The sequence below is a fragment of the Pedococcus sp. P2_E5 genome, from assembly GCF_056403895.1.
In genome coordinates this window covers 55,860-110,839 of sequence record NZ_JBFUEP010000004.1, presented here as the reverse complement: position 1 = coordinate 110,839, position 54,980 = coordinate 55,860, and the positions used below count along the sequence as shown (strand labels likewise).

Below are 54,980 nucleotides of genomic sequence, written 5' to 3'. Positions count from 1 at the left end.
ACGCCGTCCTGACGCTTCGCAAGCAGATCGACGCGGTCGTGCGCGACGTCGTGACCGCCGGCGTCGCCAGCGGCGAGTTCACCGTCGACGACGTGCCCGACACGACCTTGGCGCTGATGTCGATGGCGGTCGACGTCGCCCGCTGGTACGACCCCGAGATCAAGCGCTCCCCCGAAGCCATCGGCGCGGCCTACGCCGACCTCGGCCTGCGCCTCGTCCGCGCCGGCTGAGGCACGCGTCGTYGGCTCGACCGGATCGGACTAGTCGCGGGTCAGCTTGCGATAGGTGACGCGGTGCGGACGCGCCGCGTCGGCCCCGAGGCGCTCGATCTTGTTGGCCTCGTAGGACTCGAAGTTGCCCTCGAACCAGTACCACTTCGCCGGGTTCTCGTCGTCGCCCTCGAAGGCGAGGATGTGCGTCACCACTCGGTCGAGGAACCACCGGTCGTGGCTGATGACCACCGCGCACCCCGGGAAGTCGAGCAGGGCGTTCTCGAGCGAACCGAGCGTCTCGACGTCGAGGTCGTTGGTCGGCTCGTCGAGGAGCAGCAGGTTGCCACCCTCCTTGAGCGTGAGCGCCAGGTTGAGGCGGTTGCGCTCACCACCGGAGAGGACGCCGGTCTTCTTCTGCTGGTCGGGGCCCTTGAACCCGAACTGCGACACGTAGGCGCGGGACGGGATCTCGACCTGGCCGACGTTGATGTAGTCGTGGCCGCCGGACACGGTCTCCCAGAGGTTCTTGGTCGGGTCGAGGCCGCCTCGGCTCTGGTCGACGTAGGAGATCTTGACCGTCTCACCGACCTTGACCGAGCCGCTGTCTGCCTCCTCGAGCCCGACGATGGTCTTGAAGAGTGTGGTCTTGCCGACGCCGTTGGGGCCGATGACGCCCACGATGCCGTTGCGCGGCAGGGTGAAGGACAGGTCGTCGATCAGGACGCGGTCGCCGAAACCCTTGGTGAGGTTCTTGACCTCGATGACGGTCGAGCCCAGTCGCGGGCCGGGCGGGATCGCGATCTCGTCGAAGTCCAGCTTGCGGGTGCGGTCGGCCTCGGCGGCCATCTCCTCATAGCGCGCCAGACGCGCCTTGGACTTCACCTGACGGGCCTTGGCGTTGGAGCGCACCCACTCGAGCTCCTCCTTGAGGCGCTTGGAGAGCTTGGCGTCCTTCTTGCCCTGGATGGCCAGACGTGACTGCTTCTTCTCCAGGTAGGTCGAGTAGTTGCCTTCGTAGGGGTAGGCACGGCCTCGGTCCAGCTCGAGGATCCACTCGGCGACGTTGTCCATGAAGTAGCGGTCGTGGGTCACGGCGACGACAGCGCCGTGGTAGGCCGCGAGGTGCTGCTCGAGCCACAGCACGGACTCGGCGTCCAGGTGGTTGGTGGGCTCGTCGAGCAGGAGCAGGTCGGGCTTCTGCAGCAGCAGCTTGCACAGTGCCACGCGGCGGCGCTCTCCACCGGAGAGCACGGTGACATCCGCGTCCGGCGGCGGGCAGCGAAGGGCGTCCATGGCCTGCTCGAGCTGGGAGTCGAGGTCCCAGGCGTCGGCCGAGTCGATCGCCTCCTGGAGCTTGCCCATCTCCTCCATCAACGCGTCGAAATCGGCGTCCGGCTCGGCCATCTCGGCGGAGATCGCGTTGTAGCGGTCGACCTTGGCCTTGATCTCGCCGGCGCCCTCCTCGACGTTGCCGAGGACCGTCTTCTCCTCGTTGAGCTCGGGCTCCTGCATGAGGATCCCCACCGTGAAACCGGGCGTGAGGCGGGCTTCACCGTTGGAGGGGTGGTCCAGCCCGGCCATGATCTTCAGGACCGAGGACTTGCCGGCTCCGTTGGGCCCCACCACGCCGATCTTGGCGCCGGGGTAGAAGGAGATGGTCACGTCATCGAGGATGACCTTGTCGCCGTGGGCCTTGCGGGCCTTCGACATGACGTAGATGAACTCGGGCATGGGGGCAAGGCTATCCGCCGGGGCCCCCACGCCCGAATCCGCCTCAGACGGACGAGAGCTCGCGCTCGCTCTCGCCGCGAGGCACCAGACCCGTCGGCTCCTGGGCCACCACGTAGTCATCCGTCTCGGGATCACCGGTGTCCTGGTCGTCCCCGGTGCCGCGTCGGGCGGCCAGGTCGCCGGGGTCGTAGGAGCCGAAGTCCTCCTCCTGCGCAGGAGGCTCGCCCTCGAGCGCCGTCATCGCGTCCTGGACGCCCTCGTCGGCCATCCGGTCGTGGGTGTCCAGCTGCGCCCGGGTCACGCGCGTCAGGGCGGTGGTCCCCCAGCTGAGGTCGTGGCCCACGTTGTAGGCGTCGATCTCGACGGACGTGGCGTGGGTGTTGTCCTGACGCATCCACTGGTTGACCCGCAGGCGTCCGTAGACGACGACGGGCTCGCCCTTCTTGAGCGAGTGGGCCACGTTGGCGCCGAGCGACCTGAAGGCCGTGACGTTGTAGAAGCTGGTGCCGGCGTCCTCGTACTCGCGGGTCTTCGGGTTCGGCCGTCGCACCGTCGACGCCAGCCGGAAGGCCGCGAAGGGCACCCCGTTGCGTGTCGTGCGCGACTCCGGATCGGCGACCACCCGGCCGGTCACCGTGATATAGGACTCGTTCATCTCGCTCACCTCATCTGTGTGTCGTTTCCCTGTGGGTTGACGCAACAGTGAGGCAACGCGAGTCCGTGGACGAGCGAGCGCGGGCCGGGCTGGGGATGCCGTCCCGGGCGGGTAGGGGCCTGTGCACAGGCCCCCGCGCATCCGCGCCGTATCCAGGCTCCTAGCGACGCGAGCTGGCCGGGGCCAGCCGCACCTCCGCCCGGTCCAGCGACTCACGGGTGGCGCGGTGCCGGTCGAGGACAAGTCGCACCGGACCGACGATCCGCTCACGGGCGACCCCGGCGACCTTGTCGGTCAACATGCTCCGCACGCGCTGCCCACGGCGACGGGCGCCTGCGCGCCCGAGGGTGCGCGCGAGCGCGGCGAGCGCCAGCCCCAGCAGCAGGCCTCCGGCGAACATGAGCAACGGGTAGGGCAGCGGCCCGAGCCGTGGCGTGTCCAGCTCGGGAAGCGCCAGCCACCCCATCACGACGAGCACGGCCAGCCAGAGGAACCCCAGGGCCGCGACGAAGGCAAGGACGAGCTGGGCGAGCCCGAAGACCTGCCACCACATCGGGGGCCGCATCTTCAGCGACGTGCCCACGACGGCCTGGTCGAGGGCGTCAGCCAGCTCGGGACCGGGCGGCGTGGCCGCGTCGGCGACCGCTTCGGCCCACCGGTTCGGCAGACCTTCCGCCGCCTGGTCCCCGACCTTCCGGGTGGCCAGCTCGACGGCCGACCGTGCCGCAGGGGTGGGCGGCGGGAGCGACGAACGCCCCAGGACGGTCCGCACGTCGCCCGCCGTGACGGCGAGCTTCTCCTCCACCGCGTCGCGGGTGTTGAGGCGCAACCGCTTCATCGGGTCGGGGCGCAGGGCGCGCACCCAGCGGGTGAACGGCCACCCGGTGCGCCCCCACGCCTGGTTGCGGTAGTCGCGCTCGACAGCCGCCACGACCGTCGGGATCCCGGCAGCACGGGAGAGCGCGTCGACCAGCTCGGCGTCCACCGTGTCGGACAGGGTCGGTTCGGTCAGGGCCACTCCCCCGCGCAAGGTGGTAGCGCTGGCCGAGACGTCGGCGAGGAGCCGGTGCTGGGCCGCGTTCTGGGCGGCGACCGCCGTCGCCAGTCGCAACCGGAGGTCGTCGATCCCCGTGCCACCGGTGGCAGACGTGGAGATCACCTGGACCCCCGGGATGCCGTCCTCCGCCGCGAGCCGCGCGAGGTCGCGACGGATCTGACCCATCGAGTCCGAGGACAGGCGGTCGGCCTGGTTGAGCACCACGACCGTCACGGCGTGATGGGTCGACAAGGTGCGCAGGTAGTCGTCGTGCAGCCGTGCATCGGCGTACTTCTGCGGGTCGGTGACCCACACGAAGACGTCCACGAGCTCGAGCACCCGCTCGGACTCGGCGCGGTGCGCTTCCACCCGCGAGTCGAAGTCGGGCAGGTCCAGCAGGACCAGCCCGTCGAGGTTCCAGGGGCTGTCGGGGCCGCCCGTCGGGTCCGTGGTCAAGGGGTCCACGTGGTGGCGCTGGGCCACGGACAACCAGTCGAGCAGGTCCGTGGCGTCCTCGTCACCCCAGACGGCTGCCACCGGGCGCGAGGTCGTCGGCCTCCGGGCCCCGACCACCGCGACGGTGGAGCCGACCAGGGCGTTGAACAGGCTGGACTTGCCCGAACCCGTGGCACCGGCGAGCGCGACGACGGTGTGGTTGCCGGTCTTGGAGATCCGCCCGGCGATCTTGTCGACCACCGCGCGAGCGGAGGCCACCCCGGCCGGGTCGAGCTGGTTCCCACCAGCGGCCATCGCCTGCTCGAGGGCACGCGAGCGTGCGGTCAGCTCCTCCGCACTCACGGACTTGACCTGCTTTCGGCCCATCTTCAACGGGCTCATCGAACCGCCTTCACCGCTGCTGCCGCGTCGGCCAGGCGTTCGGCCTGGCCTTCTGTCGTCTCCACCCCGTCGAGGGCACCGTCGTAGCGAAGTCGCTCCGCGGCATACAGCTCCTGCACGTGCTCGAGCAGGCGCTTGCGAGCCTTCGCCGCCATGTCGCGCACCGCCTGGTCGCCGAAGATCGCCTCGAGCACCTTCTGGGCGAGCACTGCGGTGCCACCGGCGATGCCGACCTCGGCCCCGATCAGGCCTCCGGTGTGGGCGAACGCCACCAGCATCAGGATCACCCCGATGCCGTTGAGCCCGTAGGCCGCGATGCGCGCCGTGGTGCGGCGGTCCTTGCCCTCGCCGCGCACGAGCTCGAGGACCTCGACCTGCCAGTCGCGCACGAGCCGTTCGATCTGGGGCGACAGGTCGGTCGAGGCCTTGGACAGCCCGGGAGTCTGGTCGAGCAGTGGATCTCCCCCGGGGAGCTGGCGCCACATGCGGGCGACCGTCGCCGCAGCTCCCTGGCCCTGGGCGTTGATGAGGGCGGCGACACCGGTCTGGAGTGCCTCCCCCAGGTCGCCCGAGGGTGGGGCCTGGCCCTTCAGCGCCGCCGTGATCCGGTCGCGGACCTTCGAGATCGTCGACTCGACCTGCTTGAAGAACTCGCCCGTGCCGACGTACTCCTGCCAACGGGCCAGTACCTCACCGCGCAGCAGCGTGCCGTCGGTCATGCCGTGCTCGACGTTGGCCAGGGCCTCGCGGTATGCCGCGTGGGCGGCGTCGTGCAGCGCGTCGAGGGCCTGCGCCTGCTGCCGGGTGGCCGTGACGAGGACACCGGCCCGCTGGTCGAGGCTGCCGAGGGCGCCGTCGAGGGTCTGCTTCACGATGACCGAGCGGGCCCGGGCATCGCTGGCGAGCGCGGTCAGCCAGGAACGCAGGCGGGCGACGTCGGGCTCGGGAAGGCGCCCCTCGGCGGTCAGGTCGGCCTCGGGGATCCCGAAGATGGGCGCGGTGGACAACCCTTGCTCCCGCAGCATCGAGGCGAGGTGGCTACGGATGTCGGCCATCGCCTCGGGCGGCACGCGGTCGAGCACGATGGCGATGGCGGTGCCGTGCTCGGACGCCTGGCGCAGGAGGTCCCACGGGACGGCATCGGCATACCGAGCGGCCGTGGTGACGAAGAGCCAGAGGTCGGCTGCCGCGAGCAGCTGGGTCGCGAGCGCACGGTTGGCACTGACGACCGAATCGATGTCGGGCGCGTCGAGCAGCGCCATGCCCGGGGGCAGCGAGCTCGACACGACCAGGCGCAGTGCGCTGACCCCGTCGCCTGGACTCCCCGCTCCGGTCACCCGGCTCAGCCCCGGCAGCACCCGGTCGTCGCTGAACCACCGCGCGTCCTGGGGGTGGTGGACCAGGACCGGGGTGGTCGTCGTCGGGCGCAGCACCCCCGAGCGGCTCACCTCGGCATCCACGATGGAGTTGACCAGCGTCGACTTGCCGGCCCCGGTCGAGCCGCCGACGACTGCGAGCAGGGGCGCGTCGAGAGAGCGCAGTCGCGGGATGACGTAGTCGTCGAGCTGCTTGAGGAGGGCGTCGCGGGTGGTCCGCCCGGTCACCACGTCGGGGATGTCGAGGGGCAGACCCGCCTGCTCGACCTGTTCACGGAGGGTCGTCACGGCGCCCAGCATCGACATGGCGTCGTCCCTTGAAATCACACCGTAAGCCTAACGAATCGGACGCTGTGCACCGTGCGCGACAGACCCTGTGGGAGCAGTCGTTCGGTAAAGATCCGGTCCGGGCCTAGAAGCGTCGGAAGTAGTCGTCGTAACCGCTGGCCGTCGACCCGTCGCCGGCGCTGGTGCGAGGCTGGAGGCGTTCGACGGGTTCGATCAGCTCGACACCGTCGAGGGTGAGGTCGTCGATGTTGGCGTCCTGGGCCGGCGCCGGACGCCAGCGGCGGGGCTCCCGGACGGGTTCGTCGTCGGGCTCGTCGAACTCCGCGGGCAGCCGCAGCCACCAGATCGCGGCCACCGCCAGCAGCAGCAGGCAGACGACAGGCATGGGCAGACCGTTGAGCAGCTGCTCGGTCGTGTTGGGCCCGGGGTCGTAGGTGACGACCTCGCTGTCCGCAGGGGGTGCGTCGGGGTCACCGCGGACCAGTCCCACTGCCGTGCACGCCACGAAGGCCAGGTTCAGCAGGAACGCGGCCACCCAGACGACGAAGGTCTCCCAGCGCAGCAGTGCGGAATGGCTGACCGGCTGCGCAAAGTGGAGCATGCCGAGAACCGCCAGCAGCAGCAGGGAACCGAAGAGGATCGCGCTCGGTGACTGGCCGAAGCCGAACCCGTACATCGCGAACATGAAGAGCCTGTCGAGGAACGGGGTTGGCTCCGCGAGCTGCTCGCCGTTGGTCCCGAAGCTCTGGCTCGTCGACTGGAAGACCAGCCAGCTCTGGTAGGCCGTGGCGACGACAGCCACCGCCGCGGACACCTCGAGCAGTCGAGCCGACACGAACCACGTGCGCGGCAAGGTCCAGTCCAGCCGCCTCGACGTCAGCTGCATGGTCGGCCCCTTCCTCCCGGCGTCCAATCTAATGGAGGGCGGCGCCGCCACAATGGCCTGATGCGCATCTTTGCCGCCGTCGTGCCGACGGAGACCGCCCTGGAGGACCTCGCCGAGTTCCTCGACCCCCGCCGTGACGCAGGCCCGGACCTGCGGTGGACCGACTCCAGCCTCTGGCACGTCACCACCGCCTTCATGGCCGACGTGCCCAGCCGGCTGGTCGAGGCCCTGGTGGACGGTATCGCCGAGGCCGTGGGCGAACGTCGCCCCATGTCGTTGCGCCTCAAGGGTGGCGGCGCCTTTCCCAACCCGTACGAGGCACGGGTGACCTGGATGGGCATCGACGGGGAACCGGAGTCCCTGGAGTCCCTGGCCGGTCTGGCGCGGGCCGTTCGGCGCGCCTGCAGCCACGTCGGCGCCAGCCCCGAGGGCGGGCCCTTCACGCCGCACCTCACCGTGGCCCGCTCGCGCCACCCCTTCGAGGCCACGCGGTGGCTGCGCGTCCTCGATGCGTATGCCGGGCCGACCTGGACCGCGGACGAGGTCACCCTCTTCGCGTCGCACCGCGGCGAGGGTAAGGGCCGCCCGCACTACGAGCCGATCGCCGTGGTCGAGCTGGCCGGCTGAGCGCACGACCTCTGGCCAGCCATGCCGCATCAAGGGACCGATCCAGAGGGTGGACGGGGCATGTGCGGCCAGAAGTCGCAGGCGCGGGTCGGGCCAACGCTGCGCTCGGCTCCCGATTGGTGCCCCCGGCAGGACTCGAACCTGCGACCTAGAGATTAGAAGGCTCTTGCTCTATCCAGCTGAGCTACGGGGGCAATGGCGCAGAGTCTAGGACGAGCGCCGCTCATCACTCAGTTGCGCCAGGCGGCGCAGGGCGAGCTCGGCCAGCAGGGCCGCGCCGTCGGGGACCACCGAGTCGTCGAAGTCCGCTCGCGGGGAGTGGTTGTCCGGAGCCGAGTCGAAGTCCGCGACCGGGCAGGCGCTGAGGTTGACGTAGGCGCTCGGCACCAGCTGCCCCACGAAGGAGAAGTCCTCCGAACCCATCTCCGGGTCGCGCTGGTGGGCGTAGCGCTCCGCTCCGAACAGGTCGACGATCGTGTCCTTGACGAACGCGTACTCGACCTCGTCGTTGACCGTCACCGGGTAGCCCGGCAGGTGCTCGACCTCCGCCGTCAGGCCGTGCCCCTGCGCGAGCCGGGTCGCGAGCAGCTCGATCTTGCGACTGACCACGGCCCGGGCCTCCTCCGACAGGCTGCGCACCGTCGCCTCGAACACCGCGTCGTCGGGGATGATGTTGTCCTTGGTGCCGCCGACGAACTTGCCGACCGTGATGACGACCGGGTCGAAGACGTCGAACTGCCGCGTCACCAGCGTCTGCAGCGCGACGACGATCTCGCACGCCACGGGGATCGGGTCCTTGGCACGGAACGGCTGCGACCCGTGACCACCCTCGCCGACGACCCGCACCCTGACCTCGTCCGCGGCCGCCATCAGCGGCCCCGGGCGCCCGAACCACGTCCCCAGCGGGTGCTCGGAGGAATAGACGTGCAGTGCGTATGCCGCGTCGACGCGCCTCCCAGCCGCCTCGAGCAGACCCTCCTCGATCATCGGCCTGGCGCCGCCAGGACCCTCCTCCCCCGGCTGGAACATGAACACGACATCGCCTGCGAGCTCGTCGCGCAGCTCGTGCAGGATGCGCGCGGCGCCCACGAGTCCCGCGACGTGGAGGTCGTGACCGCACGCGTGCATCAGGCCCTCGTGGCGCGACACGAAGTCCAGCGGCAGGTCCTCGCTGACGGGCAGGGCGTCCATGTCCCCTCGTAGCAGGACGACCGGCCGCCCGTCGCGTCGCGGCTCGGCGTCGCTGCCGGCGTCCCTCACGCCGTCGCTCCCGCCGTCGCTCCCGCCGGTGCTCGCGGCGTCGCTCGCGGCACCCCCGCGGCCGCGGAGCACGGCGACGACCGACGAGAGCGACTCCCCCAGCGTGATCTCGAGGTCCAGGCCGGCCAGTGCCTCGAGGACGGCCCGCTGCGTCAAGGGCAGCGACATCCCGACCTCGGGGATCTGGTGCAGCTCGCGCCGCAAGGCGATGAGGTCCGGGCCGATGGTCGAGGCGATCTCGAGGGTGCGCACCCGCTGCACGCTAGTACGCCCCGAGGAAGTCCCTGCGGCTCACCGTGATGGTCTGGAGCAGGTCACGTTCGGTCTCCAGCGCCCGCTCATCGGCAGCGCTGTGGTGCATGCGCGCCCGGAGCAGGGCCAGCTCGCTCGCGGAGTCCTGGAACCGGCGCATCGACCGCAGCATGGCGCGACCACCCGAGGTCCTCGCCCAGACCCGGGCGGACCGACGCCCGTTCATGGTCGAGAGCATGTGGACCTCGCTCGGAGACAGCCATCCGGCGTCGGCGTACTCACTGAGGTGCCGGCCGATGAGGCGCCCCTCGCGGCGGCGCGCCCAGACCACCAGGGCGACGAAGGCGACGAAGATCGGCACCTCGACGAGGAGGTAGACCGACAGCAGCCCCGCCCCGCCCGTGATGGCTGCGAGGTTCCACACGGCGTGGGACAGGGCCGCCAGGAGGTATCCGGCGACCGGTGCGAAGACCCTCAGCCCGCGGTGGCGGGTCGTGGCGGCGATCCCGATGCCGATGCCGGTGAGGACCGTGAACATGGGGTGGGCGAACGGGGTGAACAGGCAGCGGGCGAGGAACGTGCCGGTGAGCGACGCGTCGCCGCCGTGGTCGTAGGCCATTCCGAGGTATTGGATGTTCTCGGTGAACGCGAAGCCCGCCGCGACCACTCCGGCGTAGACCATCCCGTCGATGATCCCGTCGAACTCGCGACGCCGGAACCACCACACGAGCAGGACGAGCAGGCCCTTGCAGGCCTCCTCCACCAGCGGAGCCGAGAACACGGCCGTGGCGAGCATCGCGTCGTCGTCACGACCGGTGGCGGCCTGGAACGCGACATTGGCGCCCGTGTTGAAGACCCCCGCGGCCAGCGCCGCGACGAGCGCACCCCACAGGAACGCCGTCACGAGGTAGCGCCACGGCTCTGCCTCGAACCGGTCCAGCCACAGGAAGGTGGGGATCACGATGCCCAGCGGGATGGCCGCGAGGACCACGGCCAGGAGAGTCGTGACCACGCCCAGGGTCGCCCCGTAGTAGACGGACAGGACGATCGCCGCCAGCCCGAACCCCACCACCATGACCCCCACGAGCAGCCAGCCGCGCAGCCTGCCGCGACCGGTCCCACCGGTGGACACCTGGCCCGGCGGCACGGAGGCGGGCCCGCCCGCGGGCGATGCGTCCGCGGCATACCCCTGCTCTGGTCCCCACGTCATGACGGGCAGGGTAGTCGAGGCGGACGTGGCGCCGCCCTGTCACCACTGGGCAATATGGTGGTCCGGTGACTGCCACCCCCACCGACCGCTCCGTCAACGACCGCATCGTCTGGATCGACTGCGAGATGACCGGGCTCTCCCTGGAGGCCGACGCCCTCATCGAGGTCGCGGCGCTCGTGACCGACTTCGAGCTCAACCAGCTGGGCGACGGCGTCGACGTCGTCATCACGCCCCCGGCCGAGGCGCTCGAGCAGATGGACGACTTCGTGCGCACGATGCACACCACCTCGGGACTGCTCGAGGAGCTGGCCGGAGGCACGACAATGCAGGACGCGCAGGAACAGGTGCTCGCCTACATCCGCGAGTGGGTGCCCGAGCCGCGCAAGGCTCCGCTGGGCGGCAACACCGTCGGCACCGACCGCAACTTCCTCGCCCGTGACATGGCCGAGCTCGAGGCCCACCTGCACTACCGCATCATCGACGTGTCCTCGATCAAGGAGCTGTCTCGGCGCTGGTACCCGCGCGCCTACTTCGGTTCGCCCAAGAAGTCCGGTGGGCACCGGGCGCTCGCCGACATCCGTGAGTCCATCGCCGAGCTGCGCTACTACCGCGAGGCTGTCTTCGTGGCTCCCCCCGGCCCCGACAGCGACACGGCCAAGGGCATCGCCGCGCGTCACGTGGTCAACCACAGCTGACCGACGCGCAACCGCCCTCGGTATGCCGTGGGCTCGCCGACGGCGCACCCCTCACCGACGCGCTGGTCTTCCCGGGGTGGTCACGAGCACGGGTCCGGAACAGGTACTATTGGCGTCGCTTCCGCGGCCGGCATTGTCCGGTCGTGACGCATGGTGGGCGTAGCTCAGCTGGTAGAGCACCGCGTTGTGGTCGCGGGGGTCGCGGGTTCAAGCCCCGTCGCTCACCCCATACCGAAGGCCCCTGACCGAGATGGTCGGGGGCCTTCGTCATGCTCTGGTGCAGGTGACCCGGCGACGGGACACTGGCCGTATGCCGGGCTGCTGCGACCCCCAGGGGTACGAGAAGGTCTTCGGGCCCCGCTTCGCCCAGCGACAGGCCCGTCGCTACCGCAAGCGCGGACTGGGCTCGACCGAGCGCGACATGGTCGACTTCCTGACCCGCCGCGGGGTGACGGGGGCCTCGGTCCTGGAGATCGGTGGCGGGGTCGGCGAGATCCAGCTCGAGCTGCTGCGGCGTGGGGCGGCCCGGGCGACCAACCTCGAGCTCGTGGCCGCCTATGACGGCCCGGCGCGCTCTCTGGCGGACGAGGCAGGCCTCGCCGACCGGGTCGACCGACGGCTGCACGACATCGTCGAGGCGCCGGAGGAGGTCGACGTGGCCGACGTCGTCGTCCTGCACCGCGTCGTCTGCTGCTACCCGGACTACGAGCGACTCCTGGGCGCCGCCGCCGACCACGCGCGGCACCTGCTCGTGTTCAGCCACCCACCGCGGAACCTCGGCACCCGGGCGTACATCTCGGCGCAGAACGCCGCGTTGCGCCTGGTCGGCCGACCGTTCGACTCGTTCACCCATCCACCCGAGGCCATGCTCGGCGTGCTGCGCGACCGTGGGCTCACCCCGGTGCATGCCCGCCGCGGGCTCGTGTGGCACGTCGAGGGGCTGGTGCGCGAGGCCGGCTGAGACCTTGGCTGGCGAGCTGACGGGCCGACAAACGAGCCGACAAACGGGCTGACTGGCGGGCTGACTGGCGGGCTGACTGACGGGCTCACTCGGGGGCACTGGGCCTGATCCCGCCCCCGTCCGGCAGGATGGTCGGGTGTTCATGGACTCCGACGGCAAGCGCAGGGCCATCCGGATCGGCGTCTGGGTGGCGATCCTCGGGCTCCTCCTCGGCGTGCTGAGCTCGCTCGTCATGGCAACCGGTGCCGACGCCCACGCGGCGCTGAAGTCGATCTCCCCCCAGGACGGCTCGTCGCTGGCCACCGCGCCGACGCAGGTCGTGCTGACCTTCAACGAACCGATCGGCGCCAGCTTCGCGACCGTGACCGTCACCGGAGCCCAAGGCGCAGTGTCCTCCGGCAGGGCGGTGGTCGACGGCGTGACCGTCACCCAGGCCCTGGCACCCGACCTGCCCAACGGCCGATACACCGTCGCCTACCGCGTCGTGAGCGAGGACGCGCACCCCGTGGCGGACAGGACGACCTTCACGGTGGCGGCCGCTGCGACGCCCCCGTCGTCCCAGACCAGTGCGCCGTCGGCCACGCCCCTGCCGGCGACCACGGGGTCGGCCACCGCAAGCCCGGCACCGACCCTCGCCGACGATGCCAGCGACGCCAGCGACGCCAGCGACGCCAGCGACGGCCGGGGTCTGCGGATCGGGTTGGCCGTCGGCGTCGCGGCTCTCGCCCTGGCTGGCGGGACCGCCCTGGTCGCCTCCGGTCGGCGGCGATCCGGCGACGATCCGGGCGAATGAGCCGTGGCGTCAGCCGATTTCACCCGGCCCGCCTCGTCCTGCTAAGGTCTCTCCTCGCGCGCCATTAGCTCAATTGGCAGAGCAGCTGACTCTTAATCAGCGGGTTCGGGGTTCGAGTCCCTGATGGCGCACCAAACCAAGGCCCCTGRCTGCGGAATCGCAGCCAGGGGCCTTAGTCGTTCGTTGGCGCGGACCACGATGCCCTCACTCCCCGCGGGTCAGGAGTGCAGCAGCGCGGCGCCCATCGCGGGGAACCGGGGAACTGTCTTCAGTGGGTCGAGGAACTCGAAGACTCGTCGTACTGGCCCGGTCGCGCCGACCAGGCACACGTGCGTCGTTCGGGCTGCGGCCATGATCATCTCCGCGCAGCCGAGGTCGCAGTACCGAAGGGCGGTCACGTCGACAATGAACTTCTCGTCGCGAACACTCGTCATCGCGCTCAGGTGCGTCTCGAGCAGTGATCGGGTAGCGCGGTCTGCCCCGCCAGACAGCGTCAACACCGACACCGAGCGATACGCGCGACGCCTGGCCAGCAGCTCCATGCGTCGGCCGCCCGCGCTCCTCGGTTTGGCGCCCGGCGTGCCGCCATCCGGTGATGGTGGCATTTCCGATACCGGTTGGCTGCGACCAGCGTCCGCGAGTAGTTCGGGTGTGGAAGCCTGGGCAAATTCCATGTGACTCTCCGACGTTGCGCATTCTCGCCGCCGAAGTCCAGGGAGGCCCTATGCCACCACCGTACGCTCGAAACTCGCAGCCTTGGCCCTTCGGCGATGACCAGAAAATCGCTGGCTCCACCAAAAGGGAGAGTCAAGGCCAGCACTGCCAAATGCCCTGACTACTTCACGAAGCGCTGGACGAAGGCCAGGGCGGTGTCGGCGACTTCGCGCCAGCCGCTGTCGATGGTCAGCGCGTGACCGCGGCCCGGCATGTCCGTGATCTCGGTGATGCCCTGGTTGCGCTTCTGCTTCTTGTACGACGCGTTCGCGATCGCCCAGGGGACCACGTGGTCCTTCTCGCCGGAGACGATCAGGAGCGGGCCACGGTCTGGGTTCTTGCTGTTCACCTTCACCTCGGTCCACGGGTTGAGGTTCGCGCTCGCGGCCTGGAAGATCGGCGCCCCGGCGGCAGGGACGGCGTAGGTGTCGTGCAGCTGCTTCGCCTCGTCCTCGCTGACGGGGTTGGCGAAGGCGTACCTGAACYGCTCATAGGTCAGGGGTACTGCCCGGTTGCGGTTGGCGCGGTTGGACAGCACCGGGGACGCGGACTTCAGCGCCGAGTCCGGCAGCGGCAGAACGCCTCGGAACGGTGCGGGGTCGATCGCCACCGAGGCGGCGGAAAGGCCACGGCCGGCGAGGATCTGGGTGAGCAGCCCGCCGAACGAGTGGCCGATCACGACTGGCTTCTCGTTGAGCCGTCCGATGATGGCCGCGTAGTGGTCGGCCACCTCGCCGACGGTCTTGTGGGCGAAGACCTCTGCGTGGGCGTTTGCCTCGTCGACGGTTGCCGGGTCGGGCCAGCCGGGCGTCAACGCGGCATACCCGTTGTCCTCGAAGAGCTTGGCCCACCTGTCCCAGCTGCTCGGCAGCAGCCACAGGCCGTGGATGAAGACCACCGGCGTGCGGCCGGTCGCGTTGCACTCGGCGACTTCGTGCTCGGTGACGGTGTCGATGACTGGGATGTGGTGGACATGACGCTGCTCCTCGCTTTGGGTGCGCACTCGGGGTGAGTAGTTCAGGGCGTCGCAGGACATCCACTTCACCGTTTCTCGACACCACTCCTCGTCCGTGTTCCCGATTCCGGACCGCCCTGCGTCTCCGCCATGGTGGCGAGGACGAGCTTGCGACGTCGTTGGCGCCGGGCAACGTCAGCGCCTGCTCCGGTGCCTGTCTCTCGTGGCGGACTGTGCGCGTTGGATTCACCCGGGTGTGTAACTTCTCCGAGATGGCAGCTCATCGGCCGACCCTGCCGCCTCACGCCGGCGCCGCAGTGGGCCAGTGCGTGGGCCTCTCCTGTGCCTTTGCCCGGTGCGACCCTTGGGCCTGAACTGGGCGCTCATGGTGGCCGCGGCCCTGTTGGTCGGGTTCGCCAAGACATCCATCGGCGGTGTGGCGACGATCGCGGTCGCGTTGTTCGCGTTTGCGCTCCCGACAAGGGAGTCGACTGCGGCCCTGCTCGTCCTGCTGCTCGTAGGTGACTGCGTGGCGGTGTGGCACTACCGCCATGCTGCCGACCTGCGGCTGTTGCGGGCGCTGATCCCCGCGGTCCTTCCGGGACTCGTCTTCGGGTCGCTCTTCCTTGCCKCAGTCGACAACGGGGTGCTGCGTCGCGGGATCGGCGTGATGCTGTTTGTCCTCGGCCTCCTGCAGCTCGTGATCCATCGCGCAGAACGGGAGGTCGCGACGCACGCCTCGTCGAGGTGGGTGAGTCTGTCCACCGGCCTGGCTGCCGGTTTCACCACGATGACCGCGAATGCGGCAGGGGCAGTGATGACGCTCTACCTCGTCGCGAGAGGCGTCGACAAGCGACGCTTCTTGGGGACGAACGCCGTGTTCTTCCTCGGGATCAACCTGTGCAAGCTGCCTTTCAGCGCCGGCTTGGGCCTGCTTTCAGGCGCGACCCTTGTTCGCTCGCTCGTCCTTGCTCCGGCTGTCTTGATCGGTACGTGGGTTGGGCTTCGGACGGCCCGGCGCCTCAGCCAAGCCCACTTTGACCGGGCGGTCCTGGTGGCAACGCTCGTCTCAGCCGCTGTGTTGGTTGTCGCCTAGGTCACGACTGACGGAGGTTGTTCTACCGTCCGGGCTTTGCTGCGACTCCAAGCGCCTGTCAACGCACCTGGGACAGCACTGTGGTGGCGATCTCCTCGAGGTGGTCGATGTCGCTCAGGTCAAGCGTCTGAAGGTAGACGCGACTCGCGCCGATCTCCCCATACCGGCCGATGAGGTCGGCGATCTGGTCTGCGGAGCCGACGAGGCCGGTTGCCTGGAGACGCTCTGGGTCAAGGCCGGTGTTGGCCGCGCGGCGCCGCAGGACGTTGTTGTCCTTGCCCAAACAGACCGCGAGAGCGACGGAGTGCCGAAGGGGGGTGTCGCGACCGACGTCCGCGCATGCTGCCGCTGTCCGTCGGAATGTCGTGCGGGTTGTCTCCACGGATTCGTTGATGACGTTGAACTCGGCCGCGTACTTCGCCGCCAGCATGGGGGTCCGCCGCTTGCCGGTGCCGCCGATGATGATCGGCACTCCGCCCGGTTGGACTGGCTTGGCCAGGGCGGTGGATTCCACGAGTGTGTAGTGGGAGCCGTCGTAGCTGAAGGTCTGTCCGACGGGGGTTCCCCAGAGCCCGGTGACGATGGCGAGCTGCTCCTCCAGGCGGTCGAACCGCTCGCCGATGGATGGGAACGGAATCCCGTATGCCGAGTGCTCGGCTTCGAACCATCCGGCGCCCAGGCCAAGCTCCACCCGTCCGCCACTCATCGCGTCGACGCCGGCCACCTGGATGGCGAGCGGTCCGGGGAGCCGAAAGGTCGCGGCGCTCATCAGGGTCCCCAGTCGGATGCTCGACGTGTCGCGGGCGAGGCCGGCGAGGGTCGTCCAGGCGTCGCTGGGGCCGCTGCCACCGTCCCCGCTCATGGCCAGGTAGTGGTCGGAGCGGAAGAATCCCGCGAAACCGAGGGACTCCGTCGCCCGTGCCACGGTGACGAGGTCGTCGTAGGTGGCACCCATCTGTGGTTCGGTGAAGATGTGCAGCTCCACCAGTCAGACACCGCCGGGGAACGCGGCTGAGTCTGCGGCGGGGTGGGGCGTGAGCCCACGGCAGAGCGCGCGGGCGGCGCGCACGGCGGTGGTCATGCCTGTCAGCGTGGAGTTGCAGGCGAGAGCGGTCGGCAGGACGCCGTTGCCGGCGACATAGAGGTTCTCGAAACCCCACACCAGCCCGTCGGGATTGCACACGCTGGTGCCGTCCTCCACGGGACCCATCCGAACGGTTCCGGTGAAGTGCAGCGACGATCCCGCGGCGAGGAGGGCGGACTCGGTCTCCGGGTCGAAGGCGCCCAGCGCCTCGGCGGCCGTCTGCTGCACCTGGCGCGCCCTACGGATCAGGGCCTGGTCCTGATCGCTGTAGGAGAAGCGCACCGAGATGCGCGGCATACCAGCGGCGTCCGTGCGCTCGTCGGAGAACTCGAGTCGGTTGTCCGCGTTGATCTCCGTCGGCACGTAGAACCCGAGTCCAACCGTGTAGGCCAAGGGGTTCTGGTCCTCGTCGACGTGGACCTGGTTGGCGATCTGGACGTGGAAGGGCTGGGCAGGCCCGCTGTGCGGGATCCAGAGGTGGTCGCTCATGAACTCGCCGGGGTCCATCGGGCTCACCGATTCGAGGGGGAAGCCCAACCGCTGCGGATCGGTGAAGACACGGCCCGAGAGGAAGGCGTGCTCATTGAGATAGCGCCCCAGCGCCTCCGGGCGGATGTCCGAGGCGAACAGCAGCTGCGGCGTCCTGATGGCATCGGCACAGACCACGGTGACAGCGGCGGACACGTCGCGGTGTTCTCCGGTGGCGACGTCGCGGAGCCGGGCGCCGGTGACCACGCCCTCGTCGTGCAGCAGGCGAACCGCCTGCGCGCCGGACATCAGCGTGAAGTGCGGATCGGTCCGATCGTCCTTGATGGGAGCGAAGATCGTGTTGGGCGCCGTCCGACGTCGCACGCCGGCGTCGTCGTTGCGGACTGCCATCGGCATGGGTTGCAGTGCCCGACCCGGCGCACTGACGCCGTCGAACACGTCGTGGAGGGCGTCCATGACCAGGGTGCCGGCAGCAGTTGGCGGGAATGGTTCGCGGTTGACGCCGAGCAGCTCGGTCGCCTCGGCCAGGTCTGCGTCCCACTCGGACGGGGGGATGAAGTCCGGCACTTCACTGCCCCACGGCCACGGCGTTGCCGCGGTCCAGTGGACCCCCATGCCACCCACGTTCCAGGCCACGGCTGCCGACGGCATCCCGTCCGAGTCCTCGCCGATGGACGCGAGGTGGTACATGCCAGGCTCCACGTCTACCAAGGTGCTGCCGACATCGGACGTCGGAGGTGTGCCGGTGTAGAAGCCCTGGATTCCCGAGGAGACCTGGAAGTTGTAGCGCTCCCACAGGTGCGGCTCGGGCACGTCATGCAGGTGCTGACCGGGAAGGGAGCCGATCACCGGCCCGCCGTCGACCATCAGGATTCGGGCCTCTGGCCGCTCGTCGCGGATTCGTCGCGCCACCGCCGCGCCCATGAGACCACTGCCCACGATCAGCACATCATGGCCATCGTTCGAACTGTTCATCAGTGCCCTTCCACGGCTGTGCCAACGAGTTTCTTGATGCGGTATGCCGCGGAGCTCAGTCGGCGTTGCTGCTGAAGGCGGCGTCGAACGAGCTCGTGGGCAGGTCCCACAGCAGGGAGCGCACGAACCGCTGCGCCTCCTCGGCGCCGTGGAGGCGGTCCATGCCGGCGTCCTCCCACTCGACCGAGATCGGACCGGCGTAGCCGACGTGACGAAGCGCGCGGAAAGCGTCCTCCCAGGGGACGTCACCGTGTCCGGTGGACACGAAGTCCCAGCCACGCCGGGGGTCACCCCATGCGAGGTGCGATCCGAGGACGCCGGCACGACCGCTGTTCGCTCTGATCCGGGTGTCCTTGCAGTCGACGTGGTAGATCCGCTCCGCGAACTCGACGATGAAGCCGACCGGGTCGACGCCTTGCCACATCATGTGGCTGGGATCCCAGTTGAAGCCGAAGGCCGGTCGGTGACCAACCGCCTCGAGGGCCCGCACGCAGGTCCAGTAGTCGTAGGCGATCTCGCCGGGGTGGACCTCGTGGGCATAGCGGACGCCCTCGTCGTCGAAGACGTCGAGGATGGGGTTCCAGCGAGCCGCGAAGTCTTCGTACCCGGCGTCGATGACGTGGCCCGGGACCGGAGGAAACATCGCCACGTAGGGCCAGATCTTCGAGCCCGTGAAGCCGGTGATCACGTCGACGCCGAGCTTGCGGGCGACCTTTGCGGTGAGCTTGAGCTCTTCCGCCGCACGCTGCCTGACGCCCTCCCCGTCCCCGTCGCCCCACACCCTGGGACGAAGGATGGCCTGGTGCCGAAAGTCGATCGGGTCGTCACAGACAGCCTGACCCGTCAGGTGGTTCGACAACGCCCAGACCTTGAGCCCGTGGCGGTCGAGCAGGTCGAGTCGCCCTTGCAGGTACGCGTCGTCCTCGGCCGCCCGCCAGACGTCCAGGTGCTCAGCGGAACAGGCGATCTCGAGTCCGTCGTAGCCCCACTCGGCGGCGCGCTTGGCCACTTCCTCCAGTGGGAGGTCCGCCCACTGGCCGGTGAACAACGTGACGGGGTGGGTCGATGGTGCTGACACTGCTTGCTCCTTCGTTCAGTCCAGTGCGAGGGGTCAGGCCGGGAAGGTTCTCTCTACCCACTTCCAGCTGAACCGGGCGCTCTCGTCCGGCTCCATGCTGGCTCGGTCCACCTCGAGGATGATCCACCCCGCGAAGTGTTCGCCCAGAGCAGTGATGACGGCGTCCAGGTCGATGTCCCCGAGCCCGGGCTCGAGGAAGAACCGCTGGTCCGAGACCTCGTAGTAGGCACTCGGCTTCGCCCGGCTCGCCGCCGCGATGGTCAGGTCGAGGTCCTTGACGTGCACGTCGACAAGTCGGTCCTGGTGCTTCTGCAGGAACGGCGCACACGGCATACCCGCCCACTCGAGGTGACCGATGTCGAAGGAGGCGCCGAGCAGGGAGGCGTCGAGCTGGTCCAGCGCGTACTCGATCTCGTACTCGGTCTCGATGAGGGAGCCGACGTGGTTGTGCAAGCCCGGGCGGATGCCCTCGGCCTGGAGCACCTCGGCCGCATGACCGAGGTACTCCACCTGACGGTCGAGCATCGACTGGTCGAAGAATGCACCCACGGCGGTGGCGTCCACCACGCGCGGGGCCGCGAGATCCATCTCAGCGGCGAGGAAGACGGTCTCGAGCCCCAGGTAGTTCGACTCCTCGGCGCGCCGCCGCACGGGGTCGAACCACCTGATCCACTCGGGACTGCCCTGGCGCAGGGAAAGGCCCTTGGCCTCGGGCGGCGCGATCTGGATGTAGCCGGGGGCCGGCCGCAGACCGGCCTCGTCGAGCATCGTGCGGTATGCCTGCAAGGTCTGGGTGTCCAGCACCTCCATCATGACCGCGTCGAACCCGGAGGCGCGGATCGTGCGGTGCACGTCGAGCTGCTCCGCCACCCACGTGGGGTCGGCGTAGCGCCACAGGCGCGGCTCGCCCGGGGCGGGCTTGAGGTTGATCCACTGGATGGCGTTGAGGGCGACCTGGGATCGCTTGATGGTCATGGGATTCCTGTCGGGAGGCTAGGCGGGTTCGACTGTCGGATCAGCTGTGAGATCAGCCCTTGACGGCGCCGCCGAGGATGCCTCGGACGAAGTAGCGCTGCAGACCGACCATGATGACGAGCGGGATGAGCACGGAGATGAAGGTCGCGGCCATCATCGTGCCCTCGCCCTGCCCTGTGGTCTGCACGAGACCGGCGACCTGGACCGTGATCGGCGCGGGCAGTTCTGAGCCGCCGAGGAAGAGCAGCGGGATGAGCAGGTCGTTCCACGACCACAGGAACTGCATGATGGCCAGCGACATCATCACGGGCACCGAGAGGGGCAGGACGACCGATCGGAAGATCCGCAGTGGCGATGCGCCGTCGATGCTGGCCGACTCGAAGAGCTCCTTGGGGATCCCGACCATGAAGCCACGCAGCAGGAAGATGCCGAAGGGCACCGTGAACCCCACCTGGTAGATCCAGACCGCAGGGACCGTGCCGTTGAGGCCGAGCGTGTTGAACAGCCTCAGCAGTGGCACCAGGGTCACCTGCACGGGGACGACGAGCATCGCGACCAACAGCAGGGACAGCGCGGTCCTGCCCTTGAAGGACATCTGGGTCAAGGCGTAGGCGCCCAGGGCCGAGATCGCGGTCGTGAGGACCGTGACGGGAATGGCGATGGCGAGCGAGGTGGCGATGCTGTGCCCGACACCGATGACGGAGAAGGCTTCCTGGTAGTTGAAACCCGTGAACAGGGGGTTGGTGAAAGCCGTCCACCAGCCTGTGGCGGCGTTGTCGGACTGGGTGCGGAGGGAAGAGATGAACAGGGCCAGGACCGGAGTGAACCAGACGACGGACAGCAGCCCCACGACGATGTGGATCAGGAGACGCGCCGGAGCCGGAAGCCTGCGACTGCGCCGGTTGGACCGGACAGGCAACGAGGTGGCCTGGGCCTGCAGCTCGCCGGGTCGGATGACGGGTGCAGTGGTCATGACGTGGCCTCCTCCGCACGGAACTGGCGGATGTTGATGAAGACCACCGGGAGCGCCACCACGAGAAGGATGACGGCGATCGCACTGGCGTGGCCGAGGTTGTTGGCGGCGAACAGCTCGTAGTACATGCGGTTGGCGATCGTGTTGGTGTTGAAGTTGCCGTTGGTCATGACGTAGACGATGTCGAAGATCTTGAGCGCGAAGATCACCTCGGTGGTGACCACGACCATGACCGCCGGCAGGATCGAGGGAAGCGTGATGGACCGGAAGACCCGCCACTCCCCCGCCCCGTCCAGCCGGGCCGCCTCGAGCAGCTCGACGGGCACGTTCTTGACGGCAGCGGAGAGGATCAGCGCTGCCACCCCCAACGATGACCAGACGGCCACGAAGATCAGGGCCAGCGTGTTGACGAACTCGGTCTGGAGCCACGCGACCGGCTCGTTCCCCGGGATCAGCGTCCACAGCTCGTTGAGGAGCCCGCGCTGCTCAGCTCCCGGCGGGCTGTAGGTGTAGATCTGCCGCCAGATGATCGAGCCCGCGGTGAAGGAGATCGCGGTCGGCAGCAGGATGAGACTCATCGCGACCCGTTCGTACCGGACCCGGTCGAACAGCACGGCCACGACGAGCGCCAGCGCCACGGTGATGAGGGGGAACGCCACCAGCCAGATGACGTTGTTCCCGACAACGCTGCGCATCTCGTCGCCGAAGGCCCACGCGAAGTTCTGGGCTCCTACGGCCCGGTCGCCCTTGGCGTCGAGGAAGGCGTAGACGATGGTCGCGAGCAGGGGGTAGAGGAGGATGACGCCGATGATGAGCAGTGGCAGGAGCAGCCACACCCAAGGGCGGATACCACCGATGCGTCGTCCGCCGAACCGGGTGAGGATGCCCTCACCCAGTCCGAGCAGGAGATAGACGACAGCGGGGATGACGACCGCTCCGATGAGGATCAGTGCAGGAACGCTGGTCAGTGGATCCATGGTGTCCGCCCTTGGGATGGCTGGTGGATGTGGAGCTACTTGGCGCTGGCCGCGGCCTGGATGCTCTGCAGCACCGAGTCCAGGCTGGAGGGCTTCTGCAGGTAGGACACGACGCCCTTGAAGAAGGCCGTCTGGACGGCCGAGTTGGCCATCACGTTGGGCCCGGTCGAGAGCTGGACGTCCTTGGCTCCGGAGAAGTAGGTCTGTGCCGTCTTCTTGAGCAGCGGGCTCTTGTAGGTGTCGGGCGACACCGTGAGGTCGGCGACCGGCCACTGGTCGGCCGACGCGAGGAGGGCCTGTGCTTCGTTGGAGGCGACGTACTTCAGGAAGGCCCGGGTCGTCGGGGTGTCCTTGAACGCGGTCGTGACCGTGGTCTGGAAGATCTCGGTGCCGTCATGGCCGTTGCCGAAGCCGGGGACACGGAAGAAGTCGAGGTTCTCGGTCGGCTTGACGTCCTTGCCGATCAGCCCGGGCACCCAGGCTCCCCAAAGGGAGAGCTGGCAGGTCGGCTTCGCCGCGACGAGCCCGTTGTACCCGGTGGCGATCGGTGAGGCCAGGGCACCGGCGCGACCGCCGCTGACCTTCTTGTCGTTGGTGGCGATCTTGCCGAACTCCTCGAAGGCGTCCTTCACCTGGGGGCTGGTCCACGAGAGCTCGCTGGCGCCCCACTGGCGGAGGAGTTCAGGACCGTACTTCTTCGCGAAGATGTTCTCGATGAACTGGGCGCCCGGGAAGCCGCTACCGCCGCCGGCGTCCTCGGCGATGCACCACGTCTGCTGGCCCTTGGCGGCCTGCTCGTCGGTGTACTTCACCAGCTCGTCCCAGGACTTGGGCTCCTTGGGTCCCTGGTAGGTCTGCGGGTTGTACCAGACCATGAAGTTGTTGAAGCCCTGGTAGAGACCGAAGGTCTTGCCGTCGACCGTCACGCCCTTGACCAGGCTGTCGCCGAAAGTGCTCGTGAGCTTGTCTGCGCCGACGATGGAGCCGACGTCGACGAGCTTGCCCTGCTTGGCGTATTGGGTGGCGACGCCGACCGACTGGTCGACGATGGCCGGCGGGTTGCCGGCCGAGACCCGGGACTGGACGATGTTGTTCTCGTCCTGGGTGCCCGTGTAGTTGACCTTCGTGCCCGTGGCGTCGGTGAAGGCCTTGTAGACGCCCTTGAGGACGTCGCCCTCTGCGCCACCGTTGACACCGATCATCTCGATCGACGCGTCGAGCTTCTGGCCGCCCGCGAGCTGCTTGGCCGCGTCAACGGCCTTCTGGTAGAGCGCGGCGTCCAGGCGGGCTGGAACGGCACCCTTGCTCTGCGACGCGGCGCCCGACTGCTGGTCCGATGCGCAGGCGGTGAGGGACACGACCACGGCCGCGGAGAGGCCGACGACGGCTCCCATGCGGGCCCGGCCTGCCCCCTGTGTGGATGAGAACATTGCTCTGACTCCGATCTGGATCTTGGCTGGGTGGTGCGGAGGTTTGGCTGGGTGGTGCGGAGGTTTGGCTTGGTGGTGCGGAGGTTTGGCTAGGTGCTGCGGAGTTTTCTCGAGTAGGGAGTGGAGGTTTCCGGCTCAGGGGCGGGAATCGGTGGGGTCGCCGGCAGGTGCCGCCGGGACCGAGGAGGAGGCATCTGTCCAGGCGCCGTTGCTGGCAGCAGACGTCAGCACGGCGGAGGTGAGAACGGCAGCGCGCAACCCGGCCGCGGCGGTGGGCAGGCCCGGGACGTCGTGACCAGCCACGACGCGGTACGCGTCGCCGACGAAGGCGTTGAACGCGTCCTGGTACCCCATCGGGTGACCCACCGGCACCGTCACCAGGCGGGCCGCGTCCTCGCTGAGCGTGGCTGCGTCACGCACCAGGATCCGCGAGTCCTGCCGCTGGCCGCGCCACAGCGTGTCGGGCGCCTCCTGCTCGAAGAGGAGGGAGGCCGTGGTGCCCATGACCTCGAGGGCGAGATGGTTCTTCCGACCGGCAGCCATCTGGGACACCATTGCGGTGCCCAGTGCTCCCCGTTCGGTCTCGAACAGCAGGGCCGCGAGGTCCTCGGTGCGGACCTGGACGCCACCGCGCTCGGGCAGCACCGTCCGGGTGCGCGCTGAGAGTCGGGCGATCCGGTCGCCCAGGACGAACTCGACCAGGTCGCACAGGTGCGAGCCGATGTCTGCGAAGGCGCGAGAGGGACCGCCGAGCCGGTCGTCGACCCGCCAGTCGTCATCGCCCGGCTCCAGCAGCCAGTCCTGCAGATAGCAGGCCGAGATGCTGTGGACCTCACCCAGATCTTGTGCCTGGATCCGGGCAGCCGCCTCGCGAACCATCGGGTGGAAGCGGTAGACGAAGGGCACGGCCACGGTGAGCCCGTTGTCGGCGGCTGCCTGCTGGATCCGCTGGGCGTCCTCCACGGTGGTCGCCAGGGGCTTTTCGCAGACCACGTGCTTCCCAGCCGCCAGCGCGGCCACGGCCAGGTCAGCATGGGTGACATTGGGGGTGCAGATGTGCACCACGTCGACGGTGGGCTCGGACAACAGCTCCTGGACGGAGGAGAAGGGCTGGGCGCCGACGCGACCAGAGGCAGCCAGCGCGCTCTCAGGCGACGAGGACGCCACGCCGATGAGGCTGCCACCCGACGCCCGGACGGCCCGAGCATGGACGAGACCCATGAAGCCACCCCCGATCAGGCCAGCTCCCAGGGACGGCGTGGCCAGCTCTGGTGAGGTCTGGTGCGCTGCCGCGAGGGGTGTCGTCGTTGTCACAGGTCACATCAAACGGCGCCGGCATACTTTTGTCAATAGATTGAGCAAAAGTTGCAACGCATGTGGCATCTTTGTTTTATGGACTGCGCAAGATACGCTGACGCAACCACGGCTAGGAGGGGAAAGCGATGAGCGTGACGACCGGGGCAGAGCAGTCGCTGCTCGGCACGGACGGTGTCGACCAGCTGTTCCAGCTGCTTCGTGACGCCCGCCCCCGAACGCGCGCCCAGCTCGCCTCGCAGCTCGGCTTGTCGCGGGCAACCGTGGCAGCGCGCATCGACCGACTGCTGGAGCTGGGTCTGGTGAGCCCCGTCGAGGGTGCCGCGTCCAGCGGTGGCCGCCCCCCATCGCAGTTCGCCTTCAACCCGACTGCGCGACTTGCACTCGCCACGGACCTGGGAGCCAGCCACGCGGCGGTGGCCCTCACCGACCTGACCGGGTCGATCATCGCCCGCCAACGAACGTCCCTGAAGATCGCCGAGGGACCCGAGCGTGTGCTGGGCTGGGTGGTCGAAGCAGCGCGTGCGCTCCTGGAGAGCGCGGGTCGGAGCTCAACCGACCTCGTGGCCGTCGGCATCGGACTTCCGGGTCCGGTCGAGTTCGCCACGGGCCGGCCGATCAACCCACCGATCATGCCGGGATGGGACCGTTTCGACGTGCCGGGATGGATCCGACAGCACTTCAATATCCCTGTGTTGGTGGACAACGACGTGAACATCATGGCCCTCGGAGAGCAGTCGCACGCCTGGCCCGGCATGGAGCACTTCATGCTCGTGAAGGTTGCCACCGGGATCGGATCCGGAATCATCTCCGGCGGACGACTGCAACGGGGCGCCCAAGGCATTGCAGGCGACCTGGGCCACGTGCAGATCTCCCGCGGAGCGACCGTCCCCTGCCACTGCGGCAACTATGGCTGCCTCGAAGCAATGGCCTCAGGTCCCGCCATCGCCGCCACCCTGACACGAGCGGGTGTACCGGCGAACTCGGGCGCCGACGTCGTCGAGCTCGTGAAGGCCGGAGACCTGATGGCGATCCAGGCCGTCCGTCAAGCGGGCCGTGACATCGGCGAAGTGCTCACCACGTGCGTCAGCCTGATCAACCCCGCGGTGATCGCCCTCGGAGGGTCCATCTCGGCCGTGGGCGAGCACCTGCTCGCCGGTGTACGCGAGGTCGTCTACTCACGCTCCATGCCCTTGGCCACCGAGCACCTCCAGATCGTCCAGGCCCGAGCCGGCGCCGATGCAGGCCTCATCGGTGCCAGCATGCTCGCCATCCACGACGCGCTCGGCCCGCAGCGGCTCGCACCGCCGTCGTAGGTCATCCATGCTGCGCCCAGGACACCACCACCCTCGAGCGGAAGAACCGCGACGGACTCTGGCAGTTCACGCCAGACCCCGAAGCAGTCGGACGTGACAACCGTTGGTATGCCGCGCCGCTCGCCGGAGCGCGCCACATGCCCGTGCCGGCCGGGAGCACCGGCTCGGTCGGCTGGATGGTCCAGACCGTCGGCATCCGCACCGTCGAAGTGCGTGGCAATGAGTTCCTCATCAACGGAGAGCCCTTCTAGTTCAAGGGTTTCGGGATGCACGAGGACCACGCGATCATCGGCAAGGCCCACCCAGCATCGTGGTGTGGTCGATCGCGAACGAGCCCGAGTCCCAGACCGAGGGCGCCGAAAACTACTTCAGACCGCACTTCGACGTCGCCCGCGTTCGCGCTGCGCGTCGCTGGCGCAACCTGAGGTGACCCGGGCCGGATCAGGCGGGTGCCTTGGTGGCGCTGGGCACGCAGGACACACCCTTGTTGCTGCCCTTGTAGAACTTGTCGGCCTTGACCTTGGCGGACTCTCCGGGAGCGAGTGTCTGGGTGATCTGCTTGGAGCCGAGGACGGTACCCCCGTCGGTCTTGGCGACGGCCACCATCACGGTGTAGGTCACCTTCCCCTTGCCGGCGTTGGTGAGCTCTCCCGAGAACGACCAGGCACCCTCCGCGTAGGTGCACTTGGCGTCATGCAGCTCCTTGATCGCTCCGGCGGGCTGGCTCTTGGGTGGCTGAGCCGTCACGGTCGCCGGAGTACTGGAGCTCGGGGTGGCCGCCCCCTTCTCCCCCTGGCACCCCGCTACGGCCAGTAGCACGGCGCCGAGGACGGCACCCTTCGTCACGATGGAAGGCGAGCGCATACGTCAACTATCTCCTTGGTTCGTCAATCTGCTACTTGCGCTGTCTGTCATGGGCGCTGTCATTGGCGCTGTCACTGTGCGGTCACTTGCGGTGTCGGCCCGCAGGGGCGGCCGAGCGAAGCTCACCGCGCCGGCGACCGAGCAGCAGCAGGAAACCGACCATCAGCAGGGCGAGCGCAGCTCCCAGCATGGTGAAGGCGTTGCTTCCCGTGAAGGCGAGACCATCCGGAAGGGGGCTCGGGTCGTCGCGGAACTCCAGTGGCGGCGGCGAGGCAGCGGGCGGATCCACCGGAGTGGTAACGGCATCCGCATCGCGGACGACCTGCCCACCCGGCCGCTCACCGGTGGCGGTGGCGACGTTGCGCACCTGACCGGCGGTCACTTCTTGCGCTGTCACCCGGTGCCTGGTCACCAGTTCGCTGCAGGCGACCGACTCCCCCGGTCCGAGCGACCCCGTGGCGCACAGGGCGTCATCGATCCCCAGCATGGCGTCGGTGATCCGGATGGAGGTCAGCGTGACGGACCCTGAGTTGGTGACGGTGAATCCGTAGTCGATCGTCTCACCAGCATCAGCTGTGCCGTCGCCGTCCGTGTCGGTGAGGGTCGCCGACTTTCGCAGCGTGATGGCGCCCGAGCCAGCCGTCTGGAACGAGACCGAGCCATCGGCCGTCACGCTGCTTCCAGTGGGGCCGCGACCCGTCACGGTGGCTGCGTTCTCCACGTGACCGGCGTCGAGGTCGGCCTGGGTCAGTGCGTAGGCCGGGGCGGCGCAGGTGCGCGAGGCGCCCGGAGCCAAGGGGCCGGAACCGCACGGCATACCGGCCAGCGCCAGCTTGGCGTCGGTCACGGCCACCGGTTCCAGGGTGGTGGCACCCCTGTTGGTGACGGTGAACGAGTAGGTGACCGAGTCGCCCACGTCCGTGCCGTTGCCGTCGAGGTCGGTCACCGCGCTGGCGGACTTCACCAGCCCGATCGCGCTGACCGGGGTCAGCGTGACGGCTGCGGTGTCGGTGACCGAGGGAACCGGACCCTGCGGGCCGGTCGCCACGAGCGTCGCCGTGTTGTCCACGCGTCCGCGGTCGATGTCCGCCTGCGTCAGCACGTATGCCGCGGCGGTGCACGACATCGACGTGTGGGCTGCGAGCGTCGTCGACGGGCAGGTCACCGTGCCGAGCCTCGGGTCGGTCACCTGCACCCCGGTCAAGGTGAGGTTGGAGGTGTTGGTGACCTCGAACGTGTAGGTCACGGAGTCGCCTGCGTCGGTCACCGTGGCGAGCGCCCCCGCACCGACGGTCGGCGCACCGGCCTGCTTGACGAGCGTGACGGTCGCGAGGTTGTCCATGTCCACGGTGGCGGTCGACCCATCGGTCGGATCGGGGCCCACCGCGGCGTCACCGGTCGCGGTCGCGACGTTGACGACGGCTCCCGCGTCGATGTCAGCCTGCGTGAGCACGTACGGCGTCGGCCCGTCACAGGTGGCGGTGCGGCCGGGAGCCAGCGAGGCGACACACGTGAAGGCGGGGCCACCGAGCCTGCTGTCGGTGATGGTCACAGGGGCCAGGGTGGTGGTGCCGTCGTTGGTGACGGAGAAGGTGTAGTCCACCGTGTCACCGGCGTCAGGGCCGTTGCGGTCGAGGTCATTGACCGCCGATGCCGCCTTGGTCAGGGACAGGGCATTGGTCGGGGTCAGGTCGACCCGGGCGATGTCCGTGTAGCTGACGGGTGCACCGGTCGGCGGGGTGCCCGACACGGACGCGAGGTTGTCCACCCTGCCCGCGTCGATGTCCGACTGGAGCAGCGTGTAGCTGAACGCGCAGGTAGCGCCGGCACCGGGAGCCAGGGCACTGCCGCCGTCACACACCACGGAGTCGAGGCCGAGCTTGGCGTCGGTGACACGCACCGGGTCGAGGGTGACGTCGCCCGTGTTGGTGACGAGCAGCGTGTAGACGACCGTGTCGCCCGCATCGGTCACGGTGTCGACCCGACCCTTGGCAGTCGTCGGCGTCCCGGCGGACTTCTCGATCGTCACGGACGGGTCGCTCGCGACGGTCGTGACTGCGGTGTCCGTTCCGGTGGCCGGCGGGTCGCTCGGCTTCGGGGGCAACGCGGTGGCGGTCGCCGTGTTGGTGATGCCGCCGTCGTCGACCTCGTCCTGGGTGAGGGCGTGCACCGCGGTGCAGGTGGTCGACTCGCCGGGGGCCAGCGTGGCCACGCACTGCAAAGCCGCGAGGTTCAGCGCCGGGTCGGCGATCGAGACGATGGACAGGGTCGTGTTGCCGGCGTTGCGCACGGTGAAGCCGAAGGTGATCCGGTCTCCGGCGTCCGGACCGTTGCCGTCGACGTCGGTGACCGCCGCCGCCGTCTTGGTCAGGTCGATCACCGGCACCTCGGCGATCGTCACCGAGGTGGACGACGGGGCCGACGTCACCGGGGTGGTGAGGTACGGCGGGGTGCCCTGGGCGGTGGCGGTGTTGTTGACCGCGCCGGCATCGACATCGGCCTGCGTCGTCGTGTAGGCGCAGGTGAAGATCCAGGTCTCGCCGTTCTGCAGGATGCCGTCGGCGTTGGTGTCACCCGAGGAGTAGTTCGGGGTGCAGCGGCTGTCGTTGACCCTCGGCGACGTCAGCTGGACCACGCCCGGGTTGGTCACGGCGAAGCGGTAGTTCACGGTCTGCCCTGCGCCGGTGAGGGGGCTCGGGACCGTCGAGGAGATCGACTTCGTGAGGGCGATCGCCGGAGCGGGCGGGACCGGTGGCGCGATGCAGGCCGCGTTGTCCGTGGTCGCGCCCTGCTCCTGGCCCGCGGCGAGAGCCACCGAGTTGTACAGCCCGGTGCCGGTGCCTGCGCATGCACTCGCCTGGGTGGCATTCGTGTAGTGGAAGGTGACCGTGACGTTGTAGGTGTGAGTGACACCGACTGCAATGGTCGTGCCCGCGGCGCCGATGGCGAACGGTCCGGCCCCAGTGGCGCTGCCCGTCGCCTGACCGGTCCACGACGCGCCCGTGACGGCGAGATTGGGGGCGAAGGCGGGGGTGTCGGTGATGGGACCGTAGGTGCCCGAAGCCGTGCCCGTGTTCGAGACCCGCACGGTGTAGGTCGCGGTGTAGTTGCCTGCGGCGTTCGGGCCCGAGACGGTGCCGCCGGTCTTGGAGAGGTTGAGGCTCGGGGCGGTCACGGTGACCGTCCAGGTGTCGGTGTTGGTGACGGTGGCGCCGGAGAGAGTCCCGATGCCCGTGGCGGTGGCCGTGTTGGTCGTCGTGGTGGTCAGGCTGGCGGCACAGGTGAAGACCCACGTCTCCAACGGCTGGAGGATGTTGTCGCCGTTGACGTCGCCGGTCTTGGTGGCCGGCACCGAGCACCTGTCGTCGGTCAGCGTGACGTTTCGCAGTGGTTCGAGCTGCCCGGTCACCGCGTAGGTGTAGGTCACCGCCACGGGTGAGACGCCGGTGGAGACGTTTGCCGTCTTGTCGACCACAATGCCCGAGCGGCTCAGGGTGACGGGGTGGTCCTCGATCTCCCCACCGACCGCCGCGGTGGTCGGACTGGGCGTCGCCACCGTGCCGGGAAACAGTCGCAGCCGGAGGAAGGACGCCCCGGCCGAGGCGGTGAGGTTGACCGGCCAGGTGAGGGTGGCCGTGGTGGCGCCGGCGGGAACCGAGGCGGTGACCAGTTCCGTGGCCTGGAACGCGCCGTCGCGGTTGAAGTCCACCCACCCGGCGAGGGTGGCAGTCGCGCCAGTGGTGTTGCGCAGGGGAACGGCGAGACTCATGGCGCCGTTCGTGATGAACGTCGGCGTGCCGCTCACCGCGTCCTCGTCGTCGCTGCCGGTGGTGTCGTCACCCGTCGCGCCGGCCGTGACGGCGGCTGCCGCCTCCATGTCGCGGGTGGCGCCGAGCGCGAGGGTGGGCGTGCTCGGCGCGCCCACGATGCCGGACAAGGTGTGCGACGCGGTGGCGGTGCCGTAGCTGGCCGGGGCATCGCCGAAGTCGGTGTCGAAGAAGGTGACCGACGCGGTCGGCGGCGGGTTGAGCCCGATCAGTCCGGTGACGTTGGCCGCGCCGTTGCTGTAGCTGCCCGCAGCCGAGGCGGTCACGGAGACGGACACGGTGCAGGTCGTCGCGCCGGCGGCGAGGTCCGCGCCGGCGACGGTGACCACGGACCCGCCGGCGGTCGCGCCCACGGTCCCGTTGCCACACGTGGTGCTGGTGGCAGGAGTCGATGAGACCACGAGCCCGGCGGGCAAGGTGTCGGTGAAGGCCATGTCGTTCTTGGCCAGCAGGTCGCTGGTGTTGGTGATCGTGAAGGTCAGCGTTGAGTTGCCACCCACGACGAGCGACGCCGGCGAGAAGGCCTTGTCCAGGGCGGGCGTGACGTCCTGGACCTGGATGTTGTCGAAACCGCCGTCGTTGCCGAGCGTGATCCCGGACGTGTTGTAGGCGGCGACGCCCAGGCTCGAGCCGGGGAACAAGAAGGCGGAGTCCGCTCGCAGACGACTGACGAACCCGCTCATCGTCGCCGAGCCCACCGTGAGCGGCCGGCTCACAGTGAAGGCCTGCCTGCTGGCGTCGCGACACGGGTTGAGCGGGGCACCCACGTCGGTCCGGGTGGCGCCGCTCACCAGCTGGAACTGGAACTTCGGGTCGCTCGGCTGCGGGCTCGTGATGGCCCCACTGCAGTTGCCCGCCACGGCGTCGACGGCGAAGGTGTAGAAGTGGTTGGGGCTGACCGGGATGCCCAGGTTGGTCTGGAACATTCGCGACGCGGTCGGGCCCGTGGGGAGCGTGTCGCAGCCGCCGGACGGGATGTTACCGGCGGTGTCCTGGGTGCACTCGGTGTAGGACGACACCATGTGGTTGTCGTCACCGCCGCCGACGACCGAGCCCAGTGCGCGCGCCAGCGTGCGGATGCCGTTGTAGCTCTGCACGGTCGTCAGCGGGCTGCACTGGTTGGCCTGGGTGCTCGTGGTGGTGGCCCAGGCCGGGGCACCACCGTTGGCCACGTTCAGCCCGTTGTTGTAGCTCAGCACGATGCCGTCGCACCGGTCACCGTTGATCCAGTTGGCATCTGCGGTGTACGTCTGTCCGGCCGGGGTGGTCCCGACGTACTGGGTGGCTCCGCCGGCGGTGGTGAACGCCTTCGCACCGGTCGCCGTGTTGTCAGCGTTGTTCTCGAAGTCCTCGTTGAAGACGACGACCGGGGGGTTGGGGACACCGGGCGCCGCCGCCGCCTGGTGCAGTGGGGCGGTGGCGACGAGCTGGACCCCGGCACCGAGGACAGCCACCAGCGCGACGACCACCATCGACCCGGCACGACTGCGCCCGCGCGGTGTCCACGCCCGGATCAGGCCGCGGCGATGCAGCCCACCACGCGGTCCGCGCGCGGGGGTGCCCGGTGTGGTGACGCCCAGGTTGTTCACGTTGTCCATGCCGCCTTCGACCCAGCCTTCGACCTAAGGGGGGGTGCCAGGGCCAGGCAGCCACGACACGGGAGATCCCCACAAGAGGCAGACTCGCCAGGGGCTGTCGTGTGACGGCGGTTTGTCCGAATGTGAGGGCCGTCATGCGGGGACGCCCGTCAGCATCGGCCGAACGGACGAGGACGCCCGTGGCCCGAACGGGCTTCCCTAGCCCGGGATACCACGCGCGCCGTGACGGTCACTTACTGGGCGCTCCCGCGCTGACGTCAGCGGAAGCCGAAGAACTCCAGGGCGGCCCACGTCGGAGGCCCGATCTGTCGCCCGGCGGCGCTGACTCCGGCCCCTGACACCCCCGCGCGACGCTGGAACTCCGCGATCACCTTCGAGGTCTCGCGGCCGTAGATCTTCGACGTCACCTCGAGGTGGGAGTACAGCGGGAAGGTGCGGTTCATGAACTTCTGCACCGCGAGCACCAGGGCTCCCCGGTCACCCTCCTTGAGCACCGGTCGCACGATGTGGGGAGCCGTCGAGGGCGACCCGTCCAGCCGGTCGCGCCAGACCCGGAGCTTGTTCATCGCGTCGTTCGCGTACTTCTCGGCCGCAGGGCCTGAGCCGTTGAAGGCCCGGAAGCCCTTCTTCACACCCAGAGCGGTGATGTGGCCGGACAGGATCTCGAAGCCGACCAGGGCGTTGACCCGCCAGTCGTGGCAGCCTCCCCGCGCGTCCGCCCGGTCCTGGAAGGGGGGAAAGGTCAGCTGGCAGGGGCCCACCCCCTGGGCGCCGAACGACGCACGGTGCTCCTTGTACTTCTTGTAGTTCTGCTTGGTGACCGGGCCCCCCTTCTCGTAGAAGCCCCCGGTCTCCACGGCGTCGTGGCCGTAGATGTTCCGGCCGCCGCCCGACTCCTTCTCCAKGAGAGTGGCTGCGGCAGCGAGCTCGAGTCCGGCCAGCGCCGCGAGCTCCACCACCTCCGGCGCRCGCTTGGTGCCGAACTGGGTGAGGATGTCTGCTGCCGCCATGGTGCGCCTCCGCCGCTGTCGAAGCAGCGCGGACGGCCCGCCCTGTGGCAGGTCACAGCGTCTCGCGCCGCGAACCCCTGCCGAGCCCCCTACAGAGAGCGCCCGTTCACGTCCAGTGTGGCCGACATGGGTGCGGTCGGCCTCGTTCATCTGCACTAGCCGTCGATTCGCACAGCCCGTGACTGACCCACTGCGGGCATCGGCCCCCTCGGCGCGTCCCGCGTGGCGAGACGTGCGCCTCTTCCCGTGGACGACGCTCCTGAGGTCGTGCTCCACTGGTGCCATGTCTTCGACCACCGCGGCGCACCGCATGCACATGGGCTCCATGTGCAGCGGCGTCATGCGGTGTTGCTGCTGCGCCTGACCTCAGCCCGCACCAGCCCCGGCGCCCCATCGTGAGCGCGCCGCCCGATCGGAAGACGAAACCATGGCTTCACCCCTCCTCAGCCACGCGGCATACCACCGCATCCACCTCGACCTGCACCTGACGCAGGGCTCGCTCTGTCGCCGAATGTGTTGCCACGCACCGCATTCCGACCGCTCGACCCTCACCCATGATCAGGAGCAGGACCATGACCGCCATCACCACCGCCGGCACACCCGGCGTCAACCGCTTCACTCGTAGCCAGCTGCTGCGCACCGCACGGCTGTTCGCCACCGACCCCGACCTCGAGCGCGAGGTCGACCTCGACGCCACCGAACGGAGCTGGCGCCGGCTCGACGCCACCGCCCACCTCGAGATCTGGCTGATCCACTGGCCTGTCGGATCTTCCACCGGCTGGCACGACCACCTCCAGTCGGAGGGCGCCTTCCTCACCGTCAAGGGCGAGCTCGCCGAGCAGTCCTGGTCGGGAGGCTCGGCGCAGGACCGCTACCTCTGGGAGGGCGAGGGTCGGTCGTTCGGCCCTCGCCACATCCACAACGTGGCCAACCTCGGCGACCGCCCAGCGCTGTCGGTGCACGTCTACTCCCCCGCGCTGCAAGGCATGACTCGGTATGCCCTGCTGGACAACACCCTGCGCCAGACCGGCGTCGAGCGGGCGGGTGAGCAGTGGTGAGCGCCACGACCGTCCACTGGGAGACCCGCCTGTTCAGCGACCCGACCGCGACCCCGACCGCAGCACCGGCCGGTCGTGGCTGGGACGCCCCGACCTACGCCGGCATCGACGACCAGCTCAGGGACGCGCGCAGCAGGCTGGACCGGGTCAGCGCCCGCGGCGCCTACCAGGAGGTGCTCCACGGTCGCGCCGTCCTCGTCGACATCCGGCCGGCAGCGCAGCGCGCCTTCGAGGGCGAGGTCGCCCCCCACCTCGGACCGCTCGTCATCGAGCGCAACGTCCTTGAGTGGCGCTTCGACCCTCGGCACGAGGCGCGGCTCCCGATCGCCGCCTACGACACCCGTGTCCTGGTCCTGTGCCAGGAGGGCTTCACGTCGTCACTGGCCGCAGATGCGTTGCTGCGCTTGGGAATCCACCGGGCGACCGACATCATCGGCGGCTTCCGCGCGTGGCGCGAGGCAGGCCTGCCGATCGCCGGCTGAGGTGAGGTATGCCGCGGGGCCCAGCCCCGCGGCATACTTCGCCGTTGTGTGTGGCCCAGCCCTGCGGCTCAGCGGTGACGGCGGCGCGCCGCGCCCAGGCCGATCAGCGCGACGGCGGCAGCAGCGAGCGCCGCGATGCGTTCGGTGCGCAGGTCACCGGACTCGGTACGGGTCGCCTCGGTGAACCTGGTCCGGAGCGACTCGACCTGCCGTCGGGCGATCTCCTGCGGCGCCGTGCGGGTGTGCAGCTCGTCCACGGTGCCCGCGAGGCGCTCCCGCGCGGCGGCGATGTCGGCCTCGATCTGGTCGACGGACTTGGTGCCGTCGGCCGACGGCTTGGTCGTGTTCTCGCTCATGCGGGCTCCTTGGTGGATCAGGCGGGGAGAACGGGTCAGTCGAGGCCGAGGTCGCGGCGCAGCTTGGCGACGTGGCCGGTGGCCTTGACGTTGTACCAGGCGTGGGAGACCTTGCCGTCCTCGTCGACGACGACGGTGCTGCGGATGACGCCCTCGACGGTCTTGCCGTAGAGCTTCTTCTCGCCGAAGGCCGCGTAGGAGTTCATCACCGACCTGTCCGCATCCGACAGCAGCCGGATGGTGAGTCCGTCGTGCTCGCGGAACTTCGCCAGCTTCTCGGGCTTGTCGGGCGAGATGCCGAGCACCTCGTAGCCCTCGCGCTCGAGGGTGTTGATGTTGTCGCTGAAGTCGCAGGCCTGCGTGGTGCATCCCGGGGTCATCGCGGCCGGGTAGAAGTAGACGATCACCTTGCGGCCGCGCAGGTCGGAGAGGGACACCTCGCCGCCCTGGTCGTCGGGCAGGGTGAAGTCCGGGGCGGTGTCACCCGCGGTCAGTCGTTCGGCCACTGCTGTCTGCTCCTCGTCGTTCGGATAGTGTTATTGCGAGTCACTTGCAATAACGTGGCTGCCACCAGCGGTTCCCAACCTATCCCAGCCGGGCGACCGCCACCTCAGGACGACATCCACACGGCGCCCGGGCTCCGAATCACCAGGGCCTCAGGACGCCAACACCTCGAGAGACTGCAGCACCTCAGGACAGGAGCGAGCCGTGCACGTGCCCGACGGATTCCTCGACGCACCGACCTCGGTCGGCACGGCCGTCGTCGCGGTCGCCGGGGTGGGGCTGGCGTTGCGGGGTGCCCGGCGGGAGCTCGACGACCGCACCGCTCCCCTGGCCGGGCTCGTGGCGCTGTTCGTCTTCGCGACGCAGATGCTCAACTTCCCCATCGGTGCGGGCACGTCCGGCCACCTCCTCGGCGGCGCCCTCGCGGCGGTCCTGGTCGGTCCGTGGACGGCCACCCTCGCGATCACGGTCGTCCTGATCGTGCAGGCCACCCTGATGGCCGACGGCGGCCTCACCGCACTGGGCACCAACATCACCCTGATGGGCCTGGTCGGGGTGTGGGTCGGCTGGCTCGTCTTCGTCGGCGTGCGCGCCCTGCTGCCCCAGCGGCCGGCGTCGGTCGTCCCCGCGGCGGCGGTGGCAGCCCTCGTCTCGGTGCCGACGGCAGCGTTGGGGTTCTCGGTCCTGTTCGCCATCGGCGGGAACGCCGACGTGCCGTTCTCGACGGTGGCCACCGCGATGGTGGGGGTGCACAGCATCATCGGACTCGGCGAGGCGGCCATCACCGCACTGGCCGTGTCGAGCATCGTCGCCGTGCGCCCGGACCTCGTCTACGGCGCCCGTCGGAGCCTGCGCCAACGCACCCTGACCATCCGCGAGGAGGTGCGGGCATGAGCACCCGCCGCCTCGTCGTCGTCGGCGTCCTCGTGTCGCTGTTCCTCGCGGGAGTCGTGTCGTTCTACGCCTCCAGCCACCCGGACGGCCTCGTGTTCGTGGCCGGGGAGAAGGGCTTCCTCGACTCTGCGGGCTCCCACGCCAGCGACGGCTCACCGTTCGCCGGCTATGCCACCCGGGGTGTCGAGAACGCCAGGCTCTCGGGCGGGATCGCCGGCGTCGCTGGCGCCACGCTCGTCTTCGTGCTCGCTGGTGGCCTCTTCCTGGCCGTCCGGCGCCGCCCGAGCAGCGACAGCGACCACGACAGCGACAACGACAGCGTCAGCGACACGTCCAGCCGCTCCTCCCGCGACGGGGACCGCTGACGTGGGCGCCGGACACGGCCACCACCTGCACTTCCACGGGCACTCGGTCGTCCACCGCCTGCCCGCCCATGCCAAGCTCGTGGCGCTGCTGGGCTTCGTCGTCACCGTGGTCCTCACCCCGCGGACGGCCTTCGCCGCGTATGCCGTCTACCTCGTCCTCGTCCTGGTCGCCCAGCGCTGCTCGCGAGTGCCGTTCGGCTACTACGCCAAGCGGATGGTCGTCGAGGTGCCCTTCGTGGGCTTCGCCCTCCTGATGCCGTTCGTGGCGACCGGGCCGCGCGTCGAGGTGGGACCGCTACGGCTCTCCGAGGGCGGCCTGCTCGCCGCCTGGGCACTCTTGGCCAAGGGCACCCTGGGCGTGATGGCCTCACTCGTGCTCGCGACCACCACCGAGCCGCGACACGTCGTGGCCGGGCTCGAACGACTGCGCCTGCCCCACCAGCTCGTGCAGATCATGGGCTTCATGGTGCGCTACCTCGAGGTGGTCACCGGCGAGATGGCACGGATGAAGGTCGCGCGGGACTCACGCGGCTTCCGGTCCCGGGACGTCCGGTCCTGGCCGGTCCTGGCCACCACAGCGGGTGCGCTGTTCATCCGTTCCTACGAGCGCGGCGAACGAGTGCACCTCGCCATGCTCTCCCGCGGCTACACCGGCCAGCTCCCGGTGACCCACCCCCTGACGGCGACCCGCGAGCAGTGGCGGCTGGCCGGCATACTCCCGGCTGCGGCACTGGCCACCCTGCTCGCGGCGGTGGCGCTGTGACCGCACCCGTCCTCGACGTCCGGGGCCTGGCCTACGCCTACCCCGACGGCCACCAGGCCCTGTTCGGCGTGAACCTCCATGTGCACCAAGGCGAACGCGTCGCCCTGCTCGGGCCCAACGGCGCAGGCAAGACGACGCTGGTTCTGCACCTCAACGGCATCCTCACGGCCGGCGCCGGCACCGTGGCCGTGTCCGGGATGCCCGTGACCAAGGACAACCTGCAGGAGATCCGGCGCCGGGTGGGGGTGGTCTTCCAGGACCCCGACGACCAGCTGTTCATGCCGTCGGTGCGCGCCGACGTCGAGTTCGGCCCGGCCAACCTCGGGCTGCGCGGTGCCGCCCTGGAGGCACGGGTCCTCGCAGCCCTCGACCGCGTGGGGATGGTCGACTTCATCGACCGTCCGCCGCACCACCTGTCGTTCGGGCAGCGTCGTCGCGTCGCCGTCGCGACCGTGCTGGCGATGGAACCCGAGATCCTGGTGCTCGACGAGCCGTCGTCCAACCTCGACCCCGCATCGCGGCGCGAGCTCGCCGACATCGTCCGCTCCCTCGACGTCACGGTGCTGATGGTCACCCACGACCTGCCGTACGCCTACGAGCTGTGCCCGCGGTCGGTCGTGCTGTCCGACGGGGTCGTCGTCGCGGACGGGCCCACCCGGGACGTCCTCACCGACGACGCCCTCATGGCGGCCCACCGGCTCGAGCTGCCGTTCGGGTTCGACCCGCGAGCCATCGCCGCTCCTCCCTCCTAGCCGCGACGTCACAGGGATCGAGGTCAACCAGATCCCGACGACAGACGTCTGGAGGGGTAGGGGCGCGGCCGCGCACCGGCACCCGCCCCGTCGCGCGCCGGCACGCAGCCCGCGCCGGACGAGGGAGGAAATCAGATGAGGGCATCACTGGTCACCATGGCCGCCGCCGCGGCCCTGTCGACACCTGTGCTGGCGGCCCCTGCGGCCCATGCCGGCCCGGTGTTCACGCTCCGCTTCACGGGTGAGGTCGCCATCGCCCAGTGGACGACCTGCCCCGAGTTCGTCCTGGGAGCCCGTTGCGCAGACACGACGGTCTTCGCCTCGGACGCCCATACCTTCGAGACGTCCGACCAGGGGGCCGGCGGCGCCCACCTGCGCAGCCACGGCGACCGGATCGTGCTGCAACGGCAGTGGTACACGGTGGTCGAGGTCGACGGCATCCTGACCGGTCGACCGACGCGGGAGAGCTTCGGCTCCACCGACGCGGTGGACGTGAGCATCTCCCACCGCCTGACCTCGGCGACCGTGTCCGCCGCGGCCATCCCGATGCACACCACCGACTACGAGACCGAGACCGAGCTCGACGAGACGGACTCGTTCACGGGCAACTGGGCGCCGAGCGGCGACCTCAGCCGCATCGACGACCGGGTCCGGATCTCCGGCCGGTTCCTGTTCTTCCTCGAAGGAACCGACGGCTGGACCCGCCAGTCCGCGCCAACCGCCAGCGTGGACGGCCAGGCCGTTCCCGGTACCGCGACCCTGCACGAGCTCGTCGCCGTCCGGCAGTCGACGCTGACGGTCCTCAAGGGCGCCAACTCGCGGCAGTAGGCACGGTCAGGCCCAACCCGCCTCGTCGGCCCCGAAGCGGCGCCCCACCCACGCGAATTCGCTTGGGGTGTCATCGATTCCGAAGGCCGGGCGCGACTGGGCGACGCGACCATGGGCCGTGTCGGACTCGACCAGCCAGGGGTTCGGGTCGTCGATCGCCACGGCCGGTGCGTCGAGGGCGTCGGTCTGGAGCAGCCAGTGGGCGGTGCGGGCCAGGTGTGCCTCGACCCGCCAGGTGCCGCCGTCGGTAGCCCGTCGCCTCAGGGCCGCCAGCACCCCGGCCGCCAGCAGGTAGCCAGTCGCGTGGTCGAGCGCCTGGGCGGGCAACGCTCCCGGCATCACACCGTCCCGCGACTCGATGAGCGAGATCCCGGTGGCGGCCTGCACGATGCTGTCGAACCCGCGACGCCTCCCCCAGGGCCCGGCCGGGGTCCACGCCGTCAGGGTCGCGCAGACGAGCTGGGGGTGCTGCTCGGCGAGGTGGTCCGGGTCCAGCCCGTAGGCCGCGAGCGCACCGGGCCGGTAGCCGGTGACCAGCACGTCGGCCCCGGCCAGCAGGTCGTGGAGTCGCCGTCGGGCGTGCTCGTCGTGCAGGTCGACCAGCGTCGAGCGCTTGCCCGCGTCGGTGTCGAGGTGGAGGGCCTCCAGCTCCGGCAGGTGAGGGCTGTCGACCCTCAGCACGTCGCAGCCGAGCAGTGCCAACGTCCGAGTCGCGACGGGGCCGGCGAGCACCCGCGTGAGGTCGAGGATCCGCGGGCGCTCGGGGGCGGGGACCGGACCCTCCGAGCGGACTCCCGAGGGGCTCTCGCTGGGAAGGGACTTCACCGAGAGCACGTCGTGCGTGGCCACGGCGCCGCCCTGGTCGGAGGCCATCCACTCGCCCACCGACCGCACTCGCACCGCGATGCCGTGGTCGGCCGTCACGAGGTCCTCCACCTCCTGGGCCGACCGCTCGGCGATGGCAGCTGCGGCGTCCTCGCGGGTCGCTTCCTCGGCCAGACCCAGGGCCCGCAGCAACCGCACCCGGTGATGTGGATAGTTGGCGTGGGTGCGGACCCAGCCGTCTCGCGCCCCGAAGAACCCTGACAACGGTGCGAATCCGGGCTCGTGCACCCCATCCACGGTCTGCAGCTGGTCGTTCCGCAAGGACACCGACACCTGCCGCGGATCGACGTGCACCCGCCGCGAGCCGTGCAGCGCGGCAGCGGCGAGACCGGCTGCCGCGACCGAGCCGCAGGCGAGGGTGTTCACCGGAAGGGCGGCAGGAAGGGCGCTGCCGGCGTCGAGGTCGAGGTGCGCCGCGGCATACCCCTCGTCGAGGCCGAGGGCCGGGAGCACCTCGCGGAGCAGGTGGTTCACAGGTCGACTCTAGGACTCGGCGCCTGCCCCGTCGTCGGGACCACGAAGGTCGTCGGGACCACGGAGCCAGGCGCGGCCCAGCGTCCCGGGCTGTCCGATGACAATTGTCATGGGGACATTTCGTGCTTTGGGCGGAGCCTTGCGGAGGACGCCGCACCCACGGTGTCACCAGGGGACCACGAGGCCCCACCCCTCCATCACGGGAGCACACGATGACCCTTCGAATTGGTCTGGCGACAGTCGTTGCCGGATGCCTCGGACTCGCTGCGGGGGCTCCAGCCCTGGCCGGCAGCACGGCACCGGTGTCCACCGGCACCTCGCTGTCCGCACGGGCACCCGAGTCCGCCTTCCACGCGGCAGGCGACACGGCCGGCTCGGCCGATCCAGCCAGCTGCACGCGGCCCGCCCCGGACGGGCGGGTGAGCACGACGATTCACTGCTACACCCCCGACCAGATCCGCGCCTTCTACGGACTGTCGCCCCTGACCCCGGCCACGACGGACGGCGCTGGACAGACGATCGTGCTCGTGGATTCGTACGGAAGCCCCACTGCCGCAGACGATGTCGCCTTCTTCGCCAACACCTTCCACGGACCGACGCCAGACTTCGAGGCGGTCTTCCCACTGGGCAAGGTCGACTACACCCACGCCACGGGCAACGGCAGCGGCACCGCCGGACCGACGTCCGCCGACGGCTGGGCGAGCGAGGCGAACCTCGATGTCCAGTGGGCCTACGCCATCGCCCCCAAGGCGCACATCGTGCTGGTCGCCACACCGGTGGCGGAGACCCAGGGCGTCCAGGGCATGCCCAACTTCATGAACGCCATCGACTGGGCCATCGCGAAGTACCCGGCCGGGACGGTGTTCTCCATGTCCTTCGGGACCGCCGAGGAAGCGTTCGGAGGAGCCTCGGCGTCGGGTCAGTTCGCGAAGTTCGACCAGACCTTCCAACGCGGGTTGGCCAAGCACGACACCTTCTTCGCCTCGTCCGGTGACGACGGCTCCCTGGGCACGGGTCGCGCGCACCACCAGACCCAGACGGTGGACCACCCCTCGGTGAGCTACCCGAACTCCTCCCCCTACGTGACGTCGGTGGGTGGTACGCAGGTCCAGTCAGGGTGGACGTGGGCCCCGACGCAGGACAAGCCGTTCAACGACGACGGCAGCCGCAACCCCCTCTACTGGGCGTGGAACCCGGGTGGCAACACCCAGGCCGTCTGGAACGAGAGCTGGGCCTCGATCGGCACCGGTGGCGGTCTCTCGAGTGTCTATGCGCGGCCGGCCTTCCAGTCGACCGTCGCGAGTGTCGTCGGCAACCACCGCGGCGTCCCCGACCTGGCATGGAACGCTGCCGTCAACGGTGGGGTCCTCGTCTTCCACACGTACTTCCCCGAGATCGAGGGACCCCCGGCCTGGGGTGTCTTCGGGGGGACGTCGGCGAGCTCACCGCAGGTCGCCGCTGTCACTGCCATCGCGAACGCCTCTCGCAAGGCTCTCGGCAAGGCCGGCATCGGCAACCTCAATACGGCGATCTACGCCAACGGGTTCCCCCGCGCCAGCGCGTTCAGCGACGTGACGGCGCACACCTACGGCACCGCACCCAGTGGGGTCCTGCAGGACAACCGGATGTGGGAGACCGGGGCGGACGGGTTCGTCACGCCGGGGCCTGTGCCCGGGTTCCCGACGACCACGGGCTACGACCTCACCACCGGTTGGGGCAGCCCCCAAGCAGCCGGATACGTCGCCGGGCTCACGGCGGCTCCCTGACGACGTCCGGTGAGCGCCGGTTCCGGGGCAGCTGGCCTGCCCCGGAACCGGCGTGTCAGGTCCGGCTGGGCGCTGGGTCAGCTGCGTCAGCTGGGTCAGCGAGCGGCTGGGTCAGCGGCCGGCCGCCGCCTTCCAGGCGGCGTACTCGGCGCGCAGACAGGTGCCGCACGGCCGGTACCCCGCGGCGATGGCCGTCGCCTCGTCCGCGAAGAAGACACGGTGCTGGACGTAGCCACCCTGCCGGATGGCACGCAGCGCGGACGGGCAGTCGAGGCGTCCATACAGCTTGCCCAGCCGGTTTCCACCCAGCGTCCCGGGAACCTCACTCGCACAGGGCAGTCCGTCGGGACCGACGAGGGTGAACACGGCAGACAGACCTAGTAGCCCTCGGGGAGCAGCTCGCCCACGGGCGCGCTCGCCTCGAGGCGGTTGGCTGCCGGGGCGAGCGGGCACACCCAGCGGTAGTCGTAGACGCACGACGGGTTGTAGGCGAAGTTGAGGTCGACCACCCAGCGCCCCTCGTCGTCGCGCCCGAGGTCGGTGCCCTTGACCGTGTCGAGCAGGTAGCGCCCGGCTCCGTAGGTCTCGGTGCCCGCCGACCCGTCGCGCACGGGCAGGAACAGCCCGCCACCGTAGGAGTTGAGCCACCACAGGTCGAGGGTCCCGAGGCCGTCGAGCCTGACCCGCCCGGCGCCTGCGAACGGCACGATCCCGTCGGTCGCCGACCGGAACTCCCACGGCTCCTGGTCGCCGACCTCCTCGACCTCCACGACAAACCGGTATGCCGGGTCGTACGTCGCGTGCCGCAGCTGCTGGCCCTCGCGGCGCGGGGAGGCGGGGTGCTCGAGGAACAGTCGCGAGCGGGTGTCGACCCACCACGCATGGGCGGTGACGGGGTCCGGCTCTGCCCGCAGCGCGGCATACAGCGCATGCACCTCCCGTCGCCACGACGCGACGGCGAGCGCGGGCGGGTAGGTGAAGTCGTCGTCGTCCTGCTCGGTCACGGGATCAGTCCTCCAGGGCGTGGTCGTGGATGAAGCGCTCGGCTCGACGGTCGGGGACCAGCCACGTGATGGCGACGGCGACGTAGGCCAACACCCCGAGCCACGGAGCGACGAACGACCCGAGGATGCCGAGCACGTAGACGCCGGGACTCAGCTTGCCCTTGAGGTCACGGCCGACCGCCTGGCGCAGGAGGCCGTCCGGCCCGTCGCGGCGGAAGACCGCCAGCTGGAGGACGTAGTAGGCGACGGCCGCGCCCAGCAGGTTGATGCCGTAGACGACGACCGGCAGCTGCGCCAACCGGGTGTCGTCCATCCACGCGGTCGTGAACGGCACCAGGGAGAGCATGAAGAGCAGGCCGAGGTTGGCCCACAGGATGGCCCCGCTGACGTGGCGGACCAGCTGGAACATGTGGTGGTGGTTGTTCCAGTAGATGCCGATGTAGATGAAGCTCAGCAGATAGGTCAGGAGCCCGACGAGGGACGGCCTGAGGGCCTCGAGGGTCGGCTCCTCGGGAACCTTGAGCTCCAACACCATGATGGTGATGAGGATGGCGAGGACGCCGTCGCTGAACGCCTCGAGCCGGCCGGTTCGCATGGTGGGAGTCTAGGCACCCCTACCGACGCGACCGGGCCGGACTGGTGCGCAAGGCGGGACTTGAACCAACAGGTGCGCAAGGCGGGACTTGAACCAGTAGGAATGCCGCTCGGACTACCGAGTAGCGACACTGAGCATGGCTCACCATGGGCGCACCACGGCGACACCGTGGACATGTCCACCAGCAGCACCCCTGGCCAGGGCGACTGCGTCCTACCGGCTCCCTATGGGCGCCCACGACGTTCAGGCGCCCCATGGGGGTGCATCGGGCTACGTTCCGGCAGTTTGGTGTCCGAGCCCTAGGTACCGGACTTCTGCGTCGGCGCAGGGAACGGGGTCTTGCCCTGGGCGAGGGCGTCGGTGAGCTGCTCGATGCGACGGGTGCGGGTCTCCGGGCGCACCGCGGTCTGGATGCGATTCAGGAAGGCGAAGCGGTTGCGGCCGTCCAGCGCGGCGTAGACGTCGGTGAGGTCGCGCGCAGCCAGGGCGGCGGCAAGGTCGTCGGGCACCACTGCGGTAGCCGGGCTGTCGTAGGCGGCGTCCCAGCGGCCGTCCGCCTTCGCCATTTCCACCACGGCCAGGCCAGCGGGGCGCATCCGCTCCTCGGCGGTGAGCCGCTCGATGCGCTCGCGGTTGATCTTCGACCAGACGCTCTTCGCGCGCCGCGGGGTGAACCGCTGCACGTACCACTCGTCGTCGAGCCGTCGGGCGATGCCGTCGATCCAGCCGAAGCAGAGCGCCACGTCCACGGCCGTCGTCCAATTGATCGACGTGACGCCGGTGCCCTTCTTGGCCATCCGAATCCAGACGTGCGTGGCGGTCGACGCGTTTTCGACGAGCCAGGTCTCGAACGCCTTGTCGTCCTCGAAGAACACCGCGTCGGTGTGGACCATCGACATGGCAGCAGCCTAGGGGCACGGATTTGAAGTAGTTTGACGGTTGCCGAGGTCGCGGCGCTGAGCCAGACTGCTGCATTCCGCCGCCTGTCGGTCGTCGTCAACGTCCTCGACAGGCCTTTGGGCTTCAAGACACCATCAGAATCGCTAGCGGAAGCGTTGCGTTGACCGCCTGAACCCCGCACCGCTGTCGGCGCAGCGCCGGGTGCCGTGGATGTCGCAGTCATGGGCACTTGCTACGACGGTGCGAGCACTGTCTGGCGCCGGGCGGTTGTCGCAGTCCCGTCGGGGACACTGGGGGAACACCGACCGTAGCTTCGACAAGGAGTCAGCCGTGACCGAGGGAACCGTCCGCTGGTTCGATGCCGACCGGGGGTTCGGCTTCATCGCCCTCGGGCAGGAGGCAGATGACCTGTACGTGCATGCGTCCGAGATCGTCAGCGACGACGCGATGAAGCTGCTGCGGGAGGGGCAGGTGGTCGAGTTCGAGATCGGCGAGGGGGACCGCGGACCCCAGGCCCGCCGCGTCCGGGTCACGGCCGACCAGGCCGCCGATACACCGCTGGGCGTGCTCGGCACCGTCTCCTGGTACGAGCCTGCCAAGGGGTACGGCTTCATCACACCCGACGGCGGTGGTGCCGAGATCTTCGTGCACAGTTCGGCCATCGTGGGGGGCGGCGTGGTCTCGGAGGGGCAGCGGGTGGCGTTCCTCGTCGTCGACGGGGAGAAGGGACCACAGGCTGACCATCTGCTCCCCTTGGGAGCCCAAGCCGCCCAGCCGGCGGTGGCATCCGACGGGGCGGACGGCACCGTGTCCTGGTACGACGGGGACAAGGGCTTCGGGTTCATCACCCCCGAGTCGGGCGGCCCCGATGTCTTCGTCCACGTCCGGGAGCTGGCCGACGGGATCCCCGAGCTGGGCGAGGGGGACCGGGTGACGTACGACATCGTCGTGAGCGAGAAGGGCCCGCAGGCTCGCGACGTGCGCCTGGCGCGCAGCTCGACACCGCGGGGTGCACCCGCGACGTCGACGACCCGCGCTCGGTCGGGACATCGGGAGGCATCCGACGTCCCGGCGCGCGGCGGCGAGGGAGTGGTCGCGCGCTACGACGCGGAGCGGGGGTTCGGCTTCATCGCCCCGGACGCTGGAGGCGCGGACCTGTTCGTGCACGTGTCGGTCCTCAGAGGCGCCGAGGTGCTGCACCAGGGCGATCGGGTCCGGTACCAGGTGCGACAGAGCGATCGAGGACCACAGGCCGACCGCGTCGAACGGGTGTGAGCGGGAAGGCCGTCCCGGCTGAGTTGATGCTCAGGCGTCTCCCGATCCCGCCGCAAGCTCATGCCGCGATGAGGGCGCGTCTTTACGCCGCGAGCCGGGCCGTTGGATTGTCCGATCGGGCCTGTGGTTCAAACACTAGAAGGGGAGCTAGTCGCAGAGACTGCAAACACCAGTCACCGAAAGTTCGATGAAGTGAGCTGGGCACAGCCTCGCAGGAGGGCGACTCGTGGTAACGCGTCGTGAGCGTGCCTCAGCCAGCTTGGGTGTCAACTCGGCCTTGCCTCCATCGGCAGGCAGATCAGATGCGTACTTCCGGTAGCAAAGCAATCGGTGAGCCGCAGCGAGCTCGTCGACGTCGGCTGCCRGATCGACGTCAACCGACTTTGGCGCGCGCGCATAGCCCACCCCGATAGTCCCGTCCTGGTGGACGCAAAGCGACGTCAGCGGCACCTCGCCACTGTTAGCAGCGAGCTGCGCTACTCGCTCCAGCAACTTGCCGCTCCAGTTTCCGATCAGCATCCGGGTTCGGACGCCTGAGACCTGCTGCACGTGCTCGGTCAACTCCAGGTATGTGGTCCAGCCGTTGTATCTCCTGGCGGTCCCGATCAGCCAGTCGTAGGCGAGTGGTACCCACAAATTCATCGCCTCGGAGAACTGGACGCCGGAGTCGTCAGATATTCGATAGGTGCCAGGGGCCGGTGCCATGCCGACATGCTGCACCATTCCGCGCTCAGAGCCTGACACAGGATCCGGCTGCAAGATGCGAGCCAATGACTGTGAGTCTTTCCGCCGCGACTGAGCTGTCGCGGCGGAGCGTGCACACGCAGTACCGTTGACGTGGCGGCTCTTGGGCTCGGTGGCGACGCGGGGCCGCTCGGTGGCCCGCGGTTCCTGCAGGGGTTTCGGACGTCGGCGCAGGCCGACCGACCAGCTTTCAGGAGGACGCCATGGCACCACTCAGCAAGCCCCTGTCGTGCAGAACGAACCTGCACCACCACTGGGAGTACGCCCGGACCCCGGACGGCGCCCGCTACGAGCGCTGCGCGCGGTGCCTCAAGGAGCGGCGTGACGGCATCAGCGCCGGCACCAATGCGGGAATGGGGATCGGCGGCGGGATGATGGGCGGCGGCGGCGGCTAATTTGATCCCCGTCTTTGGCGGTCGTACGGCCACTCGAGGAGCTTCGCGCCGTGGCTGCTCCTGGCAGCCACCCACGGCCACACCCTCACGCGCGGCATCCCGCGACCAGACGCTCCTCGAGTCGGCGACCTGACTAACTGGGCCCCGGCACACGAGAGTGCTGAACTGGCATACGCCGCAACCGTCCTCGAGGGCGGAGTTTGAACCGTCACCCCTATCCGGCGATTGCCGGTGATGAGGGGCCCTCCGGTCGGCGGCCCCCGGCATGGCCGACACGGATCGAACATCCGCACATGCGGCGCAGCGTGTGCGTCTTTTCGCCGCGAGTCTCTGTCGATGTGGCGAGGCCTCTAGCCTGTCGGTGCGCGGCCAGCAGGTGAACGAGTACCTGGCAGGCCTCGCGCGCCTCACCGTCAGGGCCCCTGCCATCGCCGTTAAGGTCGGCACGCACCGCCCCACCGCTATCCGAGCAGGGCCACCGGATGCCCCGCAGCAGTGCCGAGTACGTGATCCTCGCTCCTGGGCTCTCCCGAGCAGCGATCCACACAGCAACCAGCCGCGCGAGTCCTACCAGCCCAGCGTGTGGCGCGCTCTAATAGGTCATGACGATCAGTGGTCGCCTGGCCCGACCGCGCGCCAGGGTCCCAGGCGCGAAAGGGCCGGTGCACCGATGACTCAGCAGCCGAGCGACTACGACCGAGGCTTGTCTATGGTCCGGAGCGCCTCCAGCGCGTTGGACGCCGCGGAGCTGGAGTACTGGTTCTTCGGCGGCTGGGCCGTCGATCTTTGGGTTGGGCGCCTTACCCGGCCGCACGACGACATCGACGTGCTGGTCTGGCGACACGACGAGGCCCGTGTCCACGAGGCGCTCCAAGGGGCCGGCTGGACCCACACGCCGTCACCGGAGGACAGGGTGGGCACCAACTACGTACGCGACGGGCACGAGCTCCAACTCACCTTCGCGGTACCCGGACCCGATGGAGGCGTCACCGTTCCAGTCCCCGAGCAACCGTTCGTGCTCTCCAGCGGGCCGCTCGCCTTCGTGCGCCGTGACTTGCAGGACGCGTCGGTCAGGGTCCTGACACTTGAGATGATGCTCGCTCACAAGGCCACTCCTCGTCCTGACGAGGTGGGCGGTGGCAAAGACCGCGCTGACTTTGAGGCCCTTCGATCAGTGACCGAATCCTCGTCGTAAGCGGAGTGCCCCCTCGGTCGGGCCGACGGTTGGCCGCGGCGCCCCCTGAGTCGCACCGACGGACGTGACGGCGGCCTGCTCAGCGTTCCCTCATGCCGCAATCGTGGTCGCGTGCTTCTGGCGGAGAATCCGCCAAACGAGGTCCGCGGGCTGCCGCAGGAGCTCACCCAGAAGCAGAATGTTGGTCACGCTCGAACGACGCCTTGAGCGCGTCGACGGTGATGGTGCGTTCCTTAACGGCGAATCGCCGCCAGATTGGTGTGCCCAGACGCCACACGCCGTACGACACCAGTTTGCCGCGATGGCGGACCAGCGTCTCGCTGTCGCCGGAGGCCTGCAGGTGGTAGCTCGGCCAGCCCTCGAACTTGAGCTTGCCCGACTTCGACTTCTCCCACCAGTGGTAGACGATCGTGTGCGGCGCTTCCATCTCGACGATCTCCCCGGGCATGCTGCCCTGGCTCGTCTCGTCGACGAAGGTCGTCCCGACGGCCGGTCCTCCGGGGGAGGTCTGCCGGGTATGCCTGAGCATGCTTCCCGTGTCGGCCATCCACTCGTTGTGAGCCTCGATGTCGATGAGCCGTGCGAACACCTGGTCGATCGATGCCCGGATCGTGCGCTCGAGCTCGAACTCGATGGGCTTCATACGAGCCAGCATCCTCGTGCGGCGAATGTCGTACAAGGCTCTACGGGGTCAACGCCGATGGTTCAAAGGCCGATGGTTCAAGGCAGGGACACGCGATGAGCGGTCGGGCCGTCGCCGGGGTCCGGTTGCGTGGTACCTACTCAGGGCAATGGACCCCGGCACAGGCAGAACGGATGCCCAGCAGGATCTGCGTACACCTGGAACACCTCTCCGTCCGTCGCCGGGTCGTCGGCGGTCTGGAGCAGCGTCGCGCCGAGGGACATCGCCCTGACGTGCGCTTCCGCCAAGTCGTCAATCCACACGTCCAGATGGATCTGCTGCTGCTGTTGACCTTGCGGCCACGCCGGAGCGACGTGATTGGGCGCGAGTTGGATTCCCAGACGCCACTCACCGTCCACGATGACGCTGTGCCATTCGTCCTCGGCGTCAACGATGCCGCCGAGCATCCCGGCCCAGAATGCACTCTCCGCGTGCAGGTCGGGAGCATCGAGAACATGAATCAGTCTCATCACGCGCATGACACCGATGCTGCCGAACGAGATCCCTCGATGGAAGGATCAACCGCTCTTCAAACGCCCTGATCTGCCGCAGAGTGAGGATCGCAACTGCCGAATTGAGGACGTGCCGAACATGCCGATGAACTCGCGCAGTAGGCCCGGCACGCAACAATGGGGACGTGACCACTGAGAGTCCCGAGCCCGCCCAACAGGGGCACGGTTGCGGGCAACTCGTCATCGTCTGTGGGCTGCCTGCAAGCGGAAAGACCACCCTTGCGGGGGCGCTGGCCACCGAGCGGCGTGGCCTTCGGCTGGGCCCGGACGAGTGGCTGCACGCGCTCGGCGCCAACCTTTGGGACACCGCCATGCGTGAGCGCGTCGAGGCGCTTCAGTGGTCCTTGGCGCAGGAGCTCTTGCGCATCGGCACGACGGTGATTATCGAGTGGGGAACGTGGGCGCGATCGGAACGCGAGGTTCTCCGGCGCCTGGCGAAGGCACTCGGGGCTACGACTGAGCTGATCTACCTTGACGTTGATGACCAGGAACTTTGGCGCCGGATCCAACAAAGGGGTGTCGAGGTGCCGCCCATCCAGCGCACTGATCTCAGTGATTGGGCAGCGCTATTCGAGGCGCCTGACGATGCCGAATTCGCCCGATACGACGCATGGTCGGCACAGACTTGAGCGCCCACTCGCCGCTGGCATCCACTTGCGTTGATCCTGACGCACCCTGCCCTCCTCAACAACGCCAGCACGGGCGCAGTCAGGGATCGCTACAAGGGAACCGCGGGTGGGTCCCGGATCAAGGTCCGATCCACGGCAGTTGCCACCGTGAGCCGCCCAGCGCCGGTACGCACGAACGTGTCACTGTCGGCACGTCCGCCGCCCCTCGAGCCAGTTACACCCGAGGCAGGGCCGGGTCGCCGATTGGTGCGACCATGTACACGGCAGTTGAGCCATAGAGTGCTATTGCAGACTGAGTTTCCGGCTCGGACGGGCGGAAGCCAAACTGGTGCCAGTACGTGTCTGCACCCACGACGGCGATCAGATCGAGGAACTCGAGCTGTTCCTCGGCGGCGACCTTCACCAACTGACCGAGCAGCCGTCTGCCCAACCCGACACCCTTCACCCTCACCGCGATGTCGTGAACATGAAAGCAGGTGGGGGTTGTCGGCAGTTCGAGCTCCGTGATGTCGAGCGGCAGGGGCATGCCTTTGAGCCAAGGGTGACCGACGCCGTATGCAACGAGGGAGTCGTTGGCGACGGCCGCGAAGCTCCCCGCCGGAAAGGCCCGTAGGTAGGCCGCAAAGGTCTCCGGCGGCTCATAGGACGAGTAGTCCTTGTATGCCCCAGCCTGGGTCTCGCAGACGGCTGGGATGTCCGACACAGCCAGGGGACGGACCTCGATATCCATCGGATCAGTCTGGCCACGTGCTGAGCGAAAGGCTACTCACGATGTGCGTCACCGCCGACTGTGCGGGTTTCGCTCACGGCTTGAACGCGCACCCATTTCCGGGCGTTCCCAGCGCGCAGTTCGCACGTCAGCCCTGACAACTCGCGACCAGCACCATCACTCCTTCAGGAGAGTGAGCCGGGAACGCCCCGCAGACGACATGCTGGTCCCATGCGCCTCCCCTCGGCCACACGCGCACAACTCGTCGGCGCCGGCGCCGCGACGCTGTGGCTCGTCGCCGTCCTGACTGTTGAGGCCGCAACGCGCAACCCGGACTTCGTTCCCTCCATGCTGTACGCGCTCGCGCCCCTTATCGCCTGCTCGGTTCTGCCTGCGTCGCTAACAGCCGTCTACGGCCTGGTGGCTGTGGCGCTCACGGCCATTTCCAGCCTGTGGAACCAGAGCTGGGCCAGCCAGCAGATGTGGGTCCGGGTTGTTGACGTCGCACTCGTCAGCGGCGCCGCCATCGCGCTCGCCGCACTCCGAATGCGCCGAGAGAAGCAGGTAGCACGAATCACGAACATTGCCGAAGTTGCGCAACGAGCGGTTCTGCCGCGCGTGCCACCCCAGGTGGGCCCGGTCATTGCCGCAGTCCGCTACATGTCAGCCTCCGAGGACGCCCTCGTCGGGGGCGATCTGTACGACTGGTTTCACTCCGAGCAGCGCATCTGCTTCATCGTCGGGGACGTCCGCGGCAAAGGGGTGGGTGCCGTCGAGCAGGCCGCCCGCGTCATCCGCGCCTTTCGCCAGTTCGTGGCAATCGAGCCTGAGCTCCCAACCGCAGCGGCGAAGATGAGCGCCTACCTCGCACCGTTCATGGACGATGAGGAGTTCGCCACGGCCGCACTGATCCAGGTCGAGCGCCAGCACGTGACTCTCGTCAGCTGCGGGCATCCTCCACCCCTGCTGATCCGCACCACCGGCGACGCGGACCTCCTTGACCCACCCGCCTGCCTGCCGTTGGGCATCGGCGAGACGTACGAAGCGGCCAGGGCGAGCTGGTCGCCGGGTGACCGGGTGTTCCTCTACACCGACGGCCTCAGCGAGGCGCGAAATCGACGCGACGAGTACCTGTCCGTCCCCCACCTGGCCACACTCCTCCAGGCGACAGACCTTGAAGCGTCCCTCGACGGCGTGGTGGCCACCGTTCTCGGGCACGTTCCCCATGGACGGTTCACCGACGACCTCGCGGTCCTGCTGCTCGAGAACGCGTATGACGTCGAGCCGCGCCCAACGGATCTTCGAGACTTCGGAATCCCCCGTCCACCGATCGCGTCGTCCGTCGCTGTCCCAAAGCGTGCTCAGCGTGCTCCGCGATGAGTGGGTCGCCGCCGTGTGCTCGATGTGCGTGTGGGCTGGGTGCACCCATGCGTAAACTGTCGCCGCCCGCCGGAGTGGTGGAACTGGTAGACACGCGGCACTTAGGATGCCGTGCCCTTGGGCGTGGGGGTTCGAGTCCCCCCTCTGGCACTGTTTTTGACTGGTATGCCGTCAGCCGAGGAGCTCGCGCAGGTGCGGCACCATGGCGCGGAACGCCTTGCCGCGGTGCGAGATCGCGTTCTTCTCGTCGGGGCTGAGCTCGGCGGCATGGCGCGTGTCGCCCTCGACCACGAGGACGGGGTCGTAGCCGAAACCGTTGGCGCCCTTGGGCTCCCGAGCCAGGGCACCCGGCATACGTCCCTCGGTGGCGCGCACCGTGCCGTCAGGCAGCGCGAGCACTGCCGCGCAGACGAACGCCGCCGCGCGGTGCTCGTCCTTGACGTCGGCGACCTGCGCGAGCAGCAGCTCGAGGTTGGCCCGGTCGTCGCCGTGGCGACCCGACCAGCGCGCCGAGAAGATGCCGGGCGCCCCGCCGAGCACGTCGACGGCCAGACCCGAGTCGTCGGCCAGCGACGGGAGCCCCGTGTGGGCGGCGAGCGCCACGGCCTTGAGCCGGGCGTTCCCCTCGAAGGTCACCTCGTCCTCGACGACGTCCGGCGCGCCCTCGAACTCGGACGCGCCCACGATCTCGAGGCCGAGCTCCTCGCACACGTCGGCGAGGATGGCGCGCAGCTCGCCGACCTTGTGGTCGTTGCGGGTGGCGAGGACGACKCGGGTCACAGCAGGCGCTCGCGGGGGGTGGTCGCGAGCGCCTCCTGCTGCTTGCGCGTGAGGTCGGCGCACCCGACGGTCGCCTTGTCGAGCAGCTTGTCGAGCATCGCGCGGTCGAACGCGCCGTTCTCGGCCGTGCCCTGCACCTCGACGAAGCGACCGTCGCCGGTCATGACGACGTTCATGTCGGTCTCGGCGGTCGAGTCCTCGGGGTAGTCGAGGTCGATGACCGCCTCCCCCTTGACGATGCCCACCGAGACGGCCGCGATGGACCCGGTCAGCGGCTGGGCGTCCTTGCGGATCAGCCCCTTGGCACGGGCGTCCTCGATGGCGTCGACGAGGGCGACGTACGCCCCGGTGATGGAGGCCGTGCGCGTCCCGCCGTCGGCCTGGAGGACGTCGCAGTCCAGCACGATCGTGTTCTCGCCCAGCGCCTTGGTGTCGATGATGGCGCGCAGGCTGCGGCCGATCAGCCGGCTGATCTCGTGGGTGCGACCACCGACCTTGCCCTTGCGCGACTCGCGGTCGGAGCGGGTGTTGGTGGACCGCGGCAGCATCTCGTACTCCGAGGTTACCCAGCCGGTGCCCTTGCCCTTGAGCCAGCGCGGCACGCCCTCGGTGAACGACGCAGCAACCAGCACGCGCGTGCGCCCGAACTCGACGAGCACGCTGCCCTCGGCGTGGTCCAGCCAGTTGCGCGTGATGCGCACCTCGCGGGTCTGGTCGGGGGTGCGTCCGTCGTGGCGCGTGGTCGGGGTCATGTCAGTCACGCGGCAAGGCTAACGGGGTATGCCGGATGGTCACCGACACCCCTCACCCGCCCCTGTTGGAAGCGAAACTTCCGGAAATCCGGAAGTTTCGCTTCCAACAGAGGCGAAGCGCGGGGTCCTGCCGGGCGTCGGTGGCCCGGCCTAGGCTGGACCCATGGCTGACACGACCTCGCATGCCCAACGGCTCGGTGCCCACGTCGACTCGGCCGACCCGGTCACCGCCGCCCAGGAGCGTGGCGCCGGTCTCAGCCAGTTCTTCCTGGGCAACCCGCAGGGCTACAAGGGTCCCGAGTACGACTACGAGGGCGGCCCCGAGGCGCTGGGTGCCGCCGCCGAGGCAGCCGACGTGGACCTCTACATCCATGCGCCCTACCTCATCAACGTGGCGACGACCAACAACCGGATCCGCATCCCGAGCCGCAAGCTGCTGCAGCAGTTCATCGACGCGGGTGCCGCGATCGGGGCCAAGGGGCTGATCGTGCACGGCGGCCACGTCGACAAGGCCGAGGAGGTCGACAAGGGTTTTGACAACTGGCGCAAGGCGATCGAGGCGACCGACCTCAAGATCCCGTTGCTCCTCGAGAACACCGCCGGCGGCGACAACGCCATGGCCCGCACCCTCGAACGCATCGGCCGGGTCTGGGACGCCATCGGCAGCGCCGAGGGCTCCGACAACGTCGGCTTCTGCCTCGACACCTGCCACGCGCACGCCGGGGGCATCGCGCTGGCCACCGCCGTCGACCAGATCAAGGCCATCACCGGGCGGATCGACCTCGTCCACTGCAACGACAGCCGCGA

General features: G+C 69.2%; 53 protein-coding genes and 4 tRNA genes (1 of these 57 only partly in view). 24 read left to right on the top strand and 33 right to left on the bottom strand.

The window, feature by feature from the left end; all coding sequences use genetic code 11:
* Nucleotides 1–230 (top strand): TetR-type transcription factor C-terminal domain-containing protein (locus AC1DVZ_RS02520; RefSeq protein ID WP_477616606.1); only part of this gene is annotated, 230 nt, incomplete at its 5' end.
* 30 nt (nucleotides 231–260) lie between these two features.
* On the opposite strand, the gene ettA is transcribed toward AC1DVZ_RS02520, so the two are convergent.
* From ettA to AC1DVZ_RS02495, 5 genes are all read right to left on the bottom strand, one after another.
* On the bottom strand, nucleotides 261–1,943 hold the full coding sequence (ettA, locus tag AC1DVZ_RS02515) for an energy-dependent translational throttle protein EttA (RefSeq protein WP_477616605.1): 1,683 nt from the start codon (nucleotides 1,941–1,943) through the stop codon (nucleotides 261–263).
* A 43-nt stretch (nucleotides 1,944–1,986) separates the two neighbouring features.
* Entirely contained in the window at nucleotides 1,987–2,598 is a 612-nt protein-coding gene (locus AC1DVZ_RS02510) for a single-stranded DNA-binding protein (protein ID WP_477616604.1), read from the bottom strand.
* A gap of 160 nt (nucleotides 2,599–2,758) precedes the next feature.
* Nucleotides 2,759–4,471 carry a GTPase gene (locus AC1DVZ_RS02505; protein WP_477616603.1) on the bottom strand — a complete coding sequence of 571 codons (1,713 nt, stop codon included), beginning with the start codon at nucleotides 4,469–4,471 and terminating at the stop codon, nucleotides 2,759–2,761.
* The gene (locus tag AC1DVZ_RS02500) at nucleotides 4,468–6,174 is read right to left on the bottom strand and encodes a dynamin family protein (protein WP_477616602.1); all 1,707 of its coding nucleotides are present in this window, start codon (nucleotides 6,172–6,174) and stop codon (nucleotides 4,468–4,470) included. The genes AC1DVZ_RS02505 and AC1DVZ_RS02500 overlap by 4 nt, the downstream gene beginning before the upstream one ends.
* Nucleotides 6,175–6,259: 85 nt before the next feature.
* A complete protein-coding gene (locus AC1DVZ_RS02495) occupies nucleotides 6,260–7,021 on the bottom strand; it encodes a hypothetical protein (protein WP_477616601.1) in 762 nt (253 codons plus the stop codon).
* 60 nt (nucleotides 7,022–7,081) lie between these two features.
* Between AC1DVZ_RS02495 and thpR the strand changes: the two genes are divergently transcribed.
* Nucleotides 7,082–7,648 (top strand): RNA 2',3'-cyclic phosphodiesterase, encoded by a 567-nt coding sequence (thpR, locus tag AC1DVZ_RS02490; protein ID WP_477616600.1) that lies wholly within the window; start codon nucleotides 7,082–7,084, stop codon nucleotides 7,646–7,648.
* 117 nt (nucleotides 7,649–7,765) lie between these two features.
* Here the strand turns inward: thpR and AC1DVZ_RS02485 are convergent.
* The 3 genes from AC1DVZ_RS02485 to AC1DVZ_RS02475 form a co-directional block, all read right to left on the bottom strand.
* Nucleotides 7,766–7,842: transfer RNA gene (locus AC1DVZ_RS02485), tRNA-Arg, on the bottom strand.
* A gap of 13 nt (nucleotides 7,843–7,855) precedes the next feature.
* Nucleotides 7,856–9,160, bottom strand: coding sequence for a M20 metallopeptidase family protein (locus AC1DVZ_RS02480; protein WP_477616599.1), 1,305 nt, complete (start codon nucleotides 9,158–9,160; stop codon nucleotides 7,856–7,858).
* A 10-nt stretch (nucleotides 9,161–9,170) separates the two neighbouring features.
* Nucleotides 9,171–10,370, bottom strand: coding sequence for a PrsW family intramembrane metalloprotease (locus AC1DVZ_RS02475; protein ID WP_477616598.1), 1,200 nt, complete (start codon nucleotides 10,368–10,370; stop codon nucleotides 9,171–9,173).
* 65 nt (nucleotides 10,371–10,435) lie between these two features.
* Between AC1DVZ_RS02475 and orn the strand changes: the two genes are divergently transcribed.
* The 5 genes from orn (at nucleotide 10,436) to AC1DVZ_RS02450 (ending at nucleotide 12,953) form a co-directional block, all read left to right on the top strand.
* Complete coding sequence (orn, locus tag AC1DVZ_RS02470) at nucleotides 10,436–11,065, top strand: oligoribonuclease (protein ID WP_477616597.1); 630 nt, start codon at nucleotides 10,436–10,438, stop codon at nucleotides 11,063–11,065.
* A 153-nt stretch (nucleotides 11,066–11,218) separates the two neighbouring features.
* Nucleotides 11,219–11,294, top strand: a tRNA-His gene (locus AC1DVZ_RS02465).
* Between the two features lie 54 nt (nucleotides 11,295–11,348).
* Complete coding sequence (locus tag AC1DVZ_RS02460; protein WP_477616596.1) at nucleotides 11,349–12,026, top strand: methyltransferase domain-containing protein; 678 nt, start codon at nucleotides 11,349–11,351, stop codon at nucleotides 12,024–12,026.
* A gap of 142 nt (nucleotides 12,027–12,168) precedes the next feature.
* Nucleotides 12,169–12,819, top strand: a complete 651-nt coding sequence (locus AC1DVZ_RS02455) for a copper resistance CopC family protein (RefSeq protein ID WP_477616612.1) — start codon at nucleotides 12,169–12,171, stop codon at nucleotides 12,817–12,819.
* Nucleotides 12,820–12,877: 58 nt separating this feature from the next.
* Nucleotides 12,878–12,953, top strand: a tRNA-Lys gene (locus AC1DVZ_RS02450).
* Between the two features lie 84 nt (nucleotides 12,954–13,037).
* Here the strand turns inward: AC1DVZ_RS02450 and AC1DVZ_RS02445 are convergent.
* Nucleotides 13,038–13,493 carry an STAS domain-containing protein gene (locus AC1DVZ_RS02445; RefSeq protein WP_477616595.1) on the bottom strand — a complete coding sequence of 152 codons (456 nt, stop codon included), beginning with the start codon at nucleotides 13,491–13,493 and terminating at the stop codon, nucleotides 13,038–13,040.
* 161 nt (nucleotides 13,494–13,654) lie between these two features.
* Nucleotides 13,655–14,536 (bottom strand): alpha/beta hydrolase, encoded by an 882-nt coding sequence (locus AC1DVZ_RS02440; RefSeq protein WP_477616594.1) that lies wholly within the window; start codon nucleotides 14,534–14,536, stop codon nucleotides 13,655–13,657.
* Nucleotides 14,537–14,843: 307 nt separating this feature from the next.
* Here AC1DVZ_RS02440 and AC1DVZ_RS02435 point away from each other — a divergent pair, with 307 nt between their 5' ends.
* The gene (locus AC1DVZ_RS02435; protein ID WP_477616593.1) at nucleotides 14,844–15,584 is read left to right on the top strand and encodes a sulfite exporter TauE/SafE family protein; all 741 of its coding nucleotides are present in this window, start codon (nucleotides 14,844–14,846) and stop codon (nucleotides 15,582–15,584) included.
* 58 nt (nucleotides 15,585–15,642) lie between these two features.
* Here the strand turns inward: AC1DVZ_RS02435 and AC1DVZ_RS02430 are convergent, their stop codons facing one another.
* From AC1DVZ_RS02430 to AC1DVZ_RS02395, 8 genes are all read right to left on the bottom strand, one after another.
* The gene (locus AC1DVZ_RS02430) at nucleotides 15,643–16,569 is read right to left on the bottom strand and encodes an LLM class F420-dependent oxidoreductase (RefSeq protein ID WP_477616592.1); all 927 of its coding nucleotides are present in this window, start codon (nucleotides 16,567–16,569) and stop codon (nucleotides 15,643–15,645) included.
* Between the two features lie 3 nt (nucleotides 16,570–16,572).
* Nucleotides 16,573–18,132 (bottom strand): GMC oxidoreductase, encoded by a 1,560-nt coding sequence (locus tag AC1DVZ_RS02425; protein ID WP_477616591.1) that lies wholly within the window; start codon nucleotides 18,130–18,132, stop codon nucleotides 16,573–16,575.
* A gap of 55 nt (nucleotides 18,133–18,187) precedes the next feature.
* Nucleotides 18,188–19,210, bottom strand: a complete 1,023-nt coding sequence (locus AC1DVZ_RS02420; RefSeq protein ID WP_477616590.1) for a sugar phosphate isomerase/epimerase family protein — start codon at nucleotides 19,208–19,210, stop codon at nucleotides 18,188–18,190.
* 33 nt (nucleotides 19,211–19,243) lie between these two features.
* Nucleotides 19,244–20,185, bottom strand: coding sequence for a sugar phosphate isomerase/epimerase family protein (locus AC1DVZ_RS02415; protein WP_477616589.1), 942 nt, complete (start codon nucleotides 20,183–20,185; stop codon nucleotides 19,244–19,246).
* 52 nt (nucleotides 20,186–20,237) lie between these two features.
* Entirely contained in the window at nucleotides 20,238–21,158 is a 921-nt protein-coding gene (locus AC1DVZ_RS02410) for a carbohydrate ABC transporter permease (RefSeq protein WP_477616588.1), read from the bottom strand.
* Nucleotides 21,155–22,135, bottom strand: a complete 981-nt coding sequence (locus tag AC1DVZ_RS02405) for a carbohydrate ABC transporter permease (protein ID WP_477616587.1) — start codon at nucleotides 22,133–22,135, stop codon at nucleotides 21,155–21,157. Before AC1DVZ_RS02405 ends, AC1DVZ_RS02410 begins: the two co-directional genes overlap by 4 nt.
* Nucleotides 22,136–22,170: 35 nt before the next feature.
* Nucleotides 22,171–23,529, bottom strand: a complete 1,359-nt coding sequence (locus AC1DVZ_RS02400; protein WP_477616586.1) for an ABC transporter substrate-binding protein — start codon at nucleotides 23,527–23,529, stop codon at nucleotides 22,171–22,173.
* A 171-nt stretch (nucleotides 23,530–23,700) separates the two neighbouring features.
* Complete coding sequence (locus AC1DVZ_RS02395) at nucleotides 23,701–24,879, bottom strand: Gfo/Idh/MocA family protein (protein WP_477616585.1); 1,179 nt, start codon at nucleotides 24,877–24,879, stop codon at nucleotides 23,701–23,703.
* A 128-nt stretch (nucleotides 24,880–25,007) separates the two neighbouring features.
* Between AC1DVZ_RS02395 and AC1DVZ_RS02390 the strand changes: the two genes are divergently transcribed.
* Nucleotides 25,008–26,195, top strand: coding sequence for an ROK family protein (locus tag AC1DVZ_RS02390; protein WP_477616584.1), 1,188 nt, complete (start codon nucleotides 25,008–25,010; stop codon nucleotides 26,193–26,195).
* Nucleotides 26,196–26,636: 441 nt separating this feature from the next.
* On the opposite strand, the gene AC1DVZ_RS02385 is transcribed toward AC1DVZ_RS02390, so the two are convergent.
* The 3 genes from AC1DVZ_RS02385 to AC1DVZ_RS02375 all read right to left on the bottom strand — a co-directional run bounded on the left by AC1DVZ_RS02385 (nucleotide 26,637) and on the right by AC1DVZ_RS02375 (nucleotide 33,494).
* Nucleotides 26,637–27,059: a hypothetical protein gene (locus AC1DVZ_RS02385; RefSeq protein WP_477616583.1), complete on the bottom strand. Its 423-nt coding sequence runs from the start codon at nucleotides 27,057–27,059 to the stop codon at nucleotides 26,637–26,639.
* An 82-nt stretch (nucleotides 27,060–27,141) separates the two neighbouring features.
* The gene (locus AC1DVZ_RS02380; RefSeq protein WP_477616582.1) at nucleotides 27,142–32,484 is read right to left on the bottom strand and encodes a beta strand repeat-containing protein; all 5,343 of its coding nucleotides are present in this window, start codon (nucleotides 32,482–32,484) and stop codon (nucleotides 27,142–27,144) included.
* A 257-nt stretch (nucleotides 32,485–32,741) separates the two neighbouring features.
* Entirely contained in the window at nucleotides 32,742–33,494 is a 753-nt protein-coding gene (locus AC1DVZ_RS02375; protein ID WP_477616581.1) for a peptidoglycan-binding domain-containing protein, read from the bottom strand.
* Nucleotides 33,495–34,066: 572 nt separating this feature from the next.
* Here AC1DVZ_RS02375 and AC1DVZ_RS02370 point away from each other — a divergent pair.
* Together AC1DVZ_RS02370 and AC1DVZ_RS02365 are read left to right on the top strand one after the other, a co-directional pair.
* Complete coding sequence (locus tag AC1DVZ_RS02370) at nucleotides 34,067–34,552, top strand: cysteine dioxygenase (RefSeq protein ID WP_477616580.1); 486 nt, start codon at nucleotides 34,067–34,069, stop codon at nucleotides 34,550–34,552.
* Nucleotides 34,549–35,034, top strand: coding sequence for a rhodanese-like domain-containing protein (locus AC1DVZ_RS02365; RefSeq protein WP_477616579.1), 486 nt, complete (start codon nucleotides 34,549–34,551; stop codon nucleotides 35,032–35,034). The genes AC1DVZ_RS02370 and AC1DVZ_RS02365 overlap by 4 nt, the downstream gene beginning before the upstream one ends.
* Nucleotides 35,035–35,102: 68 nt before the next feature.
* On the opposite strand, the gene AC1DVZ_RS02360 is transcribed toward AC1DVZ_RS02365, so the two are convergent.
* On the bottom strand, nucleotides 35,103–35,390 hold the full coding sequence (locus AC1DVZ_RS02360; RefSeq protein ID WP_477616578.1) for a DUF3618 domain-containing protein: 288 nt from the start codon (nucleotides 35,388–35,390) through the stop codon (nucleotides 35,103–35,105).
* A gap of 35 nt (nucleotides 35,391–35,425) precedes the next feature.
* Nucleotides 35,426–35,896: a thioredoxin-dependent thiol peroxidase gene (gene bcp, locus AC1DVZ_RS02355; RefSeq protein ID WP_477616577.1), complete on the bottom strand. Its 471-nt coding sequence runs from the start codon at nucleotides 35,894–35,896 to the stop codon at nucleotides 35,426–35,428.
* Nucleotides 35,897–36,098: 202 nt separating this feature from the next.
* Here bcp and AC1DVZ_RS02350 point away from each other — a divergent pair, with 202 nt between their 5' ends.
* The 5 genes from AC1DVZ_RS02350 to AC1DVZ_RS02330 all read left to right on the top strand — a co-directional run bounded on the left by AC1DVZ_RS02350 (nucleotide 36,099) and on the right by AC1DVZ_RS02330 (nucleotide 39,496).
* Complete coding sequence (locus AC1DVZ_RS02350) at nucleotides 36,099–36,788, top strand: energy-coupling factor ABC transporter permease (RefSeq protein ID WP_477616576.1); 690 nt, start codon at nucleotides 36,099–36,101, stop codon at nucleotides 36,786–36,788.
* Nucleotides 36,785–37,153, top strand: coding sequence for a PDGLE domain-containing protein (locus AC1DVZ_RS02345; RefSeq protein ID WP_477616575.1), 369 nt, complete (start codon nucleotides 36,785–36,787; stop codon nucleotides 37,151–37,153). Before AC1DVZ_RS02350 ends, AC1DVZ_RS02345 begins: the two co-directional genes overlap by 4 nt.
* Nucleotide 37,154: 1 nt before the next feature.
* Nucleotides 37,155–37,916 (top strand): cobalt ECF transporter T component CbiQ, encoded by a 762-nt coding sequence (gene cbiQ / locus AC1DVZ_RS02340; protein WP_477616574.1) that lies wholly within the window; start codon nucleotides 37,155–37,157, stop codon nucleotides 37,914–37,916.
* Nucleotides 37,913–38,668 carry an energy-coupling factor ABC transporter ATP-binding protein gene (locus tag AC1DVZ_RS02335; RefSeq protein WP_477616573.1) on the top strand — a complete coding sequence of 252 codons (756 nt, stop codon included), beginning with the start codon at nucleotides 37,913–37,915 and terminating at the stop codon, nucleotides 38,666–38,668. Before cbiQ ends, AC1DVZ_RS02335 begins: the two co-directional genes overlap by 4 nt.
* A 135-nt stretch (nucleotides 38,669–38,803) precedes the next feature.
* Nucleotides 38,804–39,496, top strand: a complete 693-nt coding sequence (locus AC1DVZ_RS02330) for a hypothetical protein (protein WP_477616572.1) — start codon at nucleotides 38,804–38,806, stop codon at nucleotides 39,494–39,496.
* Nucleotides 39,497–39,502: 6 nt separating this feature from the next.
* Here AC1DVZ_RS02330 and AC1DVZ_RS02325 read toward each other — a convergent pair whose 3' ends face one another.
* Complete coding sequence (locus tag AC1DVZ_RS02325) at nucleotides 39,503–40,855, bottom strand: CoA transferase (protein WP_477616571.1); 1,353 nt, start codon at nucleotides 40,853–40,855, stop codon at nucleotides 39,503–39,505.
* A gap of 212 nt (nucleotides 40,856–41,067) precedes the next feature.
* On the opposite strand from AC1DVZ_RS02325, the gene AC1DVZ_RS02320 reads away from it, so the two are divergent.
* Nucleotides 41,068–42,621 carry a S53 family peptidase gene (locus AC1DVZ_RS02320; protein WP_477616570.1) on the top strand — a complete coding sequence of 518 codons (1,554 nt, stop codon included), beginning with the start codon at nucleotides 41,068–41,070 and terminating at the stop codon, nucleotides 42,619–42,621.
* 111 nt (nucleotides 42,622–42,732) lie between these two features.
* On the opposite strand, the gene AC1DVZ_RS02315 is transcribed toward AC1DVZ_RS02320, so the two are convergent.
* The 4 genes from AC1DVZ_RS02315 to AC1DVZ_RS02300 all read right to left on the bottom strand — a co-directional run bounded on the left by AC1DVZ_RS02315 (nucleotide 42,733) and on the right by AC1DVZ_RS02300 (nucleotide 45,119).
* Nucleotides 42,733–42,987 carry an Ada metal-binding domain-containing protein gene (locus AC1DVZ_RS02315; protein WP_477616569.1) on the bottom strand — a complete coding sequence of 85 codons (255 nt, stop codon included), beginning with the start codon at nucleotides 42,985–42,987 and terminating at the stop codon, nucleotides 42,733–42,735.
* Between the two features lie 11 nt (nucleotides 42,988–42,998).
* Nucleotides 42,999–43,625 (bottom strand): DUF1684 domain-containing protein, encoded by a 627-nt coding sequence (locus tag AC1DVZ_RS02310; protein WP_477616568.1) that lies wholly within the window; start codon nucleotides 43,623–43,625, stop codon nucleotides 42,999–43,001.
* A gap of 4 nt (nucleotides 43,626–43,629) precedes the next feature.
* A complete protein-coding gene (locus tag AC1DVZ_RS02305) occupies nucleotides 43,630–44,220 on the bottom strand; it encodes a TMEM175 family protein (RefSeq protein ID WP_477616567.1) in 591 nt (196 codons plus the stop codon).
* Nucleotides 44,221–44,519: 299 nt separating this feature from the next.
* The gene (locus AC1DVZ_RS02300) at nucleotides 44,520–45,119 is read right to left on the bottom strand and encodes a YdeI/OmpD-associated family protein (RefSeq protein WP_477616566.1); all 600 of its coding nucleotides are present in this window, start codon (nucleotides 45,117–45,119) and stop codon (nucleotides 44,520–44,522) included.
* Between the two features lie 331 nt (nucleotides 45,120–45,450).
* Here AC1DVZ_RS02300 and AC1DVZ_RS02295 point away from each other — a divergent pair, with 331 nt between their 5' ends.
* The 3 genes from AC1DVZ_RS02295 (at nucleotide 45,451) to AC1DVZ_RS02285 (ending at nucleotide 48,729) form a co-directional block, all read left to right on the top strand.
* Nucleotides 45,451–46,395: a cold-shock protein gene (locus AC1DVZ_RS02295; RefSeq protein ID WP_477616565.1), complete on the top strand. Its 945-nt coding sequence runs from the start codon at nucleotides 45,451–45,453 to the stop codon at nucleotides 46,393–46,395.
* A gap of 947 nt (nucleotides 46,396–47,342) precedes the next feature.
* Nucleotides 47,343–47,534, top strand: coding sequence for a hypothetical protein (locus tag AC1DVZ_RS02290; RefSeq protein ID WP_477616564.1), 192 nt, complete (start codon nucleotides 47,343–47,345; stop codon nucleotides 47,532–47,534).
* 709 nt (nucleotides 47,535–48,243) lie between these two features.
* The gene (locus AC1DVZ_RS02285) at nucleotides 48,244–48,729 is read left to right on the top strand and encodes a nucleotidyltransferase domain-containing protein (RefSeq protein WP_477616563.1); all 486 of its coding nucleotides are present in this window, start codon (nucleotides 48,244–48,246) and stop codon (nucleotides 48,727–48,729) included.
* 163 nt (nucleotides 48,730–48,892) lie between these two features.
* On the opposite strand, the gene AC1DVZ_RS02280 is transcribed toward AC1DVZ_RS02285, so the two are convergent.
* A complete protein-coding gene (locus AC1DVZ_RS02280; protein ID WP_477616562.1) occupies nucleotides 48,893–49,372 on the bottom strand; it encodes an SRPBCC family protein in 480 nt (159 codons plus the stop codon).
* A gap of 140 nt (nucleotides 49,373–49,512) precedes the next feature.
* On the bottom strand, nucleotides 49,513–49,890 hold the full coding sequence (locus AC1DVZ_RS02275; protein ID WP_477616561.1) for a VOC family protein: 378 nt from the start codon (nucleotides 49,888–49,890) through the stop codon (nucleotides 49,513–49,515).
* 158 nt (nucleotides 49,891–50,048) lie between these two features.
* Here AC1DVZ_RS02275 and AC1DVZ_RS02270 point away from each other — a divergent pair, with 158 nt between their 5' ends.
* Nucleotides 50,049–50,552 (top strand): P-loop nucleotide/nucleoside kinase family protein, encoded by a 504-nt coding sequence (locus AC1DVZ_RS02270; protein ID WP_477616560.1) that lies wholly within the window; start codon nucleotides 50,049–50,051, stop codon nucleotides 50,550–50,552.
* A 214-nt stretch (nucleotides 50,553–50,766) separates the two neighbouring features.
* Here AC1DVZ_RS02270 and AC1DVZ_RS02265 read toward each other — a convergent pair whose 3' ends face one another.
* A complete protein-coding gene (locus AC1DVZ_RS02265; RefSeq protein ID WP_477616559.1) occupies nucleotides 50,767–51,282 on the bottom strand; it encodes a GNAT family N-acetyltransferase in 516 nt (171 codons plus the stop codon).
* A gap of 210 nt (nucleotides 51,283–51,492) precedes the next feature.
* Between AC1DVZ_RS02265 and AC1DVZ_RS02260 the strand changes: the two genes are divergently transcribed.
* Both AC1DVZ_RS02260 and AC1DVZ_RS02255 read left to right on the top strand, forming a co-directional pair.
* A complete protein-coding gene (locus tag AC1DVZ_RS02260; protein ID WP_477616558.1) occupies nucleotides 51,493–52,641 on the top strand; it encodes a PP2C family protein-serine/threonine phosphatase in 1,149 nt (382 codons plus the stop codon).
* Between the two features lie 68 nt (nucleotides 52,642–52,709).
* Nucleotides 52,710–52,791, top strand: a tRNA-Leu gene (locus AC1DVZ_RS02255).
* Nucleotides 52,792–52,812: 21 nt separating this feature from the next.
* Here AC1DVZ_RS02255 and rdgB read toward each other — a convergent pair.
* Nucleotides 52,813–53,421 (bottom strand): RdgB/HAM1 family non-canonical purine NTP pyrophosphatase, encoded by a 609-nt coding sequence (gene rdgB / locus AC1DVZ_RS02250; protein ID WP_477616557.1) that lies wholly within the window; start codon nucleotides 53,419–53,421, stop codon nucleotides 52,813–52,815.
* Nucleotides 53,418–54,173 (bottom strand): ribonuclease PH, encoded by a 756-nt coding sequence (gene rph, locus AC1DVZ_RS02245; RefSeq protein ID WP_477616611.1) that lies wholly within the window; start codon nucleotides 54,171–54,173, stop codon nucleotides 53,418–53,420. The genes rdgB and rph overlap by 4 nt, the downstream gene beginning before the upstream one ends.
* Nucleotides 54,174–54,336: 163 nt before the next feature.
* Between rph and AC1DVZ_RS02240 the strand changes: the two genes are divergently transcribed.
* Nucleotides 54,337–54,980 carry the 5' portion of a deoxyribonuclease IV gene (locus tag AC1DVZ_RS02240; RefSeq protein WP_477616556.1) on the top strand. 169 nt of this gene lie beyond the right edge of the window, so 644 of the gene's 813 nt are visible here — the first part of the coding sequence; it begins with the start codon at nucleotides 54,337–54,339; its stop codon lies beyond the right edge, outside the window.

What these genes read in the sequence shown, in the direction of transcription:
- AC1DVZ_RS02455 (WP_477616612.1), top strand. Translation starts at nt 12,169, where the DNA reads ATGGACTCCGACGGCAAGCGCAGGGCCATCCGGATCGGCGTCTGGGTG.
- AC1DVZ_RS02280 (WP_477616562.1), bottom strand. Translation starts at nt 49,372, where the DNA reads ATGAAGCCCATCGAGTTCGAGCTCGAGCGCACGATCCGGGCATCGATC.
- AC1DVZ_RS02410 (WP_477616588.1), bottom strand. Translation starts at nt 21,158, where the DNA reads ATGACCACTGCACCCGTCATCCGACCCGGCGAGCTGCAGGCCCAGGCC.
- AC1DVZ_RS02275 (WP_477616561.1), bottom strand. Translation starts at nt 49,890, where the DNA reads ATGCGCGTGATGAGACTGATTCATGTTCTCGATGCTCCCGACCTGCAC.
- AC1DVZ_RS02425 (WP_477616591.1), bottom strand. Translation starts at nt 18,132, where the DNA reads ATGAACAGTTCGAACGATGGCCATGATGTGCTGATCGTGGGCAGTGGT.
- AC1DVZ_RS02510 (WP_477616604.1), bottom strand. Translation starts at nt 2,598, where the DNA reads ATGAACGAGTCCTATATCACGGTGACCGGCCGGGTGGTCGCCGATCCG.
- AC1DVZ_RS02390 (WP_477616584.1), top strand. Translation starts at nt 25,008, where the DNA reads ATGAGCGTGACGACCGGGGCAGAGCAGTCGCTGCTCGGCACGGACGGT.
- AC1DVZ_RS02305 (WP_477616567.1), bottom strand. Translation starts at nt 44,220, where the DNA reads ATGCGAACCGGCCGGCTCGAGGCGTTCAGCGACGGCGTCCTCGCCATC.
- AC1DVZ_RS02415 (WP_477616589.1), bottom strand. Translation starts at nt 20,185, where the DNA reads ATGACCATCAAGCGATCCCAGGTCGCCCTCAACGCCATCCAGTGGATC.
- AC1DVZ_RS02505 (WP_477616603.1), bottom strand. Translation starts at nt 4,471, where the DNA reads ATGAGCCCGTTGAAGATGGGCCGAAAGCAGGTCAAGTCCGTGAGTGCG.
- AC1DVZ_RS02345 (WP_477616575.1), top strand. Translation starts at nt 36,785, where the DNA reads ATGAGCACCCGCCGCCTCGTCGTCGTCGGCGTCCTCGTGTCGCTGTTC.
- AC1DVZ_RS02360 (WP_477616578.1), bottom strand. Translation starts at nt 35,390, where the DNA reads ATGAGCGAGAACACGACCAAGCCGTCGGCCGACGGCACCAAGTCCGTC.
- AC1DVZ_RS02260 (WP_477616558.1), top strand. Translation starts at nt 51,493, where the DNA reads ATGCGCCTCCCCTCGGCCACACGCGCACAACTCGTCGGCGCCGGCGCC.
- AC1DVZ_RS02385 (WP_477616583.1), bottom strand. Translation starts at nt 27,059, where the DNA reads ATGCGCTCGCCTTCCATCGTGACGAAGGGTGCCGTCCTCGGCGCCGTG.
- AC1DVZ_RS02475 (WP_477616598.1), bottom strand. Translation starts at nt 10,370, where the DNA reads ATGACGTGGGGACCAGAGCAGGGGTATGCCGCGGACGCATCGCCCGCG.
- AC1DVZ_RS02290 (WP_477616564.1), top strand. Translation starts at nt 47,343, where the DNA reads ATGGCACCACTCAGCAAGCCCCTGTCGTGCAGAACGAACCTGCACCAC.
- AC1DVZ_RS02370 (WP_477616580.1), top strand. Translation starts at nt 34,067, where the DNA reads ATGACCGCCATCACCACCGCCGGCACACCCGGCGTCAACCGCTTCACT.
- AC1DVZ_RS02445 (WP_477616595.1), bottom strand. Translation starts at nt 13,493, where the DNA reads ATGGAATTTGCCCAGGCTTCCACACCCGAACTACTCGCGGACGCTGGT.
- AC1DVZ_RS02265 (WP_477616559.1), bottom strand. Translation starts at nt 51,282, where the DNA reads ATGGATATCGAGGTCCGTCCCCTGGCTGTGTCGGACATCCCAGCCGTC.
- AC1DVZ_RS02300 (WP_477616566.1), bottom strand. Translation starts at nt 45,119, where the DNA reads ATGTCGATGGTCCACACCGACGCGGTGTTCTTCGAGGACGACAAGGCG.
- ettA (WP_477616605.1), bottom strand. Translation starts at nt 1,943, where the DNA reads ATGCCCGAGTTCATCTACGTCATGTCGAAGGCCCGCAAGGCCCACGGC.
- AC1DVZ_RS02495 (WP_477616601.1), bottom strand. Translation starts at nt 7,021, where the DNA reads ATGCAGCTGACGTCGAGGCGGCTGGACTGGACCTTGCCGCGCACGTGG.
- AC1DVZ_RS02380 (WP_477616582.1), bottom strand. Translation starts at nt 32,484, where the DNA reads ATGGACAACGTGAACAACCTGGGCGTCACCACACCGGGCACCCCCGCG.
- AC1DVZ_RS02400 (WP_477616586.1), bottom strand. Translation starts at nt 23,529, where the DNA reads ATGGGAGCCGTCGTCGGCCTCTCCGCGGCCGTGGTCGTGTCCCTCACC.
- AC1DVZ_RS02285 (WP_477616563.1), top strand. Translation starts at nt 48,244, where the DNA reads ATGGTCCGGAGCGCCTCCAGCGCGTTGGACGCCGCGGAGCTGGAGTAC.
- AC1DVZ_RS02405 (WP_477616587.1), bottom strand. Translation starts at nt 22,135, where the DNA reads ATGGATCCACTGACCAGCGTTCCTGCACTGATCCTCATCGGAGCGGTC.
- AC1DVZ_RS02320 (WP_477616570.1), top strand. Translation starts at nt 41,068, where the DNA reads ATGACCCTTCGAATTGGTCTGGCGACAGTCGTTGCCGGATGCCTCGGA.
- thpR (WP_477616600.1), top strand. Translation starts at nt 7,082, where the DNA reads ATGCGCATCTTTGCCGCCGTCGTGCCGACGGAGACCGCCCTGGAGGAC.
- rph (WP_477616611.1), bottom strand. Translation starts at nt 54,173, where the DNA reads ATGACCCCGACCACGCGCCACGACGGACGCACCCCCGACCAGACCCGC.
- AC1DVZ_RS02330 (WP_477616572.1), top strand. Translation starts at nt 38,804, where the DNA reads ATGAGGGCATCACTGGTCACCATGGCCGCCGCCGCGGCCCTGTCGACA.